This is a genomic window from Cryobacterium sp. CAN_C2, assembly GCF_015751745.1.
In the GTDB taxonomy this organism is placed as follows: domain Bacteria; phylum Actinomycetota; class Actinomycetes; order Actinomycetales; family Microbacteriaceae; genus Cryobacterium.
In genome coordinates this window covers 172477-227929 of sequence record NZ_JADOUX010000003.1, presented here as the reverse complement: position 1 = coordinate 227929, position 55453 = coordinate 172477, and the positions used below count along the sequence as shown (strand labels likewise).

The following is a 55453-nucleotide window of genomic DNA, read 5'->3' as shown; positions in this document are numbered from 1 at the left end:
CCTCGAGGAGGCGCTGATTCGCATGGAGGAAAACTACTCCAGCCATCTGGCACAGTCCTTCGCCGACCTCGTGAGCCCGACCGGCGACACAACGGTCGCTGCGTTCGGCGGTGGCGGACCGATGAGCGCCTGCAGCGCCGCACGCATTGCGGGTGCAGGCACCGTGCTCGTGCCGAGGCTCGCCGCAGTGTTCTCGGCCTACGGCATCAGCTTCTCGGACATCTCTCAATCGTACGAAACCCATGTGACCGGATTCACGGATGCCGAGCTCAGCGCGGCGCGAACCGCCATGCAGACGGATGCCGGCAAGGACATGTTCCAGGAAGGTCACGACCTGAGCGAGTGCGAACTGGAATGGACGACCATCATCGAAGACGGTGAAGAAATCCTTTCGCTCAAGGCCACTTTCGAGTTGCCGCACCCGGCCATTGCCAGCGGGGAGCCCGCGACGGCCATCGCCGCCGTACCCGCCGACACCCGACAGGTCCGCTCCACGGCCACCCAAATCGACAGCACCCCCGTGTACCTCCTCGATGACCAGAAGCCCGGTGCCACTGCCGCCGGGCCAGCCATTGTCGAGGGCCCATTCTTCACCGCACGAGTGCCGCTTGGCTGGACCCTCACGGTCTCCGCCGCCGGCGACCTCCAACTCACCGACACGTTCTAATTTGTTTCCCCAGGAAGGTACAAACAAAATGCGCGTTCCCATGACCGAATACCTGCTCATCGACCTCGAAACTGAGAGATGGATCTGCCGCATCTGCGCCCACGACTTCGGTGACGCCCGCGGCAACTACAAGGAAGGAACCCTGGTCTTCGACCGGGACCCGCAGGAGATTCACCCCCCGGTGATTGACCCGGACAAGTACGAGTTCACCTTCTCGCCCGACCCGACCTTCTGCCGCATCCTGGAGTTCTACTGCCCCACCTGCGGCACCCAGATCGAGGCCGAATATCTGCCTCCGGGACACCCTCCGACCGTTGACATGCTCTGGGACATCGACTCGCTGCGCGAGAAGTGGGAAGCCCATGGCGGCAACCCCGAAGAAGTCGTCAACTACGGCCCGGGCGAGAACGCCGAGACCGACCTCAGCGCCCAGTTTGATTCCGCGTCGGCACACTCCCACGCGCACCAGACCGAAGGGCACTGACCGTGAAAAGAATATCCGTAGACATCGGCGGCACATTCAGCGACTGCTTCTTCGTCTGGGACGACGTGTACATCGAGTCGAAGGCACTCACCACCCACCACAACCTCGCCCTCGGCTTCAACGAAGCCCTCGACCGGGCCTGCGAGCGGGCCGGCATCAGCCGGGAAAAAGCGCTCAAAGAGGTCGACTCGGTGCGCTATGCCACCACCCTTGGCACCAATGCGCTGATCGAGGGCAAGGGCCCCCGGGTGGCAGCGATCGTCACCCACGGCTTCGAGGACACCATCCCGCTTTCCCGCGGCCGTGGTTACGGCGAAGGGCTCGACGGCATCAAACAGGGTGACATGCCCGACGCCCAGCGCCCTGACCCGCTCGTGCCACGTCGGCTCATCCGCTCGGTCAAGGAACGCATCGACTCGGTCGGTGAAGTGCTCGTGCCGTTGATGTACGACGATGTGCGCACCCAGGTACGCGAACTCGTCGACAACGGCGCAGAGGCCATCGTCATTGCGCTGACCAACGCCACCGAAAACTCGGTACACGAAGATCGCATCCTCGAGATCATTCTCGACGAGTACCCCGCGCACGAACTCGGGTCTATCCCAGTACTGCTCAGCAGCCAGGTTTCGGGCCGCAAAGGCGAATATGTGCGGGCGATGGCCACCATCGTCGACGCTTTTTTGCACCAGACGATGTTTTTCGCGCTCAACCAGCTCTCGAACAACCTGCGCGACTCGGGCTATGAGAAGCCGATGCTCGTTATCCACAACTCGGGCGGCATGGCGCAGCCCAATTCAACGGATGCGCTGCAAACGATTCACTCCGGACCGATCGCCGGCGTCGGCGCGGCCCAGCACCTCTCGGAATCGACCGGGCTCGGCGACGTCGTGTCGATGGACATGGGCGGCACCTCGTTCGATATCGGATTGGTGCCCGAGGGAGGGGTGCGGCACTACGACTTCCAGCCCACCATCGGGCGCTGGATGGTGTCGGCACCGATGATTCACCTCAACACCCTCGGCGCCGGTGGCGGCTCGATCGCCGCCTACAATCGCATTCACCACGCGATTCAGATCGGACCGGAGTCGGCCGGAAGCGACCCGGGCCCGGCCTGCTACGACCGCGGCGGACTGCGTCCAACCGTGACCGATGCCGACCTCGTGCTTGGTTACCTCGACCCTGAGAACTACGCCAACGGGCACATCAAGCTCAACAAAAAGCGCTCGATCTACGTGATCGACGAAACGCTCAGCGACGAGCTTGATCTCGACGCGGTCGAGGTCGCCAAGGTGATCAAGAAAACCGTTGACGAGCAGATGGCGATCGGTATCGAAAAGGAGCTGCGCTCGCGTGGCGGCCTGATCGAGGACTACACGATGCTCGCCTACGGCGGTAATGGCCCGCTGCACGCCTGCGGCATCGCGGCCAGCGCCGGCATCAGCCGCATTCTGTTTCCGCCGTTCGCCTCGGTGTTCTCGGCGCTCGGCGCCGGCAATATGCAACCGCTGCACATTCACGAACGCAGCGCCTACGTCGTTCTTTATGAGGCGATCAAGCGCAGCCTGTACAGCGAATATGAGGCTCTGAACGGGTACATCGAGGATCTGGAAGCCAAGGGCGCCGAAGATCTGGTGCGCCAGGGCTACGACCGCGCCGACGTGCGCTACCGCCTCGAGATGGACATGCGCTACGGTAACCAGCTCGTCACAACGGCCGTCGCGTTCGACATCAACCGGGTCAACGGGGTCGCCGATGTGCTGCACCTGATCAAGACCTTCTCCGATATTTTCGGCGAGCGCTATGGCGAGGGGACGCAGGCACCGGAGGCGGGCATCCGAGTGCAGACGATTCGAGTCGCATCGTTCATCGAGGGCGAAGTGGTTCAGTTCGAGTCGATCAAGATCGGCGGCGAAAAGATCAAACCAGCCTCGCTCTCGCACCGTACGGTGCACTTCACCAGCATTAATGGCGCCGTAGACACCCCCGTTTACGATGCCGAAGCGCTCAAACACGAATATGTGATTCACGGTCCGGCGATTGTCACGACCGAGAACACGACCTATCTGGTGGAGCCGGGCTGGCGCCTGGAGCCGACCGTGCAGGGAGCGGTTTGGCTGCTCAGCGACTAAGCATTCCCTCCATCCCCGCCTCACCTCGCATCAGCACTCGCATAAGCAAAGGAGCTTGAGCACTATGACACTGACAACTGACGAATTCGTACCCACCAGTGGAAACGACGACGATGCCAACCAGCTACTGACCGACCAGGAACAGCAGTGGGTCGACAAGTTCATGGACGAGACCACCCTCTTTCTCGGACCCGACCCGGCCATCATGCGCCACCACGAGATCATGCCGCGCACGGACTATGAAGAGGAGTGCATCGCCAACGGGATCGACCCCTTGGAGATTGACCGCATCCGCAAGCGCCTGGCCGGTGCCCTCGACGAAGCCTTCGAAATGTGCGAAAGCATGGGTGCCGCTCCCGGCGCAAAATGGGCCGACCTGTCCTGCGCCGTTTATACCGCCGAGGGTGACGTCACCTATCTCTCCAATCGCGGCGTTATCGCGTTCTCCGCGGTACTGCACCACCCCATCCGCTACATCATGAAGAACTGGAAGAACGAGCCCACCGTCGGCATCAACGAGGGTGACGGATTCTTCCACAACGACTCCCGCTTCGGCATGGTGCACAACACTGATCAGTCGATGCTGGTGCCGGTCATTCGCCATGGAATCATCATCGCCTGGGTTGGCGCGACCATTCACGAGGGTGAAAACGGCGCCTGCGAGCCGGGCGGCATGCCGTCGGGCTCGGAGACACCGTTCGACGACGGCCTGCGGGCCTCGCCGATCAAGATCGTGGAGAAGGGCCACCTGCGCCGCGACCTGCTGACCTTCCTGCAGCACTCCACCCGCGACCCGAAACTCATGCTCGCCGACATCAAGGTGAAAATGGGCGCCGTGCGCCGCATCATGGACACCGTCGACCGTCTCATCGACGAGGTCGGGCAGGAGACATTCGTTGCCTCCCTGCGCGTCACCGTGGAAGACGTGGAGACCGAGGTGCGCCGCCGCATCGGCGAACTGCCCGACGGCACGGTTACGTTCAACCAGTTCGTCGACTCGACGCTGAAAGAAAACATCCTGATCAAGTTCGCCTGCAAGATCACCATCAAGGGCGAGCGCATGATCGTGGACCTCACCGGGACCGGCCCCGAGATTCTCAACCGGGCCATCAACTCGCCACTCGCCTCGACCAAGGCATTCATGGTGCAGGCTATTTTGTCGTACTGGTGGCCCGACCTGCCACGCTCCACCGGGGCGATGAGCCCGATTGACGTCATCACCGAAGAGCACAGCTGGGCGGATGCCGGTTACGACGCTCCCGTTGGCCAGTCGCTGCAAGCCTCCTTCCGCGGTTTCTCCGCGCTGCAGAGCGCATTTGCCAAGATGCAGTTCTCGGCACCGCAGAAATACTCCAACGTCGTGGCACCCTGGTTCAACCAGATCAACGACTTTCTGTGGGGCGGTACTACCCAGAACGGCGAACAGGTCGGCAACCTGTGCGCCGACCTGAACGGCATGGGTGGCGGAGCGAAAGCCTTCCGTGATGGCGAGGACGCCGTCGCCCCGCTGTTCTGCGCGATGGCCGACATCGGCGAGCAGGAAGTCATGGAAGAAGAGGTGCCGTTCCTGCAACTCGTCAGCAAGCGTCTCGTTCGTGACAACCAGGGCTTTGGAAAATTCCGCGGTGGCATGGGTTACGAAATGATGGTCGCCTCACGCGGCACACCCAGCTGGGGTTTCATGACCGTCACGAGCGGATCGAAGTTCTCCTCCGTGCCCGGCATGTTCGGTGGCTATGGCTGCCCGGTATACCCGCTCGCGATGGTGAAAAACGTCAATATCTACGACATCATCAAAAAGGACCCGACGCAGTTCAATCTCTCCATGGAACGGGTGATGAACGAGCAGCCGTTCGAGGGCGGCGACTATCAGTCCTCGCACATGGGGCTGCAGTTCGACGTGGCAAAAGAGGGCGAGCTCTACATGATCGCCCAGGGAGCGGGCGGCGGCTACGGCGATGTGCTGGAGCGCGACCCGGAACTCGTGGTGACCGATCTGGAGCTCGACCGCATCAGCGCCCACACCGCCTCGAGCATGTACGGCGTGGTGTGGGAACCCGGCACCTACGTCGTGCACGAAGATCAGACCAACGAGCGGCGGGCCCAGATGCGCCGGGACCGCATTGCGCGCGGCACTCCCTACAAGGAGTTCGTGAAGAAGTTTGTGCAGGAAGAGCCGCCGGCCGACCTGCTGTACTTCGGTTCCTGGGGCCAGGACGACGACGAAAACCTGATCGCCACCCACTGGGGTGGACTGGAACCGGAACGGGTCACCGGCAAGCTCGCCGAGCTCCCGCTGATCATGGTTCCTGACCGTCGGGTGCTCAAGATCACCAAGCTAGAAGCCCGGGTGCGCGAACTCGAGCAGAAATACGGCGAAGTCGTCGAGCACAAATCCTAGTATCCGCCTGCTGACCCGCGGCTGCGGGGCCGTCTCCTCGCGGCCCCGCAGCCGCGGGTCGAACTACTTGATTGATTGATGGGAGACACCGTGACACTTTCGCTGAATGCGCTTCTGGCCGAGCCCACGTCGGGCCGCCGTCGGGCTGTCGTGCTGGACAGCCACGACTATGCCCAATCCGTTTTCTTGCAGGGCAAGCCCGTCCCGTGGCAGGAACCGATGGCCTACGCGAACTTTTTCGGCCAGGTTCAGGGCGTACTCAAGTCTGACCTCGCACTACTGAGCCTTGATCGGTTCTACGCTCAGCGTGTCGCCGCCGATCCGACGCTGCAAGCGGCAATGGGCGCTAAATCTCGCACCGGCTATGCCCTCCGCACCCTGCTCCACAATGCTGAGACGACCGCATTCGTCATCGAACTTGCCACCACCTTCAGCCAGACGCAGCGGGTGCCCGTCGTGCTGCAGATTCCGTCGCCAATGCAGTGGCTGGCGCGCACGCATCCGTTTTCGGGGGCGACCGACGTGTCAGGGCTCGACGCCGACACCGCCGAAAACGCATCCATGTACGTCGCCGACTGGCTACGCGGATTCGCCGCGCTACCTTTAATCGCCGTCTTGCTCGACGACCGCGGCCCGGGTGGCAACGCTGCATCGGTGCCACTGGCAACGTATTCGCCGATTGCCAACGTCACCGACCACTATCGGTGGGCACTCGGCCAGCGGCACGAGGATCGGGTCGAGTTGCACGGCAGCGAACTGAGCGGTGCCGTGATCGGCGCGGATTTCTGGACGACCGACACCGGCACACTTCCCGACGGCGACTTTCTGGTGGGCGAGGTGCCGCGAGGGGCGGTTCCGGAGCAGGTACTGGACCGCATTACGACGATGGCCTAGTCGGCGCCGCCATTGTTCTGCCGGCCGCAGTCAGGCGAAGCGACGCCGCCCCGATGCCGCTTCCTGCTCGAGCGGGGTGGCCGTGGCCAGGGGCACGTTCAGAAAGTCGATGAACGGCTGGAAGGCTCGAAACCGTTCAATAACGAGGTCGATGAAGTTGTCCTGCAGCGCCACATCCCCGGGAAGGGTCGAGAACAGGGCCCAGCTGCGATTGAGCAACAGGTCGGCCGCCGGATGATCGATGGGAAACCCTCGGGGCGGGCGGCTGAGCTGATTACCGCTGAACGGTTCTGCCACCGTCCCGAGCGCGGGGGCCGCCAGCAGCGAGCGCAGCTCAACATGATGGTCGAGTACGTAGTCGCGGATGGCCCGCAGTTGCGGTGCCGGCGGAGCATATGCTCCGCCGGCGACCATGACACCGTGCACACCCACCTGAAGAAAGTACCCGGCTGCCCCGGCCTTCTCCAACCCGTGCCGGGGCCAGGAGGCGGCCAGATGTGTCTTGTACGGCGTCTTGTCCTTGGAGAATCGCACGTCGCGATAGATGCGCAGCATCGCCTTGGTCGGCGGGCGAATGTAGTCGCCAGCGAAGTCACCCATCCCGCCGTTGAGCGACTCAATGACCGCGAGCATCCGCCTTTTCAGTTCGTGCTCGTAGACAGGTTTGTGCTCTTCAAACCACTCGCGTTCGTTGCGGTGCTCAAGTTCGTCGAGAAAGTCGAATGTCTGCGCACTGAAATGGGGGCTCACCCCGCGAGACTACGCCTTTGCAGCGGCCTTGGCAGCGCGCTTGGTCTCCCGTACGCGTGTGACTGAGCCGGGGTCGACGATGTCGGCCACCGACCGGAATGATCCTTCCTCCCCATAGGGAGCGGATGCTTCGCGCCAGCCGGGCGCGTTGACACCGAGTCGCTTGCCGAGCAGCGCCAGAAAGATCTTCGCCTTTTGTTCACCGAAACCCGGAAGCGCTCTGAGTCGGCGCAGAATCTCGGCTGCGTCGGGAGTGCCCCCTGTCCACAAGGTGGTCGTATCGCCGTCCCAGTCGCGCACGATTGCCTCGGCAACAGCCTGCACCCGGCCGGCCATGGAGCCGGGATAGCGGTGCACGGCCGGGGTCACGCGAAAGACCTCCACGAAGGCATCGGCGTCGTAGGTCGCGATGGTTGCCGGGTCGAGGGTGCCAATACGGTCGCGAATCTTGGCCGGACCGCTGAAGGCGACCTCCATGAGGATCTGCTGGTCGAGCAGCATGCCGACGAGCAGGGCGAACGGGTTCTCACTGAGGAGAGTGTCGGCGGCGGCATCGCCGGTGAGGTGCAGGGTCGTCATGCGCCCATTGTGCCACTGCGCGACAGTCATCGCGTGCCCAGCAACCGAGCGGGTGAAACCGTCGGCCACACAATGATTCCATGCACGACGCTGATGCGGCGAAGCGTTGGCGCCAGGTCGACCATGACCCAGCTGACAGAATCACGTCCGCCGGGACAGTGCCGCCCTGGCCCAACCCGTCGAATCGAGCGGGTGCGGTCACGGCTCGCAGGCATCAGCCGATCGGCTCGTTCCACAGGTGAACGTTGCGCGGCGAGTAGTGCGTGCGCACGGTACGCCATTTGCTGCGGAAGAACACGACGAAAAGCACTTCGGCAACAACCACCACGGCGAGGCCGGCCACGGCAGCCACTTCTAACCAGACCGGATTACCCGGGCTCAAATTCGTGTAGATGATCTCGATCCCCACTACCAGGCTCGCCCAGCCCGCGCCGAGTAAGAGCAGAACGGTCGACGCGTACGGGTAGGACATATGGTTGCCCTTGGACATCAAAGCGCTCTCCCACGCCATCGAGCGATTGTCGACCAGAGCGTTGATGCGCAGTTCGAGGTCGCGGATCCAACGCCCCGCTCGCTGCGAACGGTCGTATTCACCGAGCCAGATGAGCAAACCCGTCTTGGCGAGTTGCGGCACGAAGAGCGCGGCTATGATGCCGGATAGCAGCCCCGGATCCTTCTGTGCGAGCAGCCCCGCGATCATGACGGCGAGAGCCCCGAAGGTGAAGTTGACGATGGTGACGCGATTGGAGATCGATGCCATCGATTCCTGACGCAAACTCTCGTATTCTGCGAGAGCTGCCTGCAGCTGAAGGGCACGATCATCGCCCGCGTCTCCTTCAGCTCTTTTCCACATCATCACTCCCCCTTGATTGCCATCCCGCAGACAACAGGACCTCGTCCCCCACTCCATACATTGTCGCCTGAAACCCGCAGCGCCTTGCGCGCACGATATTGAATGCGCGATCGTCGATTACGAGGGTTTGAGACGGGCGAAGAACGGCAGCGGCCACCTCGAAGAGTCCCGGATCAGTATCACCCTTCGTCACGCCGGCACCGAAGGACGTGAACTCCCAGCTCAGTTCATTCGGGGCTATCCCGAGGAGGGCAAGCTGCTTCGGGTACCAGAACGCAGTGTTGTTGGTGATCAGCCCCCAAGGGCGATCTGCCCCACGAAGGAAGGCCAGCATCCGCTGCGCTCCGGGGGTAGCCAGCAGCAGGTTGCGTTCCACCTCTGCGATCATCGTCGGTGGAATGTACGCGCCAATGATCTCGGCGAGCTCGTGCCAGTAGAGATCCTCTGGCGTGGCTTCACGGGCATAGGCGTTCCAGAGCACTCTGCCGGCTTCGCGCACGACAGTGTGATCAAGTCCCAGTCGATCAGCGATGCCCTCGGTCGGCGTGAGCAGCAACGCTTCCCACGGATCGACGGTGAGCACCCCTCCGAGGTCGACCAGAACCGCATCGAATTGCTGCGACGTCATGAGGCTTCCTACCCGCTCGCCGCACGTGAGTGTTGAAGCGGACCTCGACAACGTTACGCCACGAATGCTGACTCGTCAGGCGACGAGAACTGTGTGGCCGTTATGGCGGCACGATCGGTTCGTGGGAGCTGTGAACGTTCAAGTGGAACTCCACCGGATTGGATTCGTGACAGTTGCCGGCGTGGAATACAGCAGCAACTGGCGCGACCCGGTGCGCCTCATTGGGTCGCAGTTATCGGCCGAGAGGTACACCAGATCGCGACAAACGCGGTGCCGAATCCGACCATCAGTGCGGCGGCGTTGACCGACCCGGCGATGATACCGATCGTTTGCCCATAGGTCACGAGCCGCACCAGACCGGCGACGATCAAGATCGAGCCGGCGGCGAGAACCAGCACGGGGAGCCGCAGCGCGCAGCCCACCGCGGCCAGCGCCGCCAGACCGACCAGCAGCAACCCTTGCACGAGGTTCACCGAAACAAAATGCAGTGGCGTGTAGTCCACCAGGGAGAACAATGCACTGAGCGCCGTGAACCCGGCGACGAGCAGGCCGCGGGCGCGCCAGCTCAGGGTGCGGGGGTCCCGCACAGGCGCCCTGCCCGTCGAGGCGTTCATGACAGCGCCATCGCGATTCGGGAAAGCCTACTCGTGCCGAGCGACCAGCGCGGGCGAAGCAGCCCGTCGACCCCCGCGACGCGCCCAGCGGCGGTAGCCAGGAGCACGAATTGCGCGGCGAACATCAGGTAGTAGCTCCACTGCCACTCCGCTGGCGTGTTCAGCACCGAGAGGGTGATCGCGATCGTCTGCAGAATGCCCACGATTGCCCAGAAACGCGTCAGGAGTCCGACCAGCAGGAACGCGCCGAGGCAGAACTCGGCGATGAGCACCCCCCAGCCGAAGAGAGCGAAGTTCGGGAGGATGACGTTCTGCACCAGCCAGCTGAAGGGGGCCAGGACCGGGTTGTCCACGGCATAAGAAATGTACTGATACAGCCCGCTGCCCGCAGCCTGCCCGAAGTCGGGCGGGCGTTTCCAGTTGACGTTCTGCAGCCACATCAGCCCGACCGCGATCCGCACGGCCGCGAGCACCACGCGAGTGGGTCGGCCAGTCGGGATCGCGTTGACGTCCAGCTCTTTGGCGGTCAATGGCGTCCTGATTCCGGTCACGGCGTTCTCATTCCCGTTCAGGCGCAGGCGAACAGGGCGGACGCGGCTGTCATTGACGACCACTGCTCGGCGAAAAGGTCGCTGACCAGGTCGAGGGAGGGAGCGAGTGGGAGGATCTGCCGGCTGACGAGGGCGTCCTCGTCGAGTGCTGCAACCGGATGCCAGTAGATGCCCTCGGCGGTTACGGTCACCTCGGGGATGAGCGACTCCCGCGAGAACGTGAACCCCTCATCGGCGACGCCCTGGAGTGCGATCGGACGGATCACCTGATCGGCCCGCGGAATCCCGAGTCCGTCAAACAGGGCGTGCAGCTCGTCCAAGGCTGGGTCGTCGTGCGCCGAGATGGTCGCGGCGACCCGCACGGTGAAGCCCTCGTCGAGTGCCACCCGAATTCCGGCAAGTGCCCGATTCCAACTCCCGGCGCCGCGGTGCGAGTCGTGCACCTCAGCGGTCGGCGAGTCCACGCTGATCTGAAGAGCGAAGCCCGCGCGCGGCATGGCCTGCAACTTACGCAATCCCAGGCCACGGAACAGCATTCCATTGGTCAGCAGCGTTGTCGGCAGTTGCTCGACGCAGGCCCGCACGATCGCATCGATGTCCGGAAGGAGGAATGGTTCACCACCGGTGAGATACAGCTCGCGCACGCCCCACGCTGCCGCTTCGACGACCAGGGTCTGGATCGTCTCAATTCCGAGAAGGCGCGGATCGGTCTTTGGCGAGGACGCGACACAGCAGTAATCACAGGCCAGGTTGCAGTGAAAGTTGGTGTACAACCAGAGTCGTGCTCCGGGCATCCGGTCGGCGGGGATCATCGTCGCCGGGTTGCGCGGGCGTCCGCGGCCGACGGTTACGTGGCCGGTGTCTTTCTCGACCATCATTGTGCTCACGACCGTGTTGCCGGTCTTCGCACACCATCGACGCACGAGGTCAAGTTCGCTCGCCGAGGCCACCGGGAACTCAGCCGTGTCGCCCTCGGCCAGCTGTTCGACGGTGCGCATGAGCGCCATGACTACCATCGGGAATCGACGCCCTGTTCCTCGATCGCCTCGAACAGGCCGGCGTAGCCGTCAAGGTGCGGCTCAACCCACTTGGTAAGGCCCTCCAGTTCGAGGATGCGGCGGTGCGCGGGCACCTCCCAGTCCATCGCGAGCAGTTTCGCAACCCACGGAGCGCTCACCGACTCGGGGAGCGTGTCGAGAGCGGTGAACATGCAGTGCGAGTAGACGTCAGTTTGCCAGACCTCTTCCAGCATCCCGGGCATCAGATCCCCCCGGCCGATGTTCTCCCAGACCGTGATACCGATGGCGGCGACATCGGCGTCACCGGCCAAAACGGCGTCGATCGCGTCCAGCTCACTGCGACCCGTATCACCATGCTTGCCAATGTCACTATCGAAACGGATGACCTGCATGTGGTCGACATCCACGCCGGCTGCGCGCAGATAATGCAGGGGCAGGATCGCGGCGTGCGCTGAGTCCGCCGACCCGAGTGCCAGCCGTCGGGTCGCGATGTCGCCGGGGCCGGACCAGCCGCTTCCCGCCGCCGCCACGAACACCGTGGAAAATGCGGCGTCGGTGTCGCGCATCGCGAGCGCCCGCACGTGCCCATCGGTCTGCAGCACGGCGCGGACGTACGCAAGGTTGGTATTCCAGGCGATGTCGATCATTCCGGCCCGCAGAGCGTCAACCAGGCGACCGTAGTTGGAGAACAGCACGAAATCCATGGCCGTATCGGGCTCGTCAAAGTAGTCGCGGATACCCTCCCAGATAGGAACGACGTTCGGCGTGTAGGCGACCGCTCCGACGAGCAGAGGGGCTCCGATTAGCTGTGACATACGCCGCTCAGAACAGCGGAAGGCCGGTGAGGGCCTTACCGTAGAAGTCGTAGAGCACGTCGGCCGTCGGCGCCATGACCGACCCGGCGCGGGCATCCCGAAAGGCCCGCTCGATCGGAAGATGCTTTGAGAACGCCGCCCCACCGCACACCCGCATCGCCGATTCGGTAATGGTCAGCGCGGCATCGTTCGTGGAGGCTTTCACCCCGAGCACGAACAATCCGGTGTCCGCGGCGGGGCTCGCCACCCGAGCCGCGGCCTGCGCCAGGTACGCGCCCTGGGCGGCGAGCGCGATACTCATTTTTGCCACCTGAGCGCGGATGGTCGGCAGCGCCGACAGCGCCTGGTCCAGGTGCTCCAAGCGGGCACCGGTGACGTGGGTCGTCGCCGCATCGACCGCCGCCCGTGAGAGCCCGAGCGACACGGCCGAGTTGCCCAGGTTGAACCACGGCAACACAGTGGCCATCATCGTGCCGAACCCGCTGCCCGCCTCGCCGATGCGATAGCCGGACGGAATCGTCACCGCCACCGACATCGGGCTCGCCTCGTTGCCGCGCAGCCCCAGGGCGATCCAGGGGCCGGCGACCTCCAGACCGGGTGTGCCAGCGGGGATCGCGTACAGGTCGACGGTCTTGGGGTCGACCGCGCTCCGTGACGACATCACATAGACGTCCGCGTGCGCGGCCGAGGTCACCCAGCTCTTGTACGCGGTGAAGCGCAGGTCATCGCCGTCGGCGACCGATTCCGATACGGGAGCCCAGAAATGTGACCGCGACCCTTTTTCGCTGAAGGCGAGGGTGCCGAGCACCTCGCCCGACGCCATCCGCGACAGGAGGTCCGGCATCGCGACCGGAGGAGCGGATGCCACCGTCACCGCCGCGGCGACGTGCATCAGGTAGATCATCGCGGTCGATCCACAGGCCGCAGCGATGGAGCCGACCACCTCGATGAACTCAGCAGGACCGGCGCCCATGCCCCCCGAATCCTCGCTGATCACCAGCCCGAGCAGCCCACTCGTGCGCAGCGCCTCGACTGCATCCACCGGATAGGCGCCGTCAGTATCGACCTGGTCGGCGTGAGCGGCGGCCACTGCCGTCACCTCCGCGACGACATCGTCGAGCCTCGTTTGTGTGATGGTCATCCGGTCTCCTAGCATCGTCGCTGAAGTTTCTCGCCACCGCTGACGCAATGCCGACCCGGCAAGTATTGCCTATCGGGATGCCAAATCAAAGGGGACATTTTTCCCGGTTTCCCGGACCTTCATCCACGGGCCATTTCTTACCAAGCGCGCTGAAGAACTCAACGTTCGAATGCGGAATGACCGCCGAGAGCGTAAATGAGTTCAACTGTTTCTTCTCCCATGACCATTCCACCCGAACGAACGCTCCATTCGCCAATGAGCCATTCGCTGGCGAGGCTGCCCGTCTTGATCGTGTCTCGCTTCCGTGGTCGACAGCGACAGCGACAGCGACAGCGACAGCGACAGCGACAGCGACAGCGACAGCGACAGCGACAGCGACAGCGGACTCCGGCCAGCGTCGATCAGGATGCTTCGGTAGGTTGAAGACCTGCCATTTCGGCTGCCCGGCAATTCACGAGGAGCTCCATGCCCATCACCGTCCAAGGCGCGATCGCCCGCTCGAAGGGGGCTCCCGTTGAGCTCACCGACATCGTCATACCCGACCCCGGTCCGGGCGAGGTCATCGTCGACATCGAGACCTGCGGCGTTTGCCACACCGACTTCCATTACAAGGAGGGCGGGATCAACGACGACTTCCCGTTTCTGCTCGGGCACGAAGCCGCCGGCCGGGTGAGCATCATCGGTGCGGGAGTCACGCACGTTTCCGTCGGTGATTTCGTCGTGCTCAACTGGCGGGCAGTCTGCGGCGATTGCCGAGCCTGCAAGCGAGCAGAGCCCTGGTATTGCTTCAACACCTTCAACGCCACCCAGAAGATGACCCTCACCGATGGCACCGAGCTCAGCCCGGCCCTCGGCATCGGCGCCTTCGCCGAGAAGACCCTCGTTCATGAGAAGCAGTGCACCAAGGTGCACCCGGACGCGGACCCCGCGGCGGTCGGACTCCTCGGCTGCGGCATCATGGCCGGCATCGGCGCGGCGATGAACACCGGTCACGTCTCCCCCGGCAACTCGGTGGCCGTGATCGGCTGCGGCGGCGTCGGAGACGCCGCAGTGGTTGGTGCAGCCCTCGCCGGAGCATCCACCATCATCGCGATCGACCGCGACGCGAAGAAGCTGCAGAAGGCCACCGGGTTCGGCGCCACGCACGTGATCGACTCCTCCGGGCTCGATGAGGCCGGCGTGGTCGCGGCCGTTCAGGCGCTCACCGATGGTTTCGGCGCCGACGTCGTCATCGACGCGGTCGGTCGCCCCGAAACGTGGCGGCAGGCGTTCTACGCCCGGGACCTGGCCGGCACCGTCGTTCTTGTCGGCGTGCCAACGCCAGACATGATGCTTGAGATACCGCTGCTCGACGTGTTCGGCCGCGGCGGATCGCTCAAATCATCTTGGTACGGTGACTGCTTACCGGAGCGCGACTTCCCGATGCTCACGGAGCTCTATCTGCAGGGCAGGCTGCCGCTGGCCGATTTTGTGAGCGAACGCATCGGCATCGCAGACATCGAGGCGGCCTTCGCCAAGATGGCCTCCGGCGACGTGCTCCGCTCCGTGGTGGTGCTGTAATGACCGCGCGCATCGACCACCTGGTCACCGAGGGTACCTTCAGCCTCGACGGCGGCACGTGGGCGCTGGAGAACAACGTGTGGATCGTCGGCGACGACACCGAGTGCCTCGTCATCGACGCCGCCCACAACGCGGATGCCATCCTCGCGACCGTCGGCGATCGCCGGCTGCTCGGCATCCTCAGCACCCACGGGCACAACGACCACATCGGTGCCGCGGGTGCGGTCGCCGCTGCGTCGGATGCGCCCATCTGGCTGCACCCCGATGACCGGATGCTCTGGGACGACGTCTACCCGGACACCGCCCCTGTTCGCGACCTCGCGGACGGACAGCGCATCGATGTGGCCGGCGTCGAACTGCAGGTCATCCACACCCCCGGTCACTCGCCGGGTTCGGTGTGCTTCTACGCTCCCACCTTCGGTACCCTGTTCAGCGGCGACACACTGTTCCACGGCGGACCGGGCGCTACCGGCCGGTCGTACAGTGACTTCCCCACGATCATCGAGTCGATCACCACCAGACTGCTCACCCTACCCGCCGAGACCATCATAAACACCGGCCACGGCGAGTCGACCACCATCGGCGCCGAGGCCTCTGATCTGGCGGACTGGATCGCCCGCGGGCACTAGCCGCGACGGGCGGTTCAGGGTTCAGAACAAGACGTCGGATCGAAACTCAACTGGTGAGTGAAACGACACATTGAAGCGGAACGCGTCGTTCGCAACAAACCGAGGGCCTGCGAAAAATAGCCCATTGACTGGAAGAAAAGTACGAAGTCCTCGACTCAGTAGACGTTGAAGCGGAACTCCACCACGTTTCGTCACCGATCAACGTCAGAGAATGACTTTGCTCTCGCCGTACAGTCCAATTGAAAGTGGGGCAGCAGCTACTGCCCTACTCCCGACCGTCCTCAAGCGGGATGAGCATGGTGCGGAACGGACCGGCAACGGCGTGGATGTCCCAGATGCGATCGGCGACACCGTCGATGCCGTTGGCAAGCTGAAGCTGGGGAATGCCACCGGGAATCACCAGTTGGTTGACACGGATGCCCTCACCCGCGAGGGCATCGTGGAGCATCTCGCCGTAGGCGCTCTCAGCCGGGAAGGCGACCGATGTGCCGGCGAAGTCAGCGCGGGCCTTCACTGAGGTTCCACCGTTGATCATGATGATGCTGCCGCTATTTGTCTGCCGCATCGCCGGGAGCACTGCACGCACCGCGTGGATGAGCCCGAGGGCCGAGAACTGCAGGGCCTCTAACGCCAGCTCGGGAGTCATCTCAAGCACCGGCTTCAGGTAGTCGCGCGACGGGAGCGGGCTATATTGCAGCGCGGTGATGGCCCCGAGCTCTGCCGCGGCACGCGTAAGGGCAGCTTCGAGCGACGCCGCTGTGCGGACATCAGCAGGGTAAGCACTCGCGGTGAAGCCAGCAGCAGTGAGCTCGGCTGCCATAGCGTCTAGTTTCGACTGGTTCCTGGCGATCAGGGCAATTGAGAAGCCTTCGCGCCCGAACCTTCGCGCAACTGCTGCGCCGAGTCCCGTTCCGGCTCCGATGATGGCGATGACAGGCACGATGATCTCCTTCGATTGATGCTGCTGTGATGACGAACGCGAGGAGCTAGAGCCTATACATTGAACCTAAACTCCACCACGTTCCGCATTCGAGCAACATCATGCTGATTGGTCTACCACCAGCAGTAACCTGCCACTGTTGCCGACTCAGTTGAGGTGTGACCTGCAAACGAGGCATCCCCGAGTATGGATATCTACTCGGCCTGCCAAGCCAGAGGCGTGCTGGTCGACAGCGTCTCACGCTCTCCCGTTTCCAGATTGACTGCGAAGCGGATTCGCTTCGACGGCGGCCCACCACGATCAGGATGGCTGATCAACGCCATATTTTGCGAAACGTCGATCTCGACACCCAAGTGAGAGATTCCTGCCGCGCGGAGCTCCTTTACGAGGGCGGGAGCATCCTTGCGAGGGAATTGCTTGTACTCGATATTCAGAGACTCGGGGAAGGAGCGGATAAGCATGGCTTCGGCGACCGTGACCAGCTTGGACTTCGCGACGAGCGGGTCATCCGGCGTGGCCAAGAACTGGCTGGCGAAAAGCCCGATCTCTTCGACGTTGTCAGCGCCGATGCTGAAGACCGCTTCCCTGCCCTGAATCTGCGCATCCATCACGATGACGGCAACGGCGGAGTTGGGGTGGAAGTCAGCCTGCTCGGCAAGCACCTGCTGGAGTTGCTTGTGCCCATCCCCACTGCGCTTAGCGGCAGTTCGCTCGCCATGCTTGCCGTAAGACTGACCCACATACTCGACCTGATATGTGACGGTCCCCGAAGCAGAACGGAGGGCCTCCGAGCACCTGTACATCTGACGGATCAAAATGTACGTTGGAAGCATGTCAATCGTCACCGTTACCGCCGCCCGGAGCAGTCTCCCCGAGATCATCGAGCGCGCCCGCGGGGAAGCCGTCTTCCTCGAGCGACGCGGGACGGTGGAAGCTGTCGTCGTCAGCCCGGCCCAGTACGAGCGCATGATGGATGCCCTGGAAGACGCTGCGGATGTAGCTGCGTTCGACGTCGCAATGGCTGAAGAGGGCGAGCACATTCCTTGGGCGCAGGTCAAAGCCGATCTCGGCTGGAGCTGAGTGAGCAAGTCCCGAATCGAGGTTCGGCCCGCTGTGCTCAAAGCTCTGCGCAGCATCCACCCCACAGATCAGGCTCGCATCCATGGGGCGATTGCCCTCCTCGGTGAGGATCCTCGCCCGCCTGGTGCAAGAGCTCTGCACGGTCGTTCCGGCCTTCGGGTTCGCGTCGGCAACTACCGCATCATCTACACCGTCGACGAGGGCGTGCTCCTGGTTGTAGTCGTAACGCTCGGTCATCGCAGCGACGTCTACGACGTTTAGCCGGCGGTGACGTTTAGCCGCCGGTGACGTTTAGCCGGCGGTGACGTTTAGCCAGCGATGACGTCTAGCCGGCGATGACGTCTCAGCCAGCGGGTCACAGAACTCCTCGGCAACCGATGACTGTTATCGAGCTACCGGTGCTCGGTCACCGGTCTGGCGTGGGACGCACTCTTCGACCCGTCAGAGAAGGTGCCGCTCAACTGGTGCCTGGTCGGCGGCCAGCAACTTCAGGCACGGGCGGTAACGAAGATTACCGGCTTCTGCCTGATAGAGTATTTACGTATTCGTAAAAAGAATGGGGCGTGAATCATGACTGCAACGATCCTCGCGCGGGCTGCAAGAGCGGCCAGCGGCCTCAGCCAGAGCAAGCTGGCGCTACTTTCCGGACTCGCCAGCTCATCCCTGTCCTTGATCGAACACGGCAAGCGTGAACCAACGGTCCAGACCCTGGAGACGCTCCTGCTCGCCACCCGCCATACAGTGGTAACGATCCCCACGGTGCGTAGCGATGCAGCGCGCATTGCAGCTGGCATCAGTGCTGACCTCGCTGCTGGCAGCACCGCCGGCAGCACCGTTCTTGGCCGTGTTGACAGGAACGGTGCCCACAAGAAAAGTGCTGACGGCCACACTGAGCAACACAGCGCCGCCGCGAACGAAGCGGGGGCATTCAGGCGCTGGCTCCAGCTCGCCGACAACCTCGCGGCCGAGCGCGGCGCTACCCGCGTCGGGCTCACCCTCACCGAGCCCGCCCCGACTGGCTCTGTCCAGTGGGACACCGCGATCGCTGCGCTCTGCGAGTACCGCCTCAACGCGGATGCTCTCCCCGTTCCTGAATGGGTAGGCGCTAGGTCGGGCAACCCCGGCGCCCCCTGGACGCCGCGGACCAGCGACTACGACATTCCCGTCGACATCTCGCAGGTCCCCGCTGAGTTCCTCCGCCGCGGCATCCTGGTCGAGGCTGCAACCTTGGAGAGCGTCTAATGCCCACAGACCAGCTCGACCGCGACGATCTCATCAAGGGCCTCGGTGCCGTGATCACAAAGCTCCGCGCGGCTGGCCAGCCTGCTGGGATCAGGATCATCGGCGGTGCAGCACTCGCGCTGCGCTATTTCGACCGGCGCACCACGGTGGACATCGACGCACGAATACAACCCGAGGAGCCGGTCCTCGAGGCGGCCGTCGAGGTGGCGAACGAGAACGGCTGGGCGCACGACTGGCTCAACAGCAAAGCCGCCGGCTTCATACCGTCCTACGGTGCGGACCCCGAATGGGAGGTTCTCTACAGCAGCGACAACATCACCGTCGAGGTCGCCTCGCCCCGCGCGCTGCTCGCGATGAAGCTCAACGCGTCCCGCCCCTCCCGGGACGTCCAGGACATCGCCTACCTTCTCGCCCTCTGCAACGTCGCCGACGTCGGCGCTGCGGAAGAGCTGCTTGATTCGTTCTTCCCGGGCGACGGGCTCCCGGACAAAGCCCTCCGGCTCCTGGCGCCCATCTTCGCCCGCGGGCTCCCCACCGTACCGGAGGCGCCGCCCGCACCCGTCTTCTGACGAACGCGTGTTCCGTGCATGAGAAGGCCCCGTGTCTCGAGATCCTTCTCGCGGCAATGGTCCAAGGACGTGTGAACGATCGCGCATGTCGCCGCCTCGGCGCCTGCGCTCGAGCGGGCTGCCAAATAGAGTGTCGTCCCGAGCACGACCCCGACCCCTTTTTCTGCGCAGCCTCATCTCACTTCAAGGGGGTGGTTTTTTACCCCCGATACTCGCACGTATCACGAGTATGTCCCTGGGAAGATGGGCTGCGATAAATCGGGATTGCGGGTCCACAGGAGGCTGCCGACTGCGTCCCGACCTCGACGTGATCGACCAAATCGGGGACGTCACCTGTCGATCCGCTGAGCTAGCAGCCCTACGGGTACGTGGCCGCCCACGACCGCCCGTCCACCTCAGCCCGCTGCCGCAGGTCGTCCCACAACGGCGGACCGGACGCGACAGTATCGAGGGCCTGGTCGATCGCCGAGAGAGCTGTCTGTACAAACTCGGACCTCAGGACGGGGCCGTCCTCGTTCGCATCCGCGTTCGGATTCGCCTGCCAGAAAGCGTAATCGGCCACCTCGTACACCTGCAGAGCCACCCAAACAGCGTGCTGCGGATCGTCCGTTCGCCATGTGCTGAGCGCGTAGGAGACGGCGGCCGCACCGTTCTGACCGTATGCCGACTCAAGGACCCACCCATCATCGTCTTCGTCAGGAACCATCGACGTCGCTTCGGCCTCCATCGCCTGCACTTCGCCTGCTGGTGCCGTATCCGCCAGAATCAGTGACACCTCCGGCTCGTGGCGGCGCGCAGCGACACTCAGCTGATGAGGAAGGTGCGTCCTGCCTGGAGACCTGCTAAATACTTCAGCCTAGGCAGAAGTCTCTGTACCTTCCGGCAGACCGAGGGCGCGAAGCGCAAGTCCGTCGAATCGCCGCAGCATCGACCATTCAAGCGTTGCGGTCTCCGTACGGACGATCATGATGATTGTTGGCTCACCGCCGAGGGATTCGCTCATGCGCGCCGGACGACGCGAACCCGCGACGGTGTCAGTGAGTTCAACGGTCAACTCCCCCATAACCATTCGACCCGATCGAACGCTCCACTCGCCAATGAGCCATTCGCTGGTGAGGCCAGCTTGGTGACCCGCCACAACGCGCAAGCCGCCAATGAACACACGGTGATTCGCGGCACGTGCTCGTCGGCCTCCGACGAACGAATCCCCGATCAAGCCTCCGATCAGGTCTCCGACGACCCACCCGATGAACTGCGCAATCATCCGAGTCCTCGCACCGATGGAACCGCAACATTCACCATGTCGCCAGCGCACGGCAGCGACGACTTATCAAACACAAGGTGCATTTGTCACGCACTCTTGAAACCTGAGCCCGAGAAAGTGCGGATTAGCCTGAAACTGGGGCACGCCTACACGTTAAAGCGGAACTCCACCACGTTTCGTCACTAAGCAACGTGACGACAGGAGTCGGTTCGCCAGCGCACAGTCACGACCTCTGCAGCACGGTATCCTTCAGCCACGGCCCGTGAAATTGCGTCGATTCATCGTGGGCCCCACAAGGAGGCCGAGCCAGAATGAGCGACATTACGCTAGCGCGCACTCTCGTTCCGGATCGATATGCCGGTCTTCCCATGCTGCGATTGTTCCTTCCGCTCATCGATACCAACGATCGGGCGCGCCGGTGGTCCTCGTATCTGGAGGACGGAATCGAGCTGGCCGGCTCCACGGAGTGGTTCGAACTGTGGAATCGGCATAGGGAGTCCCATGGGGCAGTCGAGCCCGCCCCTGTGCCCGCGCGCGGACGTCTCGACCCGCTGACCGCACGCGCCTTGAAGGACGCACTCATGCTCCGGGCCTCGCCCGACACGGTCCTGCACTGTTTGTGCTGGGAGGGATATGCCGCTGTCCCCGCTGACCCAGGCGGTCCGACTGTTCATCATTTTGGACATGACTTCGTCCGCTGTGACCTCACGATTCGGCAGATGCTCCATGAAGAGACAGCCGACCGAATCCCCGAGTTCGCCCACGACGACCTGGGGCACTTCGCCTGGGGCACCAACCTCTACCCCGACTCAGTGATTATCGCCGGTGCGGAGCCGATCTACCGTGCGCTCATCAATGACCCCCGGCTCGACACGGTGACGATCAGGAAAGAGTCGGACCTTCTGCCCGTGAGCTCCGGAGACTGAAGACCGCGCGCCTCCTCAGCTCAATCGGCCAGTCCGAGAAACACCATGATAAGGCGCTCCAGATCGACAAGCTGGGACGAGGACATCCTGCCGATCTTCTGCCCAAGGCTTGCTCGACGCACCGTGGTGATTTTGTCGACCATCACGAAGCTGGCTTCGTCGAGTCCGTTGAGCGTATCGGCGGGGATTGGCATCCGCAGAAGCGGAGCGGACACGCGGGTGGATGTCAACGGACACACAGTGACAGATTCTGTGCCGTCGAAGCGATCATCCTGCAGCACGACTGCCGGTCGCGGTTTTGACGCGTAAATGCCTCCTGCGACGGACCAAATCTCGCCTCTGATCATTCCTCCCACGGAGCCGAGACGGCTTCGACAAAGGACTGGTCATCGTTGGCGTGGTCGGCAAGAGCTACCGCGACAGACTCCCGATGCGCTTCTAGCGCGAAAGACTCAGAACGCACGTCGGGGACCCACACCTGAACCAGACGGAAGCCCTGCTCTCGCATCCGGTCCCGATGCGCACTGACTCTGTCCCGTACCGCCATGCAATAATGTTACATGTAACACTCGTGGCGCGCTAGAGGCGTGCACACGCAGAACTAGACATTGAATCTAAATTCCACCACGTCGCCGTCTTGCATGACGTATTCCTTGCCCTCGATACGAGCCTTACCCTTGGAACGTGCCTCGGCGATTGATCCGGCGGCCATGAGGTCTTCGAAGGAGAAGATCTCCGCCTTGATGAAGCCCTTTTGAAAGTCGGTGTGGATGACTCCGGCGGCCTGTGGTGCGGTCCAGCCCTTGTGGATGGTCCAGGCTCGGCATTCTTTTGGGCCGGCCGTGAGGTAGGTCTGCAGACCGAGGGTGTCGAAGCCGATGCGGGCGAGCTGGTCGAGTCCGCTCTCATCCTGGCCGGTCGAGGCGAGCATCTCGGCGGCATCCTCAGCGTCGAGTTCGCTGAGCTCAGACTCAAGTTTCGCGTCGAGGAACACGGCGTTGGCTGGCGCAACGAGGGCTGCCAGGGTCGCGAGCTTCTCGGCATCCTGCAGCACGGCCTCATCAACGTTGAAGACGTAGATGAACGGCTTCGCTGTGAGCAGACCAAGTTCGCTGATCGGTTCAATGTCGAGCGTCGACGACGACAGCGGCTGGCCGCCGTCGAGGATGGCCTGCGCCTTGAGCGCAGTCTCGAGAACGAGCGGCGCCATCTTGCGACCCTTGACCTCTTTCTCGAAGCGCAGCAAGGCCTTCTCGAGGGTCTGCAGGTCGGCCAGGATCAGCTCGGTGTTGATGGTTTCCATGTCGCCGGCTGGGTTGACCTTGCCGTCGACGTGCACGACGTCGGGGTCGGCGAAGCCGCGGATGACCTGTGCGATGGCATCCGCTTCGCGTATGTTGGCGAGGAACTTGTTACCGAGTCCCTCCCCCTCGCTCGCTCCACGCACGATGCCGGCGATGTCAACGAATGACACCGGTGCCGGCAGCAGGGTCTTGCTGCCGTAAATGGTCGCCAGATCGGCCAGGCGCGAATCGGGAAGGTTCACGATTCCAACGTTGGGCTCGATCGTCGCGAACGGGTAGTTCGCTGCGAGCACGTTGTTCCTGGTCAGCGCGTTGAACAGGGTGGACTTGCCCACATTGGGGAGTCCGACGATTGCAATTGTAAGAGCCACGAGAGATCATTCTACCGGCCGCGTCGGCGCGGGCTCTGTCGGTGGTCCGTGAGAGCATAAGGCGTGCTGAATTTCACCGCGATTGATTTCGAAACCGCCAACTCCTCCGGCGCCTCGGCGTGCTCGGTCGGGATGGTGAAAGTGCGTGACGGTATGGTCGTCGATTCGGCATACTGGCTCATTCAGCCGCCGCCCGGCCACGACGCGTTCTCCGAGTGGAACACCCGCATCCACGGCATTACCGCAGCGGATGTCGTGGGTGCAGCCACCTGGGCGGAGCAGCTCCCCCAGCTGGTCGCCTTCGTCGACGGCGACGACCTTGTCGCCCACAATGCCGGTTTCGACCTCGGCGTAATCAAGACGGCGTCACGCGTAACCGAGCAGCCGGTGCCTGATTTTCGCTATGTCTGCAGCTTGCAGGTTGCCCGTCGCACCTATCACCTCGAGTCGTATCGGCTGCCGGTCGCGGCCATGGCGGCCGGCTTTGAGGACTTCTCGCACCACAACGCGCTCGCCGACGCTGAGGCGTGCGCGGCCATCATGATTCACGCGGCCAAGCGCCACGAGGTCGATACGCTCGAGCAGCTTGCCCACGTGACCCGGGTCAAGGTCGGAGCGATTGGTCCGGTCGCTACCAGGGAGCACGCCTCAACACACGGGCCGATGGCGCTCAACTAGGCAGATTCATCACGTTGGCAACCCGCCTGATCCGAGTGTCATTTCGGCGATGTCGGTGGTCGCTGGCAGACTTAAAGCATGGATCCACTGCTGAGTTTGATTGTCGGTCTCGTCGTCGGTGCCGCGTTGGGCGCCCTGCTGACCATGGTTCTGCTGCAACGCCGCCGCGAGGGAGGCTCTGGGGTTGACGCCGGGGTTGACGATCCCGCCGTGCTCGAGGCTCGCCACCAGGTGGCCCTCGCCGAGGCACGAGCGAGCGAGGCGACGGTTCGCGCGGCTCTACAGAGTGAGCTGTCGGCCGCACTCGCCACCGTCGACGGCCTCACCGCGCAAAGTGATCATGACCGGGCCACGGCGCGTGAAGTCGTCGAACGGCAGCGTTCCGACCAGCAGCTGCAATCCGAGCGGGAGAAGCGCGAGCACCTCGTGCTGGAAGCCCTCAGCCCGGTGCGGGAGACCCTGCGAACCATGCAGGAGAAGGTCACCGATCTGGAAACCCAACGCAACGAACAGTACGGTTCGCTTTCGGAGCAGCTCAAGCAGGCGCAGATATCTGATCAACAGCTGCGGGTGACCACCGAATCGCTCGCGAGCGCACTGCGTTCCAACAGCACCCGCGGTGTCTGGGGTGAGACCCAGCTGCGGCGCGTGGTCGAAGCGGCCGGCCTTGCCCAGTATGTCGACTTCAACACGCAGACCAACATCACCACGGATGCCGGGCTCGGCCGACCTGACATGGTCGTGCGCCTGCCCGGCAATAAGTCGATCGCGATCGACGCCAAGGTTCCGCTCGAGCACTATATCGAGGCGAGCACCATTCCCTATACGGCCATAGGCGAGGAGGGCGCTCGTCGCACGGTGCTGATCGACAAGCACGTGAAGGCCGTGCGCGCCCACATCGACGCGCTCGCCAAGAAGACCTACTGGGAAGGCTTCGATGCCAGCCCCGAGTTCGTGATCGCGTTCATACCGAGCGAGTCCCTGCTGTCGGCGGCGCTCGAAGCCGACCCATCAATTCTCGACTACTCGTTCAGTAAGCGGGTGGCCCTGGCGTCGCCGGTAAACCTATGGGCGGTGCTCAAAACGGTCGCCTTCACCTGGCAGCAGCAGGCGGTCACGAACGAGGCCCAGAAACTCTTCGACCTTGGCAACGCCCTGTACCAGCGACTCGGTGCACTGTCCGGCCACGCCGAGTCGCTGCGCAAGGCACTGGAACGAACCGTGGACAGCTACAACAAGTTCGCCAACTCGCTCGAGTCCCGGGTGCTCGTGACCGCTCGGCAGTTTCCCGGAATAGACCAAACCAAGATCGGGCTGCTTGCCGAACCGGCCATCGTTCACGACTCACCCCGCAAACTAACCGCGCCCGAGCTGGAAGCGCCTTCATCCGCTCTGAACGCATCAACATCGCCTACATCAACATCGACTACATCAACATCGAACTCGGCCGAGCTGCACTCGGCCGAGCTGCACGCGGCCGAGCTGCACGCGGCCGAGCTCGGTACCACTGAGCTCGGTACCGTCGAGCTAGACCTGACCGACGTTGAGGAATTCGACTCCGACCTGCGCGTGTAGTTCGCAGCTTTTCACAGTACTTCGATGCAGAAAACTGCACGGCTCGCGTCTGAACGAACAGACCCGAGTCGTGCAGTTTCGGTGACGGCCTAACAGTTGATCGGAACGGCTACAGCCACTTCTCGGCGAGGTGTTCCGCGATGACACGGCGGGCCGTGCCCGAACGCGAGCGCAGCACGATGCTTTCGGTACGAATCATCGGGCCCTTGCGACGGACACCGTCGACGAGTCCGCCATCGGTCACACCGGTCGCCACGAAGAACGTGTTGTCACCGCTGACCATGTCGTTGATCTCAAGCAGCTTGTCGATGTCGAGCCCGGCCGCGACGCCGCGAGCGCGTTCGGCGTCATCCTTCGGGGCGAGGCGTCCCTGCATATAGCCGCCGAGGGCCTTGAGGGCGCAGGCCGTGGTGATTCCTTCCGGGCTTCCGCCAATGCCGACGCACATGTCAATGCGAGTCTCGTAGCGGGCAGCGTTGATGCCGCCGGCCACGTCGCCGTCAAGCATGAGGCGGGTGCCCGCGCCGGCGCTGCGAATCGCGTCGATCAGGCCGGCGTGGCGAGGGCGGTCGAGCACGGCGATGGTCATCTCACCGATCGGCTTTTTCATGGCCTGGGCCAGTTCACGAATGTTGTCGGCGATCGACTGGTCGAGGCTGACGACGCCGCGACCGGCCGCACCGGTGACGATCTTGTCCATGTAGAAGATCGACGAAGCGTCGAGCATGGTGCCGCGGTCCGACACGGCGATGACGGAGACGGCGTTCTGGCGGCCGGCGGCCGTCAGGCTCGTGCCGTCGATGGGGTCAACGGCGATGTCGCAGGCGGGGCCACGGCCGTTGCCAACGTGCTCGCCGTTGAAAAGCATGGGGGCTTCATCTTTTTCACCCTCACCGATGACGATGAGGCCGTCGAAGTTGACGGTGCCGAGGAAGGCGCGCATGGCGTCGACGGCGGCCTTGTCGGCGGCGTTCTTGTCGCCGCGACCGATGAAGGGTACGGCACGAATAGCGGCGGCCTCGGTCGCACGCACGAGCTCCATGGCGAGGTTGCGGTCGGGATGTTGAAAGAGGGTGGCGGTCTCAGTGCTGTTCACGAAAGGTCCTCCCGGACGTTAGTTCGACTTCGATAACGACGGATGCGCGGCGGGTCGCGCGGATTGTCCGCCCGAGTCACCTTATCGCGGCAGACCACACGACGGCGGGCGTCGCTAGACTCGGGATCACACCCCCGCACACTTTCGAGGAGAAGCAATGCCCATCGCAACCCCCGACCAGTACGCCGCAATGCTCGACAAAGCCAAGACGGGTGGGTTCGCATACCCGGCGTTCAACGTGTCGTCGTCGCAGACCATCAACGCCGTTCTTCAGGGCCTCACCGAAGCCGGATCCGACGGCATCATTCAGGTCACCACCGGCGGCGGCGACTACTTCGCCGGCCACACTGTGAAGAACCGCGCCTCCGGCGCGCTCGCCTTTGCCCGCTTCGCGCACTCGGTCGCCGACAACTACCCGATCACCGTCGCGCTGCACACCGATCACTGCCCCGAGGGCGCCCTCGGCGACTTCGTCATTCCGCTCATCGAAGCCTCGGAGTCGGCGGTGGCCGATGGCGGCCACCCCATCTTTCAGTCGCACATGTGGGACGGTTCGGCCATCGCACTCGACAAAAACCTCGACATTGCCACCGGCATACTCAAGCGCACCCGCGCGATCAACGCCATCCTCGAAGTTGAGATCGGTGCCGTCGGTGGCGAGGAAGACGGCGTTCAGGCCGACGTGAACGAGAACCTGTACACGACCCTTGACGACGCGATCAAAATGGTCGAAGCCCTCGGCCTCGGTGAGCAGGGCCGCTATATGGCCGCCCTCACCTTCGGCAATGTGCACGGCGTCTACAAGCCCGGCAACGTGAAGCTGCGCCCGGAACTGCTCAGGGAGATCCAGACCGGCCTCTCCGCAAAGTTCGAGCTCGAAGCGCTGCCCCTCGACCTGGTCTTTCATGGCGGTTCCGGCTCGACCGATGCCGAGATCGCCGAGGCCGTCGCCAATGGTGTCGTCAAGATGAACATCGACACCGATACCCAGTATGCCTTCACCCGCTCGATCGCCGACTACATGCTCAAGAACTACGACAGCGTGATCAAGGTCGACGGCGAAGTCGGCAACAAGAAGGTGTACGACCCGCGCGCCTGGGGCAAGGTGGCCGAGTCGGCCATGGCCGCTCGCGTCGTTGATTCCACCCGTCAGCTCGGCTCCGCCGGGCACTCAAACAGTTAGAGCAATGTCAGAGACCCCGGACTCCGTTCCACCCCCCGCGCCAGACCCACGCCCCCGCCCCCAGTACGGCGAACTGGCCCCTGAGGGCTGGACGTGGCAGCCACCGCAGGAAAAAGACCGGGTTGATCCCGCTCCCGCCCCCACTGTCGGGGCGGCATCGGGCACTCCACTTTACGCGACCACCCCGACCGTTCAGTCCGCCACGGCAACGCGCGCCGTTCCCGGATGGGACCGCCCGTGGACCATCGGGCTACTGACCTTCGGACTCCTCGCCACTGTCTACGGCGTCTTCTCGTTGGGCGGGTTCCCGGTCGCCATGCAGATTTTTTACACCCAGGAAGGTCTGGGCACGTACACTCCAGGAGCATCTATCGGCGCCATCACGACGGTCGGGGCAATAGCGCTGGTTTTTGTCTGGCTGGCCACGGCGGCGGTATCGGTCCGGCTGCTCGTGCCGCATCGACGTGCGTTTTTCGTGCCCATCGTCGGTGGTGCCGTGTCGCTCGTGGTGCTGTTCGCCTTCACCATGGCCGCGTTGTTCATCGACCCGACCCTCATTGAGTTTCTGAGCCGCCAGTAGTCGAGCCGACTACTGCACCGTCTGCTCGGCCGTGGCGGCGCGGCCGCCGAAGGCACGGGTATCCGTTTCGCCCGACAGATCCTTGCGCAGCTCCTTGGGCAGCGAGAAGATGAGATCTTCCTCGGCGGTCTTCACCGGCACGACGTCGACGTAGCCGGCGTCGGCGAGGGCTTCGAGCAGCTCATCGACGAGTTCTTCGGGAACGGATGCCCCGCTCGTCACCCCGACGGTCGCCGCATTGTCGAGCCACTCCTGTTTGACCTCGCTCGCGAAGTCGACGCGATAGGCCGCCTTCGCGCCGTATTCCAAGGCCACCTCGACCAAGCGCACCGAGTTGGACGAGTTGGCCGAGCCGACGACGATCACCAGGTCGGAGTCGCGGGCAACCTTCTTGATGGCGACCTGACGGTTCTGGGTGGCGTAGCAGATGTCGTCGCTCGGCGGATCCTGCAGGTTGGGAAAACGCGCCCGCAACCGGCGCACGGTTTCCATGGTCTCGTCGACACTCAACGTGGTCTGCGACAGCCAGACGACCCGGTCGGGGTCGCGCACGACGACGGTATCGGCTTCATCGGGGCTGCCGACGAGGGTGGTGTGCTCGGGGGCCTCACCGGCGGTGCCCTCGACCTCTTCGTGGCCCTCGTGGCCGATCAGCAGAATCTGAAAATCATCGCGGGCGAAACGAACGGCTTCACGGTGCACCTTGGTCACGAGCGGGCAGGTGGCGTCGATGGCCTGCAGGCCACGCTCGGCGGCGGCGTTGACGACGGCCGGTGATACTCCGTGGGCGCTGAAGACGATGTGCGATCCGTGCGGTACCTCGTCGACCTCGTCAACGAAGATGGCACCCAAATTTTCGAGCTCGGAAACCACGTGAATGTTGTGCACGATCTGTTTGCGCACGTATACCGGGGCGCCGTAGTGTTCGAGCGCCTTCTCGACGGCGATGACCGCACGGTCGACTCCGGCGCAGTAGCCACGCGGGGCGGCGAGCAGCACCCGCTTATGTCCGACCACCGGGGTATCCTTAAGCCTGTTGCGCGCGCTGGGAATTCGCGGCATGCCCAAGCCGATGACGGGCGGACTGCTCGTGGTTTGCATGCTGGTGTTCACCAGCTCAGTCTACGCACGCACGCCCGAAGAACTCTGGGAGGACCCGCCTGTGCCCCATGCCAGCGCATCGCCAAGGACCACCACGTGACCGATGCCCCCGCCACCGTCGAAACACCGTGGCCGGTCGCCCTGCTCTCCAACAAGATTCGCGGCTACATCGAACGTCTCGGCATGGTGTGGGTCGAGGGCGAGATCACCCAGTGGGGTGCGAGCGGTGGCAACGTCTACGGCAAGCTCAAGGATCTTTCCGAAGACGCCACCGTGAGTTTCACGATCTGGTCGTCGGTGCGCGCCAAACTCACCGCTGATTTCAAGGCGGGTGACCGCGTCGTCGCCCTGGTCAAGCCCAACTTCTGGGTCAAGGGCGGCACCCTCACCATGCAGGCCTTCGAAATGCGCCACGTCGGGCTCGGCGACCTGCTCGAACGGCTCGAACGGCTGCGCAAACAGCTCGCGGGCGAGGGCCTGTTCGACGACTCGCGAAAGAAGCGCCTGCCGTTTCTGCCACACTGCATCGGCCTCGTGACCGGAAAAGATTCCGACGCCGAGAAAGACGTCATTCGCAACGCGCAACTGCGCTGGCCGGCCGTCAACTTTCGGGTCGCTCACGCCGCCGTGCAGGGCGATCGGGCCGTCGGCGAGGTCACGACCGCGATCCAGCGGCTCGACGCCGACCCCGAGGTCGACGTGATCATCGTCGCCCGCGGTGGCGGCGACTTTCAAAACCTGCTCACCTTCAGCGATGAGAGCCTCGTGCGCGCCGCGGCTGCCTGCGTGACGCCGCTGGTGAGCGCGATCGGGCACGAGGCCGACCGTCCGCTGCTCGACGAGGTGGCCGACCTGCGGGCATCCACCCCGACGGATGCCGCCAAGCGAGTCGTTCCCGACGTCAGCGACGAGCTGAACCGGGTGCAGCAGGCCCGGGCGCGTCTCAGCGGTCGACTCACCGGCATCCTCTCCTCGGAAATTGACCGAATCTCACAGCTGCGCAGTCGACCGGTGCTCGTCGACCCGCGCTGGATCATCGACTCTCGCAGCGAAGACCTCACCCGTTACGTTGCGCGCGGCGCCGAACTCACCGGGCGAATTCTCGAGCGCGCCGGGGCCACCGTGGTGGAGCTGCGCTCCCAGCTGCGCGCCCTATCGCCCCAGGGCACCCTCGATCGCGGCTATGCGATCGCCCAGCTGTCCGACGGGCACGTGCTGCGCAGCTCACACGATGCCCCGGCCGGCACCGAGCTTCTGCTCACCCTGGCCAGCGGAACAGTGCCCGCCACCGCGAACACCGCCGTGCCCGCCGTGCTCGCCGCGCCCGCGAGCGTATCGAAATAATTAGAATGGATGCCATGACCTCGCCTGCCCCCGCCATCAGTGATCTCAGCTACGAACAGGCCCGCGATGAACTCATCCGCGTCGTGAACGAACTCGAGCAGGGTTCGAGCACGCTCGAGCAGTCGCTCGCGCTGTGGGAACGCGGCGAAGCGCTCGCCCGCCGCTGCGAGGAATGGCTGATCGGAGCCAAGGCCCGCCTCGACGCCGCCCGACTGGCCGCGACGGCGCCCGCCGGCGCCACCGACACCAGTACCGACGACACACCCACCAGATGAGCCGCGCCCCCAAGCAGCCGCGCGTCGTCGCCGAGCTGGGTCGGCCGGAGACTCCGCAGGAGACCGCCGAACGACTCGCCGAGAACTCGCGCAAATACCGGTCGCACAAAACCGTCAACAATCTCGTGCTCTCACTGCTGGTGACCGTCGGCGCCGTGCTTGTTCTCGTGCTCCTGGTACCGCGCAGCGACAACCCGATAAACCGCGACGTCGACTACGCGAGCGTTGCCGCCCAGTTGCAGCCGGTCGTTGACCACGCCCTCGCCATCCCCGAGCTGCCCGACGGCTGGAGCGCGAACGACACCGAGTGGCAGGCCGGAACCAACGGCCAGGTACCGTCCTGGTACATCGGGCTACTCACGCCCGGCAACCAGTACATCGGATTCAGCCAGGCCTTCAACGCCAACCCCACCTGGCTCGCCCAGAAACTGCCCGACTCGCCCGTCGTCGACAGCGTCAGCATCGCTGGAGTGACCTGGGACGTGTACCGCAACAGCGCAGCGGCCGGCGACCGGGGCAACTTCGACTATGCCCTCGTGACAGCTGCCGGTGCCAGCACCTACGTGCTGATCGGTACGGCGCCCACCGGCGACTTCGAAACCCTCGCCACCGCGCTGGCCGAAAACGTGGCGCAGAACGCGGCCGAATGAACCCGGCGTCGAATGCTGTTCCGTCTCCGGCCGAGGCCTGGAACGAAATGCGCGAGGGAAACGTGCGCTTCGTCGCCGGCACCCCCCGGCACCGGCAGGACGTCGACCGGCGGGCCGAGCTCGTTGGCCAACAGACCCCGCACGCAGCGCTGTTCGGCTGCAGCGACTCCCGCCTCGCGGCCGAGATCATCTTCGACCAGGGCCTCGGTGATCTGTTCGTCGTGCGCAACGCCGGCCAGGTCATCTCCGATTCCGTACTCGGCTCGCTCGAATATGCGGTCGCTGTGCTGCATGTTCCGCTGATTCTCGTGCTCGCCCACGACGAGTGCGGTGCGGTGCGCGCCGCCATCGATTCTCAAGCAGCGGATGCCCCGGCCCTGCCCGCCCACATCGCGCATCTGATCGAGAAGATCGTGCCGGCGGTGCGTCAAGTGAACGGGCTGAGGGCATCCACGTTCGTGGAGCCGACGAAGGTCGATGCCGGCCACGTCGGCCGGGAACATCTCAAACACACGGTCACCGAACTACTCGAACAGTCCGAGGTGATCAGCGCGGCCATCGCAGAAGGTACATTGGCTATCGTTGGCGCGAACTACGTCCTTCTCGAAGGACACGCCGACCCCAACATCGTGGTGGGCGTCATTTAGACCCGCCCGCGCACCCGTTGCGCACAGCACGACTCTCATACAGCACCGAAAGGGAATGCACATAGTGGTGGACACCTCCGCAAACGCCGGCTACCGGATCGAACACGACACGATGGGTGAGGTCCGGGTTCCAACGGACGCACTCTACGGCGCCCAGACACAGCGAGCCGTGGAGAATTTCCCGATCTCCGGCTCCACCCTTGAGTCTGCGCAGATCGCGGCCCTCGCCCGCATCAAGAAGTCGGCAGCCCTCGCCAACGCCCAGCTCGGCGTGCTCGACCAGGACATTGCCAACGCGATCGCCGCAGCCGCCGACGAGGTCATCACCGGCCAGTACGACACCGAGTTTCCGATCGACGTCTACCAGACCGGCAGCGGCACCTCCTCGAACATGAACATGAACGAGGTCATCGCGACCCTCGCGACCCGCGCCCTTGGCCGCACGGTGCACCCGAACGACCACGTCAACGCGAGCCAGTCCTCGAACGACGTGTTTCCCACCTCGGTGCACATCGCCGTCACGAGCGCGCTGATCGACGAGCTCATCCCCGCGCTCGACCACCTCGCCGTCTCGTTCGAGACCAAGGCGGAACTCTGGAAAGAGGCTGTCAAGGCCGGCCGCACCCACCTGATGGACGCCACCCCGGTCACCCTCGGCCAGGAGTTCGGCGGCTACGCCCGCCAGATGCGCCTCGGTATCGAGCGCATCCGCACGGCCCTTCCCCGCGTCGCCGAGGTTCCGCTCGGCGGCACCGCTGTCGGTACCGGCATCAACACCCCGTACGGCTTTCCGCAGCTCGTCATCGAACTGCTCGTGGCCGAAACCGAACTGCCGATCACCGAAGCGCGCGACCACTTCGAGGCCCAGGCCAACCGCGACGGCCTCGTCGACGCCTCCGGCGCCCTGCGCACCATCGCAGTTTCGCTGACCAAGATCAACAATGACCTGCGCTGGATGGGCTCAGGCCCCAACACCGGGTTCGGCGAACTCAACATTCCTGACCTGCAGCCGGGTTCGTCGATCATGCCCGGCAAGGTCAACCCGGTTATTCCGGAGGCCGTGCTCATGGTCTGCTCGCGCGTCATCGGCAACGATGCCACCATCGCCTGGTCCGGCGCCTCAGGCTCGTTCGAGCTCAACGTCGGTATCCCGGTGATGGGAACCGCCCTGCTCGAGTCGATCCGTCTGCTGACCAACGCGACCCGCGTGCTTGCCGACAAGACCGTCGACGGTCTCGTTGCCAACCTCGAGCACGCTCGCGCACTGGCCGAGAAGTCGCCCTCCATCGTCACGCCGCTGAACCGCGTCATCGGCTACGAAGCCGCCGCCAAGGTTGCCAAGAAGGCCGTCGCCGAGGGCCTCACCGTGCGCGAGGCTGTCATTGCGCTCGGTCACGTGGAACGTGGCGACCTCACGCTCGCCGAGCTCGACGTGGCCCTCGACGTGCTGAGCATGACGCGCCCCCCGCAGAAGAAGTAACCAGCCCCACCCCGCCAGAACTGCCGCCCCAGCCTCGAAAACGAGCCGGGGCGGCAGGTTGTTCGCGGGGTGCCGAGTTATGGCTGGTGGGGCCGGCTCCCCCGCGGAATGCGACTGGCTCGAATAATTCCCGATGCCGCGACCACAGAGCTGGCCCCCACCAGCCATTGTTTGAGCTGAAGCCGAATGACCTGTCGCTCAGGCGGTCGACTACGACAAGACGACAGGCATCCGCTCAAGGCAACTACATAACCTCGTTACCCTCCAACATCTCCGTGACCAGTGCCGCAATAGCGCTGCGCTCCGACCGGGTCAGTGTCATGTGTGCGAACAGCGGATGCCCCTTCAGCGTCTCGATCACGCTGGCCACGCCGTCGAAGCGGCCGACCCGCAGGTTGTCGCGCTGGGCGACGTCGTGGGTGAGTACCACGCGCGAGTTCTGACCAATGCGGCTCAGCACGGTCAGCAGCACGTTGCGTTCGAGCGACTGTGCCTCGTCGACGATCACGAAGGCGTCGTGCAGGGACCGGCCGCGAATGTGGGTGAGCGGGAGCACCTCGAGGATGCCCCGCTCCAGCACCTCCTCGACCACATTCTCCGACACGATCGCGCCGAGCGTGTCGAACACCGCTTGCGCCCAAGGCCCCATTTTCTCGCCCTGGTCACCGGGCAGAAAGCCGAGGTCCTGGCCGCCAACCGCATACAAGGGCCGGAACACCATGATCTTGCGATACTGCTGACGCTCCAGCACGGCTTCCAGTCCCGCGCACAGGGCGAGCGCCGACTTCCCGGTTCCGGCCCGCCCGCCGAGCGAGAGAATGCCGATCTCCGGGTCGAGCAGCAGATCAATCGCGAGGCGCTGCTCGGCCGACCGGCCGTGCAGTCCGAAGACGTCGCGGTCGCCGCGTACGAGCTTGAGCGTGCCCCGGCTGGTCACCCGGCCGAGGGCTGACCCGCGGTCGGAATGAATGACGAGGCCCGTGTTGATGGGCATGTCCTGCACCGTGCGCGAGTCGAGCGTCTCCTTGTCGTAGAGCACGCTCATCTGCTCGGCGCTGAGGGTGATCTCGTCCATGCCGGTCCAACCGGAGTCGACGGCGAGTTCGTGCCGGTATTCATCGGCAGCGAGGCCGAGGGACGCGGCCTTCACCCGCAGCGGTAGGTCCTTGGAGACGACGGTCACGGTCATTCCGTCGTTGGCCAGGTTGAGGGCCACGGCGAGGATGCGCGAGTCGTTGTCGCCCAGTTGCAGACCCGACGGCAGTACCGACATGTTGGAGTGGTTCAGTTCCACCCGCAGGCTGCCGCCCTCGCCGACCGGAATCGGAAAGTCGAGGCGCTCATGCTTGAGCCGCAGCTCGTCGAGGTTGCGCAGCGCCTGCCGGGCGAAATACCCGATTTCCGGGTCGTTGCGTTTGGACTCCAGTTCGCTGATCACCACCACCGGCAATACAACGGCGTGCTCGGCAAAGCGGAAAATCGCTTTCGGATCTGACAGAAGCACCGAGGTGTCCAACACGAAGGTGCGCTCGGATTGCGAAACGGATGCCTCCACCCGGTCAGTCGCGTTGGCGTCGGTTCGATTAGCGGTCACAGCCACTCCCACCCTGCGTCACGAGACGCGGATCACATTGGCGAGCTGGCCATCAAGCAATTCTCGAGCCGTACTTATATGGCCGTCTCGATCAGGTGCCGTACCTGATGCAAGTGACGCTACGACGAACGGACGCAAAAAGGAACCCGACACGCCCACTGAAATGTGACGTTCACCTGACGTTGGGGCAGACGCCGGGTTCACCGGATGGCGCTGCCGGTACCGCCGCCGAGACTGTCTAGTAGGTAGTGGCGAGCGCGTAGTCGGTGAGGGCGCCCCTCAGCATGGTCACCGTGTCGGGGTCGAGGGCCGCGTGCACGCTCAGGCGAACAGTGGTGTCGCGGGTGGTCGCGGTAATGCCGTGGTTGTGCAGGCTCGCCACGAGGGTGGTCAGCAGTTCCGCCGGAGGCTCCAGTACGACGATGCCCGCCCGTTCCTTGGTGTCCCGAGGCGAGACAATGTCGATGACGAATTCGTCGACGAGTTCGATGATCTGGGAGACGTTGTCGTTCACGGCGGTCTGAATGACGTCGACACCGACATCAGCGGTCTGCTCGAGGGCTGCAGCGAACCGGGCCTGCGCGATGGCGTCGCCGTTGGTCACCCGAAACGCGCGGGCGCCGTGGCTGGGCGGGGTGACTTCATCCCACGGGTCGTCGATGTCGGTGCCGACGTAGCCGGAGTAGACCGGCACGAGGCGTTCGAGCGCCCGCTCGCTCAGGGCGAGAAAACCGGTGCCCCAGCCGGCCCGCATCCATTTCTGACCACCGGAGGCGACGACATCCGCTGCCTCATAGACGGCGTCGACGACGCCGAAGCCCTGGATGGCGTCAACGATCAGCAAACGATCGCCGATGACCTGACGGATGCCGTCGAGGTCGGTGCGATAGCCCGTGCGGGAATCGACGAGGCACACCGCAACGGCCACAACCGCCGGGGTGAGCTGGTCGCGGATCTCCCCCGGGGTGACGCGGCCGTGGTCGGTTTCCAACCAGAGCGGAGTGACCACGTGCAGGGCCTCAGCGGCCCGCACGGCCGCGAACGGCACGCTGGGAAAGTCCCCGGCAGAGAGCAGCACGGCACCGGTCAGACCGAACATGGCCTGCATCAGGCCCGAGCTGGTGTTGGGCTGCAGCACAATCTGGTCGGGGGTGAAACCGGTGAGTTCGGAGACAGCGGTGCGGGCCCGCAGGTCTTGTTCGACGAGGTGGTCGAGGCTGCCGTACCGGGCACGGGAAAGCACCTCGGTCTGGCCCAGGGTCTCTGCCACGACGGCCTCGGAGAGCGGGCCGACCCGGCCGAAGTCGAGGTACCCGGGTTCGTCACGAAAGCCATCGGTGAAGCTCTGAAAAGAATTCATGCTCGGGTCCAATCGGTTGTCGAACAAATACTCCCCCCCTGCTGGTCGAACCCCACCCGGCGCCAGAACCGAGCTAGCCGCCGAAGCGACGCTGGCGACGGGAGAAGTCACGCAGGGCTCGCAGAAAATCGATCTGCCGCAGGTCAGGCCCGAGGGCTTCGACGAAGTAGAACTCGCTGTGCGCGCTCTGCCACAGCATGAAGTCGCTGAGCCGCTGCTCGCCCGACGTACGGATGACGAGGTCGGGGTCGGGCTGACCGCCGGTGTACAGGTGCTGGCCGATCAGCTCGGGCGTGAGGGTCTCCGCGAGATCCTCCAGCGTGCCACCGTGCGCGTGATGGGTGGCGACAATGCTGCGCATCGCGTCGGTGATCTCGGTGCGCCCGCCGTAGCCGACCGCGAGATTCACGTGCAGTCCCGTTCGCTCGCTGGTGCGGGCATCCGCTGCATCAAGCGCTGCAACGAGCGGAAGGGGCAGGCCGGTCTTCGACCCCACCTGTTGTACCCGCCAGTTGCGATAGTGCGAGAGCTCCTCAGCGAGATCAGCGATGATCTCGATCAGATCGGCCAGTTCATCACTCGGGCGTTGTGTGAGATTGTCGGAGGAGAGCAGGTACAGGGTGACCACCGAAATTTCGAGGTCGTCACACCATTTTAGAAATTCAAGCATCTTGGCGGCACCGGCACGGTGCCCGTGTGCGGCCGTCTGAAACCCCAATTGCCGGGCCCAGCGCCGGTTGCCGTCAATGATCATGGCGACGTGATGGGGCAGATGCGCCGGCGTGAGTCCGCGCCTCAAGCGGCGCTGATACAGCCTGTAGAGGAGGCCGCGCGCTGAGGGAACTTGGGGTTTCTGCACACATTTACGCTAGTCCACTCCGACAAGCGTTCAGGGCACGCGGGCCGCGCCCTGTCGTATCCTTGCACCATGGCTACCGAGCACTCCAGTACCAATCTGCCACTGATCGAGGCGGCTGACGCCCATCCGGAGGACGTCAAGCCGACCTGGCGCGGCTGGATTCACGCCGGGACTTTTCCCGTGACGATCGTGGCCGGCATCGTGCTGCTCGTGCTCGCCGAGGGCTCCGCGGCCAAGATCAGCTCGGCCGTGTTCGTGCTCAGCTCGATGCTGCTTTTTGGCAATTCGGCTCTGTACCACCGCTTCAACTGGCAGCCGCGCACCCGCATTATTCTTAAACGCATCGACCACGCCAACATTTTTCTGCTGATCGCCGGGTCGTACACGCCGATCACCGTGCTCGCGCTGCCGCCGGAGAAAGCCGCGCTGCTGCTGTGGCTGGTGTGGGGCGGAGCCGGGCTCGGCACCATCTTTCGAGTGTTCTGGATTCACGCCCCGCGCTGGCTGTACGTGCCGCTCTACCTGCTGCTCGGCTACGGGGCCCTGCTGTTCATCGTGGATTTTTTTCAGGCCAACGCCACCATGATGACGTTGATTCTGGTCGGTGGACTCTGCTACACGGTTGGCGCGGTCGTCTACGGGCTGAAGAAGCCCAACCCGGTTCCGGGAGTGTTCGGCTTTCACGAGATCTTCCACACCCTCACGGTCGTGGCGTTTCTGTGTCATTTCGTGGCGATTCTGCTGATCGCCACGCATCCGCTCTACCCGTAGCGGACAGCGTGATTATTCGGGCTTGTCGCCCGGCGTGCGGGGTGCGTTCGGGTCGATGTCGCGCGCCGCGAGTTCGGCGTCGAGCCGCTCCTTGATTTCGGCGCGGTAGGTGGTGCGACGGATGCGACGAACCACGTCGAAACACAGCAGCAGGGTCGCGAAGGCCACCAGAAAGAATACGATGAATCCGACAACACCCGGGGTAACGGTGTTCGGGTCGAAGTCCGGGTCGGGGGTCGGCGTGGCGGCGAGCACGACGGTGATCAGAGTGATCATTCGTCGTCCTGAATTCCAGCGAAAAGATCGGATTCGGGCATTTCGGTGTCTACTTTCGATTCGATGAGCTGAAAGTCTTCGTAGGGCCAGGCCTCACGAATGAGGTCATTGGGCCAGAAGAAGAAGCTGCTCTCGGGGGAAACCTGGCTGGCGTGCGAGCGGAGGGCCGCATCGCGCGCCTCCAGGAACTCTCCGGCGGGAACGTGGGTGGTGGCCAGCTTCGGGTAGTTCTTCATCCACTCTCGGGCTTCACCGAGTGGTTCCAAAAGCGGGGAGTCCGGCTCCTTCACGCTGAGCGCGAGGTACATCGCGTCGACGCGCTCCAGGTTGAAGATGCGGTCGTAGTACAGCTTATCGATCTGCCACGGCGCACCCGAATTCGGGTACCGATCCAGGTCGGCGGCCGCACGAAACGCTTCAAGGGAGACCTCGTGACAGCGGATGTGGTCGGGATGCGGGTAGCCGCCGTTTTCGTCGTAGGTGATCAAGACCTGGGGGCGAAACTCACGCACGATCGACACGAGCGGTTCGGCCGAATACTCCAGCGGAATGTCGGCGAAAGAGTTCGCCGGCACCGACTTGTCGTCGTTCATGCCGGAATCTTCGAAGCCGAGCCAGCGGTGCTGCACGCCCAGGGCCTGCTGCGCACCTCGCATCTCGATGCGGCGAAGACCGGTCATATCGCGTTCAGCCATGGCGTTGGCGGTGAGGGCAGGGTTCAGGACGCTGCCCCGTTCACCGCCGGTGCAGCTCACGATGAGCACCTCAGCGCCGAGGCTGCGGTAGTAGGCGTACGTTGCGGCGCCCTTGCTCGACTCGTCGTCAGGATGGGCATGCACAGCCATCAGTCGCAGCGTCACCATACTCCTCAGGAATGCCGGATAACCTTAGGCCAGATAACCTAGATACCAGCCTAATCGCTCCATCGAAAGTGTGAAATCACCAGTGCCCGTAAACAGAGTTCAGCAGAGCCGCGAGCCCTACCGTCTCGACGAATCTGAGGTCTCGGCTGCGCCTCCGCCGGTCGAGAGCGACGTGATCCAATCGCGCTACGGGCGCACGCCCACTCGCAAACGGCGTGACCGCCGAATCCTGTGGGGACTGGGTGGCATTTTCGTGCTGGTGTTGGGAGCCTGGGTGCTGTGGACCGGACTGGATGGGGCATCCACTCAAATCGAAGCGCGTGATATTGGGCACACCATCATCGATGAGCACACGGTGAGCGTCACGTTCGAGGTGTCGCTTCCGGTGAACCGCACGGCGAGTTGCGCGGTTCAGGCCCTGAACGAGAGTTATTCTGTGGTCGGCTGGAAGATCATCGATCTGCCGCCGTCAACGCTGTACAACCGGTCATTCACCGAGATTCTGCGCACCACCGACCTGAGTAACACGGGTTTGATTTACCAGTGCTGGCTGACCTAAACTGACGTATTCGCCTCGGCATTCGTCGGGGCATCAACTTTATCCGCGCGGCCACAACCGGCCTTTCTGCGCTTGAGCGTAATAAAGGAGATCACTCGTGACAACCGACACAACGGTGACCTGGCTGACCCAAGAGGCCCACGATCGCCTCGCAACGGAACTGGCAGCACTGAGTAACTTCGGCCGGGGCGACATCGCAAAGAAAATCGAATCCGCCCGGGAAGAGGGCGATCTCAAGGAGAACGCCGGCTACCACGCGGCCAAAGAAGAGCAGGGCAAGATGGAGGCGCGCATCCGCACCCTCACCGTGTTGCTGCGCACCGCTGAAGTCGGCCACGCTCCCGAAAGTAACGGCATCGTCGTTCCTGGCACGGTCATCACCGCCACGATCGCCGGCGACGAGAGCCGTTTTCTGATCGGCAGCCGCGAAATCGGCGCCAATAGCGACCTCGACGTCTTCAGCGAACAAAGCCCGCTCGGTGCGGCGATCATCGGCCTCAAGGTTGGCGCGAAGACGAGCTACACCACGCCGAACGGCAAAGAGATCACCGTGCACATCTCCAACGTGGAGACTTTCACCGGAGCCTGACCGTCGTCGCGGGGCCTGCTTCGTGTTCGGCTAGTCGATCTGCGGGTCGTAGCCAGCCGCGCGCAGCGTGTCGACGACGTGCTGGCTGTGTTCGGGCCCCCGCGTCTCGACGCTGACGTCGAGCTCGACCTCGCTGATCCGCAGGCCGACTCCGTGCCGCGTGTGCAGCACCTCGACGACGTTGGCGGTCGCCTCGGCGAGCAGCTCGGAGATGCGAGCCAACTGGCCCGGGCGGTCCGGCAGCATGATTCGCAGCGTGAGGTAACGACCCGACGCGGCGAGGCCGTGGCTGATCACACGCTGCATCAGCAGGGGATCGATGTTGCCACCCGAGAGGATCGCCACGGTCGGCCCTGTCGGAGTGACCTTGCCGGCCAGGATGGCGGCGACCGCCACCGCTCCGGCCGGTTCGACGACGAGCTTGGCGCGTTCCAGCAGCACGAGCAGCGCCCGGGCGGTGTCGTCCTCGCTGACGGTGACGATCTCGTCGACGGCGTCGCGCACAATCTCGAAGTTGAGCAGTCCCGGCTTGGCGACCGCGATGCCGTCGGCGATGGTCGGCAGAATGCTGATCATCATGGCCTCGCCAGCCTCGAGGGAGGGTGGGTAGGCGGCCGCATTCTCAGCCTGCACCCCAATGACCCGGATGCGGCGCCCGTCGCGGGCGGCGCGCTGCTTGAGCGCACTGGCCACACCGGAGATCAGCCCGCCGCCACCGATGGGCACGATGACCGTTTGAAGATCGGGAACCTGGTCGAGAATTTCGAGACCGAGCGTGCCCTGCCCGATGACAACATCCGCGTGATCAAAAGGCGGAATGAGGATCGCACCGGTCTCGCGGGCATATTCGGCCGCAGCGAGCAGCGGTTCGGTCACGGTCGTACCGCGCAGAATGACCTCGGCACCGTAATCGCGCGTCGCCAACAGTTTGGGCAGCGCAACCCCGACCGGCATGAAGATGGTGGCTTTGATGCCCAGCTCGCGCGCGGCGAACGCCACCCCCTGAGCGTGGTTACCGGCAGAGGCCGCGACGACTCCACGAGCCTTCTCCTCGTCGGTGAGTTTGGACAGCCGGTTGTAGGCGCCCCGAATCTTGTATGAGCCGGTGCGTTGCAAATTCTCACACTTGAGGTAGACCGGTGCCCCCAAAACATCGGTCAGGTACCGTGAGCTCTCCATCGGGGTCACATCGGCGACACGGGCGACAACCGCACGCGCAGCCTCGAATTCAGCGAGGGTGGGTGTGACGAGGGTGGTCTCAGGCATGTCTTAGTTCTCCGAACTGTCGTGCGTGGCGCGAGGTGCGCGGGAATCCGAGGGTGTGCTGCGGGCGGACCCGTCACGGGTGGTGCGGATGCTGCGCGGCCGCACCACCCGTGCCTCGCGCGCGGGTGCGCCAGTCGACCGGTAGCCCGGTCGGCTTTGCGGCACAGTCTGCCACAGCACCGAGCCCATCGCCGGCACCGCCGTCGGCGGACTCGACCGCCACGATCCGCCGGCGATGTAGCTCGTCATCGCGTTCAACACCGCGGCAATCGGCACGGCAAACAGGGCGCCCGGAATTCCGGCGAGCAGCGCTCCGGCGGCGACCACGAGCACAACGGCAAGCGGATGCACCTTGACGGCGGTTCCCATGATGAGCGGCTGCAGAACGTGTCCTTCAACCTGCTGAACGAGCAGCACGACGCCGAGCATGGCGAGGGCGACGGCCCAATTGTTGAAGATCAGGGCGATCACGATGGCGACCGATCCGGTGGCGACAGCACCGACAATGGGAATAAACGAGCCGAGAAAGACCAGGATGCCAATCGGGATGGCCATCGGCACCCCGAGCAGGGCTGCGCCCACACCGATGCCGACGGCATCGATCGATGCCACCAGGATTTGCACCTTGGCGAAATTACCCAGAGTTGTCCAGCCGGCGATACCAGCGCCATCCACGGCCGCGCGCGCCCGCTTCGGAAAGAAGCGCACGATCCAGTCCCAGATTGACTTGCCGTCGATGAGGATGAACAGCAGGCTGAACAGGGCAAGCAGAAGCCCGGTCAGCAGGTGTCCGAGGGTCGTACCGACCGACAGGGCTCCACTGATAAAGACAGCGCTGTCGTTTTGGATCGCCGTCCAGCCCTGCTGCAGATAGTTCGTGATCTCGGTGTCCGACAGCTGTAATGGCGACGCCGCGAGCACCGACTTGAGGCTGTTAAAGCTCGCTGTCAGGCGGTCGCTCAGCCCGACGGTGCCCTCGGCGATCTGCGTGGACGCGAGGGTCACCAACCCGGCGACGAGCACGAGAGTGCCCACCATCGCCGTGGCCACGGCGAGTCCCTTCGGCCACCGATGACGTACCAGAAAGGCCACGAAGGGAACAAGCAGCGCCGATACCAACACTGCGACGAGCAACGGAATGATGATGAGGCGCAATTGAATGATTAGGAAGATGAGAACTGCGATACCAGCAGCAATGACGATCAGTCGCCACGACCAGGCTGCGGCCAAGCGGACGCTGGCTGGCAGGTTTTCGTGAACACCATTCGGTGCGGGCGCGCGCCCCTCGACCGGTGTGACCAGCAGTTCGGACCGCGACAGCTCCCGGGCTTCGCGCTCCTGCTCATTGGTTCGTCGGCGGCGCAGCCGCAGCAGCGCCCGTGCACCTGGATTGCCCGTGGATTCACTCACCCGCTCAGTCTAAGACTGCCACCGGGCCCATCGTCGTCGCCACTCTTCGGGTCTAAACGTGCGATTCCTTTTCGGTGCACGGCAGAGTGCCTTCGCGCCGGATAGAGTCGCATCGATACTTCACACGGGCGCCCCGCGACAGTCTCGCCCGCCCTGGCCCGCGCCATCGACGCGCAGACGATTTTGTCGCCGTCAGACCGGTGGTCTGGCAGCGCGCCCGCGCGCTGCGCCGCGTCGACCTGAAGAACGACCGGCAGGCGGGCGTGCTGCGGGTGCAGGCGGCCGAGGCTGAAAACGGTGCCCCGGTCGACGCTGCGGGGCGGCTCGCCGCGGTACTGCATGACGCTGCGCTCTGGCAGGGGCTCGGTGAGTTCGAGGTCATGCCGCGCAGCCCGCTCGCGTCCGGACTGGCTGCAGAACGGAAGTAACCAATCCGTTGATCGAGCGTGTCGAGACCACGGAGGGTTATGGTCTCGACAAGCACGACCAACGAGTTCGACCAGCTCGACAAGTTCGACCAGCTCGACAAGGTCGACAAGCTCGACAAGCTCGACAAGCTCGACAAGCTCGACTAAAAAAAGTTAGAACTTGCGGCCCATCGCGGTCAGGCGTTCGATGCGGTCGGCGATCGGTGGGTGCGTCGCGAACAGCTTGCTCATGGCGCCGGGCTTGAGCGGGTCAGAGATCCACAGGTGCGCCATCGACGTGTTCTGCTTCTTCATCGGGCGGCCGTATTCGCCAAGCTTGGCCAAGGCGCTGGCGAGGGCGTCGGGGTGGCGCGTCGTTAACGCGCTCGTGGCGTCCGCTAGATACTCGCGCTGGCGGCTCACGGCGAGCTGCACGATCGTGGCGATGAGCGGGGCCACGATCATGGCGACAATGCCGAACACCATGACGACGGGGTTGCCGTTGCTGTTGTTGTTGCGGCCGAAGAAAGCCATGCGCAGAAAAATGTCGGAAATGAATCCGATCGCGACGACCAAGCCGAACACGACCATCGAGACGCGGATGTCATAGTTGCGCACGTGGCCGATCTCGTGGGCCATGACACCTTCCAGTTCGGCGTCATCCATGATGTCGAGCAGGCCGGTGGTCGCGGCGACGATCGCGTGCTTGGGATCGCGGCCGGTGGCGAATGCGTTGGGTGCCGGGTCGTTGATGATGTAGACCTCGGGCATCGGAGTGCCGGTCGTGATCGACAGATTCTCGACGATGCGCCACAGCCGGGGGTGATCGGCCTGGCTGTTGACCTTGATTCCACCACTCATCGCAACCGCCTGGCGGCCTGCGGCGTAGTACTGAATGAGCACGTACAGGCCGGTGACGATGATCACGGTAATGAACAACCCGTAGCTCTGCCCGCCGGAGACGTAATAGTTGGCCAGCCAGCCGAGCCCCACGATCAGCGCGAAGAAGAAGATCATGATGAAGACGGTGTTGCGTTTGTTCTTAGCTATCGCGCTGTACATCGATGCGCTCCGTTAGAACTGCACGCGGGGAGGCTCCGCAATCGCTGCGGAATCGGCCACCTCGAAGAATTCGCGTTCGGTGAAACCGAGGTTGACGGCGAACAGGTGATTCGGGAACACCTTGATCTTGGTGTTCATTTCGCGCACGCCACCGTTGTAGAAGCGACGCGCGGCCTGGATCTTGTCCTCGGTGTCGACGATGGCGCCCTGCAACTGCAGGTAGTTCTGGCTGGCCTGAAGCTGCGGGTAGGCCTCAGCGACGGCGAAGATGCTCTTCAGCGCGGTCTGCATGTGGTTTTCCGCAGCGGATGCATCGGCCGGGCCTTGTGCCGACAGGGTCTCGGCCCGAGCACGAGTCACGTTCTCAAACACGCTCTTCTCGTGTGCTGCATAGCCCTTGACCGTTTCGATCAGGTTGGGCAGCAGGTCGGCACGACGCTTGAGCATCACCGTGATGTCGCTCCACGCTTCGTCGACGCGCACGTTGAGCGTTACGAGGGAGTTGTACGTCGACCAGAGATAGATACCCACGATGGCGACGAGTGCGACAACGATCAAAACCGGGATGAGCCATTCCATGGCAGCGTCTCCTTGCAAATTGGCACGATGTGTACGTTGGCACGGAGACATTGACTGGCCAAAACGACCCCCCGTGCGTACCTGCCAATACTAACCGCGACCCCGGAGGCTCCCACCCGCTTCCCATAACACTCCAAGCAAGCTCAAGGCGCGCGGGGAACTCGCGACGGGAACGATCCAAGAGCTTGAGAAACTCGGTGGTCCTGTCCAGAAATCGTTGCTAGAGCGAGTTCGAGCGGGGTGTCAGTCGCCTTAGTTCGACGATTCGACGTCGAGCAAAACCTCATTTCGACGCAGAAACCACGGCTTGAATGGCGGATCGAATCGGGCAGATCTCGGTGGCCCAACGACAGTGAGCCCGGCAGAGGCGAGCGCCGCACGCAACTGTGCGAGTTGCCGTTGGTAGCGTGCTTGGCTCCAGCGTCCGCTGAAGCGGATCGCACCGGCCATGCTGGCGGGCACCGTGCGTAGTTGAACGTGGGGGTCGGTGGGTTGCGGCGCAGTTTCGGCCGTCATGCCCTCCGGCAGAACGAAAGCAACGCGGAACTTTTCACGGTCTCCCGGACCGGACGCATCGCCAGGGCTCTGCTGCAGAACTGGCGCGGTCATCGCAATCGTTTCTGCAGCATTTGATTGCAGCACGGGCGCTGTCATGGCGACTTTCTGGCGTGACTGGTTCGCCCCGGTGATATACGAGAACAGGTACCGGAAGGCCCTGTTGCCGGCGTCCTCAAATGGGCCGTCCGTTGTGACCTCGGCCAGCAGGTGTTCCGGGTACCGGCGCAGTTCAAAGTCGTCGTAGCTGTGCACGACGTGGTAGGGCTGTTGCTCAGTCACGACCTGAACGTACTCCAGCTGGCTGGGTGTGCGCTCCCAGACCTGGGCATCACCGCAGTTCTTTTCGGAACCAATGGTTCGCGTAGGGGTCCGTGTTGTGCGCTTCGCCCTCGATGAAGCCCAGCGAAGAATAAAGTCTTCGCGCCTCGACGAGGTCGGTTCGCGTGTCCAACCGCAATGCGGTGAGCCCCACCACGCGGCATTCCCGTTCCAGTGTCTCCATGAGAAGCCGGCCCACGCCCTGACCGCGGGCATCCGGTTCAACGAAGACCCTGGTCACCTCGCCGATCTCGCCGGGGCGAATCCGCATCCCGGCGCAGCCGAGCACGGTGTCCCCCTCGCGGGCGAGCAGGAGAAGCCCCGTGGGAGAAACGAGGTCATCGCTGGGATACCCGGCTTGGGCGGCCAGAATCTCCTGCCGAAGCGCGGGACGACCGTGGTAGCGACTCACGATGTCCTCGTAGTACCGAAGCGATACGTTTTTGGCTTCGGCGGATGTCGGCGATGCCGCAGAGACAAGGATCGGCAACGCAAACATCATGCGTTCCACACTACTTGCCGAGCGAGCGAGGTATTGGGCGCCCATCAGCGGATCCCGCGCTGAATGCACCGAGCTCAGACGACGAGACAGGCACCTTCCGCGACTGCGCCTGAACCCAGTCCGGTTAGCCTCTGGGCAATCGGAGCGGCTACAGGATCACCCTTTATGAGCTTGACACGGCGGGTGCGGCGGCGAAGAGTTCGCACATGGTGAACAAATCCGTCCCCGCGGTTGAGGTTACCGATCTGCATGTGCGTCGGGGAAAGCATCCGGTGCTGCATGGGCTGTCGGTCAGCGTTCCCCGCGGAGTCGTGGTGGGGCTGCTTGGCCCGAGCGGATGCGGTAAAACCACACTCCTGAGAACGATCGTCGGCGCACAGGTGGTGCAGTCCGGCACGGTGACGGTGCTCGGCCGGGAGGCCGGATCGGCGTCGCTTCGCCACCGCGTGGGCTATGTCACGCAGGACGCGAGTGTGTATGACGACCTCACCGTGCGGCAGAACCTGCAATATTTTCGTGCCGTGCTCGGCGCTCCGCGCAGCGACGTCGACCGCGTGCTCGCCCTGACAGACCTCAGCGCCCAAGCGGGTCAGCTCGTCGGGTCACTCTCCGGCGGGCAGCGCAGTCGGGTGTCTCTGGCCGGAGCCTTGCTCGGCTCCCCTGACCTGCTCGTGCTCGACGAACCGACGGTGGGCCTTGACCCCGTGCTGCGGGTCGAGCTGTGGACCCTGTTCCATCAGCTCGCCGCCTCCGGAACGAGCCTGCTCATCTCCAGTCACGTGATGGACGAGGCCAGCCGGTGCGACCGGCTGCTACTCATGCGGGACGGCGAGATTCTGGCCGATGACACCCCGAAGGGGTTGCTCGCGGCGACCGGAACCAGCGATACCGAGGGAGCTTTTCTGGCGCTGATCGCCCAGCATCCGCTTGCCGAACCGAGCGGGAGCGCCTCATGAACCCGCAACGCACCCTCGCTACGGCCGGCCGGGTGCTCAGCCAGGTGCGGCACGACCCGCGTACCATCGTTCTGTTGCTCGTGGTGCCGAGCCTGCTGATCGGGCTGCTGGCCTGGATCTTCTCGGACACCCCGGTGTTCGCCACGATCGGGCCGGGCATGATCGCGCTGTTTCCGTTCATCGTGATGTTTCTCGTGACGAGCATCACGACCCTGCGAGAGCGACGCACCGGCACGCTCGAGCGTCTGCTGTCGATGCCGCTCGGCAAGGGTGACCTGATCCTGGGTTATACGCTCGCGTTCGGCTTACTCGCGGTGGCACAGTCCTCGGTGGCCGTGGCGTTTGCGGTGTGGGTGTGCGGGCTGGAGATCTCCGGGTCGATCTGGCTGTTGCTCGCCGTCGCGGTCGCGGATGCGGTGCTCGGCACGACGCTTGGCCTGCTCGCAAGCGCGTTCGCCCGCACGGAGTTTCAGGTCGTGCAGTTCATGCCGGCGCTGGTTTTTCCGCAAATTCTGCTCGGCGGCATTTTTCTGCCTCGCGAGCAACTGCCCGATGTGCTGCGCGCGATCAGCGACTGGTTGCCGCTGTCGCACGCGATCGACGCACTGCAGGCGGTCGCGACGGATTCGCAGGACGCCGCCTATGTCGGCGGGGAGCTGCTGATCATCGGCGCGTGGATCGTGGGAGCCGTCGTGCTCGGATCGGTGACGCTGCGCCGGCGCACGCCTTAACGGTTACTGCCTCAGCGGTTGGTGAGGGCGTGTTGCAGCCAGCGATAGCTGGATTTGGGGGTGCGCGTGCGTCGGTCGTTGCTGAAGTCGACGTGCACGAGGCCGGTGGGCTGGGTGTAACCGCCGTCCCACTCGAACGCGTCGAGCAGGGACCAGAAGGCAACGCCGCGCAGATCGACGGCGGCGGCCGGGGCTCCCGCGGCGGTCGCGTCGAGGGCGGCGACGAGGTGTTCGGCGAGGTAGTCGATACGAGCCGGGTCGTGCACGAAGTGGCGGGCATCCGCGTGGTCGAAGAAGGCGCCGCCGGCCAACGACAGGTAGACCGGCGGTAGGTCGCTGTAGCGCCCGGCCAGTTCGGCCAGCGCTACAGCGACGTACTCGGGGGCGTTGACGGCGCCGGCCGAGGTGGTGGCGTGCTCGCGTAACGGCTCGAGGTGGAACGGCCACGACGTGACCGGGATCGGCTGCCCGTCGGGTGCGGTGAGGGTGGTCGGGCCGGAAGCGATGCGGCTGGGCTCGGTGTAGCTCACACCATAGAAGTCGAGCGGCTGGTGGATCGTGCGCAGGTCGTCGGGGTCGGCCTCGAGCAGGGTGCGCAGCTCGAGCGCGAACGGTTCGAGCGGGTCGGGGTAGTGGCCGAGCAGCACCGGGTCGGAGAAGAGGCGGTTCTGTAGCAGGTCGTACAGGGCCGCATAGGAGCGGTCCTGGTCACGGTCGGTCGCGGACTGCACCGGGGTGTGGGAGTTGACGAGGCCGATGCGTCCGCGCACGTCGGCGGCGCGCAGGCCCTGCACGGCGAGGCCGTGCGCGAGCAGCTGGTGGTGCGCGCTCGGCAGCGCGTCGAATAGCAGGGTACGCCCAGGCGCGTGGGTGCCCAGCGCATAGCCCTTCGTTGTGACCGTGGCCGGCTCGGTGAGGGTGGCCCAGGCGTCGATGCGGTCGCCGAACGCCTCCCCCACCGCGTGGGCATAGTCGGCGAAGCGGCCCGCCGTGTCGCGGTTCAGCCAGCCGCCGCGCAGGGCCGCGGGCATGTCCCAGTGCGAGAGAGTGGCCGTCGAACGGATGCCGTCGGCCAGCAGCGCGTCGAGCACGCGATCGTAGAACGCGAGTCCATTGCGGTTGAGCGCCCCGCGACCCTCCGGCTGCAGTCTGGTCCAGCCGAGGGAGAACCGGTAGGAATCGACACCGAGGTCACGTAGCAGGGCGGCGTCGGCGGCATAGTTCTTCACGTGGTCGGCCGAGACGGAGGCATTCGAGCCATCGCGGATGCGCCCGCGCATCTGGCTGAAGGCGTCCCAGACGCTATCGCCGCGGCCACCGTCGCGGGCGGCGCCCTCGATCTGAAAAGCGGAAGTGGCAACGGCTACCTCGAACCCCGTCGGCAGACGATCGCCAAGCTCGCCAGCGCGGTGTTCCCAGTCCCGGGCTGCGACGGCGCGCGTCGACGTTGATCCAGGGGTGCGAGGCGTGGGATTCATGGGGGTGAGACTCTTTTCGGCGGGCGACGCGGGGGCATCCGCTTCGTATGAAGGGTGTCACGTTTGCGGCCGCTCGGAGGCAGCCCAGGAGGTGCCGCGAAGAATTCCTCTGGTTTGTTACTTTTCTCGGGGCGTAGGAGGTTGACTTTACCGCCTACTGCCCGTCAAATTGTTCAGGGGGTGAGTTGTGTCCGAATCAGCTCGTATCGCAGTCCGGGGCGTCTGGGCGCGGTCTCCACGCGCCCGGACGACCGTCGTTGCGCTACTGCTGGGCTGCGCCATCACCCTGGCGGCCCCGGTCCTGTCGCCGGTGCACGCTGCGGATTTGCTGACGACCTCGACGCCCGAAACGACACCGTTGGCGGCACCGGTGGCGGCACCGGTGGCGGCACCGTTGGCGGCACCGTTGGCAACCGACGCCGAATCGACCCCCTCGGCCACCGAGAACCCTCTCCCCATCCCCAACTCGACCACCCCTCCGGCAACGAGTCCTCAGATTGTGAGCCCGGGTAGCGGCCAATTCATCAGCAGCAATCGCACGAGCGTGTCGGGGTCAAAGCAAACCAACCAGGAGATTCAGTTGTTATCTCCGCGCGGCGGGGACCCGCTGTGCATCGTTGCCGAGGTGGCAACGACCTGGACCTGTGACAATATTTACCTGCAAAACGGTCCGGCGATCACGCTGCACGTCGTCGTCACCGGTGATTCGAGCCTCGGCGATGAGATGACCGTCGCTGTGCTCGGCGCACCGACGGTGCTCGGCGGACTGAGCGGCTCAGACTCCAACGGCTGGGTGCGCGGAACCGGGCATCCCCAAGCCACCGTGACCGCGTTGCTGCCGAAGGGTGACACCTGTTCCAGCACCGCCGACGGGTCCGGCGCCTGGGCCTGTCTGTTCTCGGGCCCCCTCACGAACGGCAGCCGGGACGTGACCGCGAGCCAGCGTTCATCGTTCAGCGGCCCGTCATCGTCGAACTCGAGCGCGCCGGTCACGATCGTGTTCGACGTCACCGCACCGGATGCCCCGGTCCTGACGGCTCCAAGCGCTGGCGCCCAGGTTTCTGTCGCTGGCGCCCGGTACACCGGCACCGGGGAAACCGGCGCCACGGTGACGGTGTTCGCCGGCGCCTACTCGGTCTGCTCCGCCCCGGTGACCGGCGGATCCTGGAGTTGCTCGGCCGGCGGAGTGGCCGCCGGATCGTACTCGATCATCGCCGTGCAGAAGGATGCCGCCGGCAACGTCGGTGCAGGCAGCACGCCCGCGTCGGTCAGCTACGTCTCCGAGACGACACCGACCCCGACGCCTTCTGAGTCCGCCTCTGCAACGCCACCGGTCGCACCGACCCCGAGCGCCGAGGCCTCGCCGTCACCCGACGGTTCGGTGGCCGTGCCCGGTGCGACGACCGAGCCTTCGCCGACGCCGACGCCGACGCCGACGCCGGGTGCCGGCGCGCCCGACCCGGAAGCTGCGGAGCCAGAAGCGGCGGAGGGGGCCTCCGTTTTTCCGGGTCAGTGGAATGACCCGACCCGGTTTGCCGCGGCCATCGGCCCGAGCGGCAACGGCTCACGGTTTCCCTGGTTGCAGGCCGGTCTGCTCGCCCTCGGTGCGCTGGTGCTGATTGCGGTGCCCCTGCGCATGCTCGCGGGCACCATTTCACGCACCCGCAGCGGCCGACCCCCTCGGGCGCTGCCAGCACTGGCGGGACGCAACCGCGTGCGCGAAGAATTCGAGGTCGCACCGACCATGCATCTCAACCGGTGGGTGCGCGGCGGCGCGGCACTGCTTGCTGCGGCAACGTTTGTCATGCTGTCCGGCCCGGTCATTGACCAGCCGGCTTACCTGCGCCTGCTCGTCGCCGTGATCATCGGGCTGGTGCTGGTCAACGCGGTGGCCATGCTGGTTCCGCTGTGGTGGAGTTCGCGCGTATTGCGGCTGCACGGAACGGTCATATTTCTGCCGAGCTATCTGTTGCTCATCGCGGCCGCAGCAATCGCATCCCGCCTGTTCGACGTGCACCCCGCACTGCTGTTCGGGCTACTCGGCAGCGTCACCCTCTTTGCCAAAACGGATGCTGCGGGCCTGGCCGGCGCGCATCCCACGCCCCAGCACCCCACACCGGCGCAGCGCGGCCAGCTCGCTGCCGTGCGGGTGGGCGCTCTCGCGGCATTAGCCGTGCTCGCCTGGTCGCTCGGGTCGCTACTGCCCGGCGCCAGCGATTTCGTCACCTCGCTCGCGGCCGAGACGGGCAACACGATCGTGCTCGCTGCCATCGGCTCGGCGGTGCTGATTCTGGTGCCCATCGGGCACACCAGCGGGCGCCGCATTCTGGCCTGGTCGCCGCCCGTGTGGACCGGCCTGACCGTCGTCACCTACGGAATTCTGTTCGCGGCACTCGCCCCGATGGTCGAGCAATTGCGGAGCGAGGGCACCGGGCTGGCGCTGGGGATCTCTGCTGGAACCTTTGCCGCGTTGTGCGCGAGTGCGTGGGCCTGGCAGCGGTTCGTCGTGCCGACCCAGCGCTAGGCCGCCGCAGGCTGTATCGTACACATGTGCGCCTAGGAGTTCTCGACGTCGGTTCAAATACCGTCCACCTGCTGGTTGTCGACGCGCACGAAGGCGCCCCGCCGGTGCCGATGGCTGCCGACAAGAGCGTGCTGCGCCTCATGCGCTACATCACTCCCGAGGGCGCCATCAACGACGAGGGTGTCGCGGCGGTTCTTTCCGCGGTGCAACACGCAGCGAATGTCGCCCAGCAGCACAACATCGACGAACTGCTGCCGTTCGCCACCTCGGCGTTGCGCGACGCGACCAACGGACCCGAACTGCTGGACCGGGTCGAACGGGAAACCGGTGTCGCCCTGCAGGTGTTGTCGGGCGAAGACGAGGCCCGACTGACCTTTTTGGCCGTGCGGCGCTGGTACGGCTGGTCGGCCGGCAATATCCTCCTGTTCGACATCGGCGGCGGGTCTCTCGAGATCGCCGCTGGTGGCAGCGAATTTCCTGAGGTCGCCCTCTCGCTCCCGCTCGGCGCCGGACGCAGTACGATCGGCTTTCTGCACCACGATCCTCCACTGCCGCAAGAGGTAGCGGCGCTTCGCAAGCACGCGGCATCCGTCCTGCGCGATGCGGTCGGTGCGTTCGTGCATTTGCCGACCCCGCAACACATTGTCGGGTCGTCGAAGGCGATCCGTTCGCTGGCCCGACTGGCCGGCACGACCTCGGACGGCGTGGGTGCCGCCGACCGACTGCGCCTCGGTCGCGCTGGGCTCGAAGACTGGGTGCCGCGTCTGGCCCGCATTCCGGCCGAAGCAAGACCGGCGCTGCCCGGCATCACCGCCGACCGCACCTTTCAGATCGTGGCCGGCGGCATCGTGCTCGGCGCGGCGATGGCCGCGTTCGGGGCTGCGGAGCTCGAGGTATCACCCTGGGCATTGCGCGAGGGCGTTATTCTGCGGTACCTCGACCGCCTGCGCTGATCGGCACGAGCATTTCCGGTCACACCGACCTTCCGGAGGAACTCTGATGCGAAGACTGACCGCCGACCTGTTCATATCGATTGATGGCGTGGTTGAATCACCCAACCTCTGGCAATTCGACAGCGTCGACGCGGAACTGGGCACTGAAATGACGGCCATGATGCATCGCGTCGACAGGGTGTTACTCGGCCGGGTCGGCTACGAACAGTGAGCCGGCCCTTGGCCGCACACCGAGTACGACGATCCGTTCGGCGCCTTCATCGATGAGGGCAACGCCCTGCTCACCGACGGCCTGCGCATCGACTGACGCGGCGCTGCCCAGAATCTGAGAGACGGGACACCGCCATAACCGCGTACCCCAGGCCGATCGAGCTGCAACAGCTGCAACGCGGCCTCGCCGGTGACCGGGGCGCACGTGTGCCCCGGCCACCATTCATTGATTGGTCAGTCCTGTGTGCCGTCTTCGACGGCGACGCCGTTGATGTCGTCGCTCGTGTTGTCGGTACCAGACTCGGTGCCAGATTCCGTGGTGGACTCCACGCCGGTTTCGTCGGCGGTTTCTCCGTCGTTGCTGCCGTCTTCGACCTCGTTCTGCACGTTGCCGGTGTCGGCCGACGTCGCGGCGGGTTCAACGCTCGAGGAGGACGGGCTGGCGGGAGTGGCCTGGGCTCCGGCGGTGAGGGTGATGCCGCCGACGACGGCCAGCGCCACGGCCAGTGCTGCGCCGCTGCCAATTTTCATCTTCTTCTGCATGGTGTGTGCCTTTCGAGAGTGGGCTCCGCGACTGCGGGGCCATATTTCGACGTTAGAGCGGGGCAGGTGAGATGAGCGTGAGAGCCAGTCCGGCGCAGTCGGATTACGGGCGGAGTGGAAGGTTCACCGTGACACTCGTACCGACGCCGGCCTGCGAGGTGATCGTGATGCGGCCATCGTGTGCCTGGATGATCTGCTGCACCAGGCCGAGGCCGAGGCCGAGGCCGTGCCCGGGGTGGGATCGGGCCCGGTCGGATCGCCAAAAACGGTCGACGACGTGCTGCAGGTCGTTGTCGTCATGCCGATTCCGGTGTCACGCACGGTGATCCTGCCGGTGCCGTTCTGGGTGTCGGTGCCGACGGTGACGGTGCCCGGCGTCGGGGTGAGCTTGAGGGCGTTGTCGACGACGTTGCCGATTGCTCGCGCGAGCAACGCCGGGGAGCCCAGAACGACCGTGGCCCTTCCACGGCGAGCAACTAGCCGAGCGGCATCCGCGGGGTTGCTTACGCGCGCGTCGATATCGTGCCGGACGACCTCGTTCAGGTCGACGAGTTCGTAGGTTTTCTTGAGCTCGGTTCCGGCGCCGCGGGAAAGTAACAGCAGGTCGTTGGCGAGTAGGGTCAGCCCGTCGACGGCTTCCAGGGCGGTCTGCATCGCCGGCTCCTACTCGGCGGGGGTGCGGGTTGTGAGCAGAGCGAGTTCCAGTTCGCCCTGAATGATGCTGAGCGGGCTGCGCATCTCGTGGGAAGCGCCATCGACGAAGCGTTGCTGCAGATCGTAGCTTTTCTGCACCGGCGCGAGGGCTGCGCGTGCCATGACAAAGCTGGAAATGGGTATCAGGACTATGAGCACGGCGTAGAGCACGAGCAAACCGGCACGGAGGTTGGCGAAGCCCTGCTCCGCCGCGCTGAGCGCGCCGGCACCATCGGATTCGGCCGCGTCGAAATCAAAGGTACCCGTGACGAAAACGTAAATTCCCACGGCAAAAGCGGCGAACAGCACCAGCTGTACCACCGTGTAGGTCACGGTGAGTCGAACAATCGCGCGGCGAAACATCAACGATCCG

63 protein-coding genes and 1 pseudogene (2 of these 64 running past the window's edge) are annotated in these 55453 nt (G+C 64.4%); 30 read left to right on the top strand and 34 right to left on the bottom strand.

Features of this window, described 5'->3' with window-relative positions; all coding sequences use genetic code 11:
• From IWX77_RS04230 to IWX77_RS04210, 5 genes are all read left to right on the top strand, one after another.
• A protein-coding gene (locus tag IWX77_RS04230) for a hydantoinase/oxoprolinase family protein (protein ID WP_196843266.1) crosses the window boundary here: on the top strand, nucleotides 1-667 show its 3' portion. The gene continues 1190 nt to the left of window position 1, outside the view; only the last 667 of its 1857 coding nucleotides appear in the window; its start codon lies off the left edge, out of view; the stop codon is at nucleotides 665-667.
• Between the two features lie 28 nt (nucleotides 668-695).
• Nucleotides 696-1151 carry an acetone carboxylase subunit gamma gene (locus IWX77_RS04225; RefSeq protein WP_196843265.1) on the top strand — a complete coding sequence of 152 codons (456 nt, stop codon included), beginning with the start codon at nucleotides 696-698 and terminating at the stop codon, nucleotides 1149-1151.
• 2 nt (nucleotides 1152-1153) lie between these two features.
• Nucleotides 1154-3280, top strand: coding sequence for a hydantoinase/oxoprolinase family protein (locus tag IWX77_RS04220; RefSeq protein WP_196843264.1), 2127 nt, complete (start codon nucleotides 1154-1156; stop codon nucleotides 3278-3280).
• A 64-nt stretch (nucleotides 3281-3344) separates the two neighbouring features.
• Nucleotides 3345-5681 (top strand): hydantoinase B/oxoprolinase family protein, encoded by a 2337-nt coding sequence (locus IWX77_RS04215; RefSeq protein ID WP_196843263.1) that lies wholly within the window; start codon nucleotides 3345-3347, stop codon nucleotides 5679-5681.
• A 90-nt stretch (nucleotides 5682-5771) separates the two neighbouring features.
• Entirely contained in the window at nucleotides 5772-6575 is an 804-nt protein-coding gene (locus IWX77_RS04210) for a hypothetical protein (RefSeq protein WP_196843262.1), read from the top strand.
• Between the two features lie 30 nt (nucleotides 6576-6605).
• Here the strand turns inward: IWX77_RS04210 and IWX77_RS04205 are convergent, their stop codons facing one another.
• From IWX77_RS04205 to fadE16, 9 genes are all read right to left on the bottom strand, one after another.
• The gene (locus IWX77_RS04205) at nucleotides 6606-7325 is read right to left on the bottom strand and encodes a DUF2461 domain-containing protein (protein ID WP_196843261.1); all 720 of its coding nucleotides are present in this window, start codon (nucleotides 7323-7325) and stop codon (nucleotides 6606-6608) included.
• Between the two features lie 9 nt (nucleotides 7326-7334).
• A complete protein-coding gene (locus IWX77_RS04200; protein ID WP_196843260.1) occupies nucleotides 7335-7904 on the bottom strand; it encodes an HhH-GPD-type base excision DNA repair protein in 570 nt (189 codons plus the stop codon).
• Between the two features lie 214 nt (nucleotides 7905-8118).
• Nucleotides 8119-8760 (bottom strand): hypothetical protein, encoded by a 642-nt coding sequence (locus tag IWX77_RS04195; protein ID WP_196843259.1) that lies wholly within the window; start codon nucleotides 8758-8760, stop codon nucleotides 8119-8121.
• Entirely contained in the window at nucleotides 8741-9385 is a 645-nt protein-coding gene (locus IWX77_RS04190) for an HAD family hydrolase (RefSeq protein ID WP_196843258.1), read from the bottom strand. The genes IWX77_RS04195 and IWX77_RS04190 overlap by 20 nt, the downstream gene beginning before the upstream one ends.
• A 218-nt stretch (nucleotides 9386-9603) precedes the next feature.
• The gene (locus IWX77_RS04185) at nucleotides 9604-9999 is read right to left on the bottom strand and encodes an Rv1678 family membrane protein (RefSeq protein ID WP_196843257.1); all 396 of its coding nucleotides are present in this window, start codon (nucleotides 9997-9999) and stop codon (nucleotides 9604-9606) included.
• Complete coding sequence (locus tag IWX77_RS04180; RefSeq protein WP_196843256.1) at nucleotides 9996-10550, bottom strand: DoxX family protein; 555 nt, start codon at nucleotides 10548-10550, stop codon at nucleotides 9996-9998. Before IWX77_RS04180 ends, IWX77_RS04185 begins: the two co-directional genes overlap by 4 nt.
• Nucleotides 10551-10567: 17 nt before the next feature.
• Nucleotides 10568-11557, bottom strand: coding sequence for an Rv1681 family radical SAM protein (locus IWX77_RS04175; RefSeq protein WP_196843255.1), 990 nt, complete (start codon nucleotides 11555-11557; stop codon nucleotides 10568-10570).
• Between the two features lie 2 nt (nucleotides 11558-11559).
• Complete coding sequence (locus IWX77_RS04170; RefSeq protein WP_196843254.1) at nucleotides 11560-12384, bottom strand: Rv1680 family SBP-like protein; 825 nt, start codon at nucleotides 12382-12384, stop codon at nucleotides 11560-11562.
• A gap of 7 nt (nucleotides 12385-12391) precedes the next feature.
• Nucleotides 12392-13525 (bottom strand): Rv1679 family acyl-CoA dehydrogenase, encoded by a 1134-nt coding sequence (gene fadE16, locus IWX77_RS04165; protein ID WP_196843253.1) that lies wholly within the window; start codon nucleotides 13523-13525, stop codon nucleotides 12392-12394.
• A gap of 465 nt (nucleotides 13526-13990) precedes the next feature.
• On the opposite strand from fadE16, the gene IWX77_RS04160 reads away from it, so the two are divergent.
• Nucleotides 13991-15085 carry an S-(hydroxymethyl)mycothiol dehydrogenase gene (locus IWX77_RS04160; protein WP_196843252.1) on the top strand — a complete coding sequence of 365 codons (1095 nt, stop codon included), beginning with the start codon at nucleotides 13991-13993 and terminating at the stop codon, nucleotides 15083-15085.
• Nucleotides 15085-15714: an MBL fold metallo-hydrolase gene (locus IWX77_RS04155; RefSeq protein WP_196843251.1), complete on the top strand. Its 630-nt coding sequence runs from the start codon at nucleotides 15085-15087 to the stop codon at nucleotides 15712-15714. The genes IWX77_RS04160 and IWX77_RS04155 overlap by 1 nt, the downstream gene beginning before the upstream one ends.
• Before the next feature lie 265 nt (nucleotides 15715-15979).
• On the opposite strand, the gene IWX77_RS04150 is transcribed toward IWX77_RS04155, so the two are convergent.
• Together IWX77_RS04150 and IWX77_RS04145 are read right to left on the bottom strand one after the other, a co-directional pair.
• Nucleotides 15980-16654, bottom strand: coding sequence for an SDR family NAD(P)-dependent oxidoreductase (locus IWX77_RS04150; RefSeq protein WP_196843250.1), 675 nt, complete (start codon nucleotides 16652-16654; stop codon nucleotides 15980-15982).
• 194 nt (nucleotides 16655-16848) lie between these two features.
• Nucleotides 16849-17394 (bottom strand): hypothetical protein, encoded by a 546-nt coding sequence (locus IWX77_RS04145; protein WP_196843249.1) that lies wholly within the window; start codon nucleotides 17392-17394, stop codon nucleotides 16849-16851.
• Between the two features lie 91 nt (nucleotides 17395-17485).
• Between IWX77_RS04145 and IWX77_RS04140 the strand changes: the two genes are divergently transcribed.
• From IWX77_RS04140 to IWX77_RS04125, 4 genes are all read left to right on the top strand, one after another.
• Nucleotides 17486-17734 carry a type II toxin-antitoxin system Phd/YefM family antitoxin gene (locus tag IWX77_RS04140; protein ID WP_196843248.1) on the top strand — a complete coding sequence of 83 codons (249 nt, stop codon included), beginning with the start codon at nucleotides 17486-17488 and terminating at the stop codon, nucleotides 17732-17734.
• The gene (locus IWX77_RS04135; RefSeq protein ID WP_196843247.1) at nucleotides 17735-17995 is read left to right on the top strand and encodes a type II toxin-antitoxin system RelE family toxin; all 261 of its coding nucleotides are present in this window, start codon (nucleotides 17735-17737) and stop codon (nucleotides 17993-17995) included.
• A 309-nt stretch (nucleotides 17996-18304) separates the two neighbouring features.
• Entirely contained in the window at nucleotides 18305-18976 is a 672-nt protein-coding gene (locus IWX77_RS04130; RefSeq protein ID WP_196843246.1) for a helix-turn-helix domain-containing protein, read from the top strand.
• Complete coding sequence (locus IWX77_RS04125) at nucleotides 18976-19545, top strand: DUF6036 family nucleotidyltransferase (protein WP_196843245.1); 570 nt, start codon at nucleotides 18976-18978, stop codon at nucleotides 19543-19545. Before IWX77_RS04130 ends, IWX77_RS04125 begins: the two co-directional genes overlap by 1 nt.
• Nucleotides 19546-19903: 358 nt before the next feature.
• On the opposite strand, the gene IWX77_RS04120 is transcribed toward IWX77_RS04125, so the two are convergent.
• Nucleotides 19904-20320, bottom strand: coding sequence for a hypothetical protein (locus IWX77_RS04120; protein ID WP_196843244.1), 417 nt, complete (start codon nucleotides 20318-20320; stop codon nucleotides 19904-19906).
• Nucleotides 20321-20401: 81 nt separating this feature from the next.
• A complete protein-coding gene (locus IWX77_RS04115) occupies nucleotides 20402-20707 on the bottom strand; it encodes a hypothetical protein (RefSeq protein WP_196843243.1) in 306 nt (101 codons plus the stop codon).
• Nucleotides 20708-21120: 413 nt separating this feature from the next.
• Here IWX77_RS04115 and IWX77_RS04110 point away from each other — a divergent pair, with 413 nt between their 5' ends.
• Nucleotides 21121-21735 carry a hypothetical protein gene (locus IWX77_RS04110; protein ID WP_196843242.1) on the top strand — a complete coding sequence of 205 codons (615 nt, stop codon included), beginning with the start codon at nucleotides 21121-21123 and terminating at the stop codon, nucleotides 21733-21735.
• 20 nt (nucleotides 21736-21755) lie between these two features.
• Here IWX77_RS04110 and IWX77_RS04105 read toward each other — a convergent pair whose 3' ends face one another.
• From IWX77_RS04105 to ychF, 3 genes are read right to left on the bottom strand one after another with little or no spacing between them, the layout of a single operon-like run.
• Nucleotides 21756-22082, bottom strand: a complete 327-nt coding sequence (locus tag IWX77_RS04105) for a type II toxin-antitoxin system PemK/MazF family toxin (RefSeq protein ID WP_134173636.1) — start codon at nucleotides 22080-22082, stop codon at nucleotides 21756-21758.
• The gene (locus IWX77_RS04100) at nucleotides 22079-22282 is read right to left on the bottom strand and encodes an antitoxin MazE family protein (RefSeq protein WP_134173634.1); all 204 of its coding nucleotides are present in this window, start codon (nucleotides 22280-22282) and stop codon (nucleotides 22079-22081) included. The genes IWX77_RS04105 and IWX77_RS04100 overlap by 4 nt, the downstream gene beginning before the upstream one ends.
• 54 nt (nucleotides 22283-22336) lie before the next feature.
• Entirely contained in the window at nucleotides 22337-23410 is a 1074-nt protein-coding gene (gene ychF / locus IWX77_RS04095) for a redox-regulated ATPase YchF (protein ID WP_196843241.1), read from the bottom strand.
• 63 nt (nucleotides 23411-23473) lie between these two features.
• Between ychF and IWX77_RS04090 the strand changes: the two genes are divergently transcribed.
• Complete coding sequence (locus IWX77_RS04090; protein WP_196843240.1) at nucleotides 23474-24088, top strand: exonuclease domain-containing protein; 615 nt, start codon at nucleotides 23474-23476, stop codon at nucleotides 24086-24088.
• A 78-nt stretch (nucleotides 24089-24166) separates the two neighbouring features.
• Nucleotides 24167-25663 carry a DNA recombination protein RmuC gene (locus tag IWX77_RS04085; RefSeq protein ID WP_196843239.1) on the top strand — a complete coding sequence of 499 codons (1497 nt, stop codon included), beginning with the start codon at nucleotides 24167-24169 and terminating at the stop codon, nucleotides 25661-25663.
• 109 nt (nucleotides 25664-25772) lie between these two features.
• Here IWX77_RS04085 and glpX read toward each other — a convergent pair whose 3' ends face one another.
• Nucleotides 25773-26705: a class II fructose-bisphosphatase gene (gene glpX, locus IWX77_RS04080; protein ID WP_196843326.1), complete on the bottom strand. Its 933-nt coding sequence runs from the start codon at nucleotides 26703-26705 to the stop codon at nucleotides 25773-25775.
• A gap of 211 nt (nucleotides 26706-26916) precedes the next feature.
• Here glpX and fbaA point away from each other — a divergent pair, with 211 nt between their 5' ends.
• Together fbaA and IWX77_RS04070 are read left to right on the top strand one after the other, a co-directional pair.
• Nucleotides 26917-27942, top strand: coding sequence for a class II fructose-bisphosphate aldolase (gene fbaA / locus IWX77_RS04075; RefSeq protein ID WP_196843238.1), 1026 nt, complete (start codon nucleotides 26917-26919; stop codon nucleotides 27940-27942).
• Nucleotides 27943-27946: 4 nt separating this feature from the next.
• A complete protein-coding gene (locus tag IWX77_RS04070) occupies nucleotides 27947-28522 on the top strand; it encodes a DUF6264 family protein (RefSeq protein WP_196843237.1) in 576 nt (191 codons plus the stop codon).
• A 9-nt stretch (nucleotides 28523-28531) separates the two neighbouring features.
• Here the strand turns inward: IWX77_RS04070 and IWX77_RS04065 are convergent, their stop codons facing one another.
• Nucleotides 28532-29584, bottom strand: coding sequence for a 4-hydroxy-3-methylbut-2-enyl diphosphate reductase (locus IWX77_RS04065; RefSeq protein WP_196843236.1), 1053 nt, complete (start codon nucleotides 29582-29584; stop codon nucleotides 28532-28534).
• 135 nt (nucleotides 29585-29719) lie between these two features.
• On the opposite strand from IWX77_RS04065, the gene xseA reads away from it, so the two are divergent.
• Genes xseA through IWX77_RS04040 form a run of 5 tightly spaced genes read left to right on the top strand, consistent with a single transcriptional unit; the run spans nucleotide 29720 to nucleotide 34019 of the window.
• Nucleotides 29720-30967 carry an exodeoxyribonuclease VII large subunit gene (gene xseA, locus IWX77_RS04060; protein ID WP_327012052.1) on the top strand — a complete coding sequence of 416 codons (1248 nt, stop codon included), beginning with the start codon at nucleotides 29720-29722 and terminating at the stop codon, nucleotides 30965-30967.
• A gap of 5 nt (nucleotides 30968-30972) precedes the next feature.
• On the top strand, nucleotides 30973-31242 hold the full coding sequence (locus IWX77_RS04055; protein WP_196843234.1) for an exodeoxyribonuclease VII small subunit: 270 nt from the start codon (nucleotides 30973-30975) through the stop codon (nucleotides 31240-31242).
• Nucleotides 31239-31892 carry a DUF4245 domain-containing protein gene (locus IWX77_RS04050; protein WP_196843233.1) on the top strand — a complete coding sequence of 218 codons (654 nt, stop codon included), beginning with the start codon at nucleotides 31239-31241 and terminating at the stop codon, nucleotides 31890-31892. Before IWX77_RS04055 ends, IWX77_RS04050 begins: the two co-directional genes overlap by 4 nt.
• Entirely contained in the window at nucleotides 31889-32539 is a 651-nt protein-coding gene (locus tag IWX77_RS04045; protein WP_196843232.1) for a carbonic anhydrase, read from the top strand. The genes IWX77_RS04050 and IWX77_RS04045 overlap by 4 nt, the downstream gene beginning before the upstream one ends.
• Nucleotides 32540-32594: 55 nt before the next feature.
• Nucleotides 32595-34019 (top strand): class II fumarate hydratase, encoded by a 1425-nt coding sequence (locus IWX77_RS04040; RefSeq protein ID WP_196843231.1) that lies wholly within the window; start codon nucleotides 32595-32597, stop codon nucleotides 34017-34019.
• Between the two features lie 244 nt (nucleotides 34020-34263).
• Here IWX77_RS04040 and IWX77_RS04035 read toward each other — a convergent pair whose 3' ends face one another.
• From IWX77_RS04035 to IWX77_RS04025, 3 genes are all read right to left on the bottom strand, one after another.
• Entirely contained in the window at nucleotides 34264-35613 is a 1350-nt protein-coding gene (locus IWX77_RS04035) for a PhoH family protein (protein ID WP_442784418.1), read from the bottom strand.
• Between the two features lie 238 nt (nucleotides 35614-35851).
• Nucleotides 35852-36973: an aminotransferase class V-fold PLP-dependent enzyme gene (locus IWX77_RS04030; protein WP_196843230.1), complete on the bottom strand. Its 1122-nt coding sequence runs from the start codon at nucleotides 36971-36973 to the stop codon at nucleotides 35852-35854.
• A 73-nt stretch (nucleotides 36974-37046) separates the two neighbouring features.
• Nucleotides 37047-37832, bottom strand: a complete 786-nt coding sequence (locus IWX77_RS04025; protein ID WP_196843229.1) for an isoprenyl transferase — start codon at nucleotides 37830-37832, stop codon at nucleotides 37047-37049.
• Between the two features lie 69 nt (nucleotides 37833-37901).
• On the opposite strand from IWX77_RS04025, the gene trhA reads away from it, so the two are divergent.
• On the top strand, nucleotides 37902-38603 hold the full coding sequence (trhA, locus tag IWX77_RS04020; protein WP_196843228.1) for a PAQR family membrane homeostasis protein TrhA: 702 nt from the start codon (nucleotides 37902-37904) through the stop codon (nucleotides 38601-38603).
• A gap of 12 nt (nucleotides 38604-38615) precedes the next feature.
• Here trhA and IWX77_RS04015 read toward each other — a convergent pair whose 3' ends face one another.
• Both IWX77_RS04015 and mca read right to left on the bottom strand, forming a co-directional pair.
• Nucleotides 38616-38879, bottom strand: a complete 264-nt coding sequence (locus IWX77_RS04015) for a hypothetical protein (RefSeq protein WP_196843227.1) — start codon at nucleotides 38877-38879, stop codon at nucleotides 38616-38618.
• On the bottom strand, nucleotides 38876-39724 hold the full coding sequence (gene mca, locus IWX77_RS04010; protein WP_196843226.1) for a mycothiol conjugate amidase Mca: 849 nt from the start codon (nucleotides 39722-39724) through the stop codon (nucleotides 38876-38878). The genes IWX77_RS04015 and mca overlap by 4 nt, the downstream gene beginning before the upstream one ends.
• 100 nt (nucleotides 39725-39824) lie before the next feature.
• Between mca and IWX77_RS04005 the strand changes: the two genes are divergently transcribed.
• Together IWX77_RS04005 and greA are read left to right on the top strand one after the other, a co-directional pair.
• Nucleotides 39825-40301, top strand: coding sequence for a DUF4307 domain-containing protein (locus IWX77_RS04005; RefSeq protein WP_196843225.1), 477 nt, complete (start codon nucleotides 39825-39827; stop codon nucleotides 40299-40301).
• Nucleotides 40302-40398: 97 nt separating this feature from the next.
• Entirely contained in the window at nucleotides 40399-40890 is a 492-nt protein-coding gene (gene greA, locus IWX77_RS04000) for a transcription elongation factor GreA (protein ID WP_196843224.1), read from the top strand.
• 30 nt (nucleotides 40891-40920) lie between these two features.
• Here the strand turns inward: greA and ilvA are convergent, their stop codons facing one another.
• Nucleotides 40921-42156, bottom strand: coding sequence for a threonine ammonia-lyase (gene ilvA / locus IWX77_RS03995; protein WP_196843223.1), 1236 nt, complete (start codon nucleotides 42154-42156; stop codon nucleotides 40921-40923).
• A gap of 3 nt (nucleotides 42157-42159) precedes the next feature.
• The gene (locus IWX77_RS03990) at nucleotides 42160-43566 is read right to left on the bottom strand and encodes an AI-2E family transporter (RefSeq protein ID WP_327012053.1); all 1407 of its coding nucleotides are present in this window, start codon (nucleotides 43564-43566) and stop codon (nucleotides 42160-42162) included.
• Nucleotides 43567-43766: 200 nt separating this feature from the next.
• Here IWX77_RS03990 and IWX77_RS03985 point away from each other — a divergent pair, with 200 nt between their 5' ends.
• Nucleotides 43767-43994: a hypothetical protein gene (locus tag IWX77_RS03985; RefSeq protein ID WP_297414108.1), complete on the top strand. Its 228-nt coding sequence runs from the start codon at nucleotides 43767-43769 to the stop codon at nucleotides 43992-43994.
• A 153-nt stretch (nucleotides 43995-44147) separates the two neighbouring features.
• On the opposite strand, the gene IWX77_RS03980 is transcribed toward IWX77_RS03985, so the two are convergent.
• From IWX77_RS03980 to IWX77_RS03965, 4 genes are all read right to left on the bottom strand, one after another.
• Entirely contained in the window at nucleotides 44148-45035 is an 888-nt protein-coding gene (locus IWX77_RS03980) for a M48 family metalloprotease (protein ID WP_196843221.1), read from the bottom strand.
• 12 nt (nucleotides 45036-45047) lie between these two features.
• Nucleotides 45048-45614 (bottom strand): LemA family protein, encoded by a 567-nt coding sequence (locus IWX77_RS03975; RefSeq protein WP_196843220.1) that lies wholly within the window; start codon nucleotides 45612-45614, stop codon nucleotides 45048-45050.
• A 252-nt stretch (nucleotides 45615-45866) separates the two neighbouring features.
• Nucleotides 45867-46451: an SOUL family heme-binding protein gene (locus IWX77_RS03970; RefSeq protein ID WP_196843219.1), complete on the bottom strand. Its 585-nt coding sequence runs from the start codon at nucleotides 46449-46451 to the stop codon at nucleotides 45867-45869.
• Nucleotides 46452-46500: 49 nt separating this feature from the next.
• Nucleotides 46501-46992 (bottom strand): GNAT family N-acetyltransferase, encoded by a 492-nt coding sequence (locus IWX77_RS03965; RefSeq protein ID WP_196843218.1) that lies wholly within the window; start codon nucleotides 46990-46992, stop codon nucleotides 46501-46503.
• 206 nt (nucleotides 46993-47198) lie between these two features.
• Between IWX77_RS03965 and IWX77_RS03960 the strand changes: the two genes are divergently transcribed.
• Both IWX77_RS03960 and IWX77_RS03955 read left to right on the top strand, forming a co-directional pair.
• Complete coding sequence (locus IWX77_RS03960; protein WP_196843217.1) at nucleotides 47199-47948, top strand: ABC transporter ATP-binding protein; 750 nt, start codon at nucleotides 47199-47201, stop codon at nucleotides 47946-47948.
• Nucleotides 47945-48679, top strand: coding sequence for an ABC transporter permease (locus tag IWX77_RS03955; protein ID WP_196843216.1), 735 nt, complete (start codon nucleotides 47945-47947; stop codon nucleotides 48677-48679). Before IWX77_RS03960 ends, IWX77_RS03955 begins: the two co-directional genes overlap by 4 nt.
• Before the next feature lie 11 nt (nucleotides 48680-48690).
• Here the strand turns inward: IWX77_RS03955 and IWX77_RS03950 are convergent, their stop codons facing one another.
• Nucleotides 48691-50157, bottom strand: a complete 1467-nt coding sequence (locus IWX77_RS03950; RefSeq protein ID WP_196843215.1) for a glycoside hydrolase family 1 protein — start codon at nucleotides 50155-50157, stop codon at nucleotides 48691-48693.
• 187 nt (nucleotides 50158-50344) lie between these two features.
• On the opposite strand from IWX77_RS03950, the gene IWX77_RS03945 reads away from it, so the two are divergent.
• The 3 genes from IWX77_RS03945 to IWX77_RS03935 are packed head-to-tail and all read left to right on the top strand — an operon-like array spanning nucleotide 50345 to nucleotide 53845.
• The gene (locus IWX77_RS03945; RefSeq protein ID WP_196843214.1) at nucleotides 50345-52681 is read left to right on the top strand and encodes a hypothetical protein; all 2337 of its coding nucleotides are present in this window, start codon (nucleotides 50345-50347) and stop codon (nucleotides 52679-52681) included.
• Between the two features lie 26 nt (nucleotides 52682-52707).
• Nucleotides 52708-53634 (top strand): Ppx/GppA phosphatase family protein, encoded by a 927-nt coding sequence (locus IWX77_RS03940; protein WP_196843213.1) that lies wholly within the window; start codon nucleotides 52708-52710, stop codon nucleotides 53632-53634.
• Between the two features lie 46 nt (nucleotides 53635-53680).
• Entirely contained in the window at nucleotides 53681-53845 is a 165-nt protein-coding gene (locus tag IWX77_RS03935; RefSeq protein ID WP_196843212.1) for a hypothetical protein, read from the top strand.
• Between the two features lie 233 nt (nucleotides 53846-54078).
• On the opposite strand, the gene IWX77_RS03930 is transcribed toward IWX77_RS03935, so the two are convergent.
• The 4 genes and pseudogenes from IWX77_RS03930 to IWX77_RS03915 all read right to left on the bottom strand — a co-directional run.
• Nucleotides 54079-54387, bottom strand: a complete 309-nt coding sequence (locus IWX77_RS03930) for a hypothetical protein (protein WP_196843211.1) — start codon at nucleotides 54385-54387, stop codon at nucleotides 54079-54081.
• A 103-nt stretch (nucleotides 54388-54490) separates the two neighbouring features.
• Nucleotides 54491-55041: pseudogene (locus tag IWX77_RS03925) on the bottom strand (sensor histidine kinase).
• A 9-nt stretch (nucleotides 55042-55050) separates the two neighbouring features.
• Complete coding sequence (locus tag IWX77_RS03920) at nucleotides 55051-55443, bottom strand: histidine kinase dimerization/phospho-acceptor domain-containing protein (RefSeq protein WP_196843209.1); 393 nt, start codon at nucleotides 55441-55443, stop codon at nucleotides 55051-55053.
• On the bottom strand, nucleotides 55443-55453 hold the end of the coding sequence (locus IWX77_RS03915) for a response regulator transcription factor (RefSeq protein WP_297414131.1). The gene runs 658 nt beyond the window's last position; only the last 11 of its 669 coding nucleotides appear in the window; its start codon lies off the right edge, out of view — the gene reads right to left on this strand; it ends in the stop codon at nucleotides 55443-55445. Before IWX77_RS03915 ends, IWX77_RS03920 begins: the two co-directional genes overlap by 1 nt.

Coding starts and splice junctions, on each gene's coding strand:
- IWX77_RS04225 (WP_196843265.1), top strand. CDS start 696: ATGCGCGTTCCCATGACCGAATACCTGCTCATCGACCTCGAAACTGAG.
- IWX77_RS04215 (WP_196843263.1), top strand. CDS start 3,345: ATGACACTGACAACTGACGAATTCGTACCCACCAGTGGAAACGACGAC.
- IWX77_RS04200 (WP_196843260.1), bottom strand. CDS start 7,904: ATGACGACCCTGCACCTCACCGGCGATGCCGCCGCCGACACTCTCCTC.
- IWX77_RS04195 (WP_196843259.1), bottom strand. CDS start 8,760: ATGATGTGGAAAAGAGCTGAAGGAGACGCGGGCGATGATCGTGCCCTT.
- IWX77_RS04190 (WP_196843258.1), bottom strand. CDS start 9,385: ATGACGTCGCAGCAATTCGATGCGGTTCTGGTCGACCTCGGAGGGGTG.
- IWX77_RS04185 (WP_196843257.1), bottom strand. CDS start 9,999: ATGAACGCCTCGACGGGCAGGGCGCCTGTGCGGGACCCCCGCACCCTG.
- IWX77_RS04175 (WP_196843255.1), bottom strand. CDS start 11,557: ATGGCGCTCATGCGCACCGTCGAACAGCTGGCCGAGGGCGACACGGCT.
- IWX77_RS04170 (WP_196843254.1), bottom strand. CDS start 12,384: ATGTCACAGCTAATCGGAGCCCCTCTGCTCGTCGGAGCGGTCGCCTAC.
- fadE16 (WP_196843253.1), bottom strand. CDS start 13,525: ATGACCATCACACAAACGAGGCTCGACGATGTCGTCGCGGAGGTGACG.
- IWX77_RS04160 (WP_196843252.1), top strand. CDS start 13,991: ATGCCCATCACCGTCCAAGGCGCGATCGCCCGCTCGAAGGGGGCTCCC.
- IWX77_RS04155 (WP_196843251.1), top strand. CDS start 15,085: ATGACCGCGCGCATCGACCACCTGGTCACCGAGGGTACCTTCAGCCTC.
- IWX77_RS04140 (WP_196843248.1), top strand. CDS start 17,486: ATGTCAATCGTCACCGTTACCGCCGCCCGGAGCAGTCTCCCCGAGATC.
- IWX77_RS04130 (WP_196843246.1), top strand. CDS start 18,305: ATGACTGCAACGATCCTCGCGCGGGCTGCAAGAGCGGCCAGCGGCCTC.
- IWX77_RS04125 (WP_196843245.1), top strand. CDS start 18,976: ATGCCCACAGACCAGCTCGACCGCGACGATCTCATCAAGGGCCTCGGT.
- IWX77_RS04110 (WP_196843242.1), top strand. CDS start 21,121: ATGAGCGACATTACGCTAGCGCGCACTCTCGTTCCGGATCGATATGCC.
- IWX77_RS04105 (WP_134173636.1), bottom strand. CDS start 22,082: ATGATCAGAGGCGAGATTTGGTCCGTCGCAGGAGGCATTTACGCGTCA.
- IWX77_RS04100 (WP_134173634.1), bottom strand. CDS start 22,282: ATGGCGGTACGGGACAGAGTCAGTGCGCATCGGGACCGGATGCGAGAG.
- IWX77_RS04085 (WP_196843239.1), top strand. CDS start 24,167: ATGGATCCACTGCTGAGTTTGATTGTCGGTCTCGTCGTCGGTGCCGCG.
- glpX (WP_196843326.1), bottom strand. CDS start 26,705: ATGGAGCTCGTGCGTGCGACCGAGGCCGCCGCTATTCGTGCCGTACCC.
- fbaA (WP_196843238.1), top strand. CDS start 26,917: ATGCCCATCGCAACCCCCGACCAGTACGCCGCAATGCTCGACAAAGCC.
- IWX77_RS04070 (WP_196843237.1), top strand. CDS start 27,947: ATGTCAGAGACCCCGGACTCCGTTCCACCCCCCGCGCCAGACCCACGC.
- IWX77_RS04065 (WP_196843236.1), bottom strand. CDS start 29,584: ATGCCGCGAATTCCCAGCGCGCGCAACAGGCTTAAGGATACCCCGGTG.
- IWX77_RS04055 (WP_196843234.1), top strand. CDS start 30,973: ATGGATGCCATGACCTCGCCTGCCCCCGCCATCAGTGATCTCAGCTAC.
- IWX77_RS04050 (WP_196843233.1), top strand. CDS start 31,239: ATGAGCCGCGCCCCCAAGCAGCCGCGCGTCGTCGCCGAGCTGGGTCGG.
- IWX77_RS04045 (WP_196843232.1), top strand. CDS start 31,889: ATGAACCCGGCGTCGAATGCTGTTCCGTCTCCGGCCGAGGCCTGGAAC.
- IWX77_RS04040 (WP_196843231.1), top strand. CDS start 32,595: ATGCACATAGTGGTGGACACCTCCGCAAACGCCGGCTACCGGATCGAA.
- IWX77_RS04030 (WP_196843230.1), bottom strand. CDS start 36,973: ATGAATTCTTTTCAGAGCTTCACCGATGGCTTTCGTGACGAACCCGGG.
- trhA (WP_196843228.1), top strand. CDS start 37,902: ATGGCTACCGAGCACTCCAGTACCAATCTGCCACTGATCGAGGCGGCT.
- IWX77_RS04015 (WP_196843227.1), bottom strand. CDS start 38,879: ATGATCACTCTGATCACCGTCGTGCTCGCCGCCACGCCGACCCCCGAC.
- mca (WP_196843226.1), bottom strand. CDS start 39,724: ATGGCTGTGCATGCCCATCCTGACGACGAGTCGAGCAAGGGCGCCGCA.
- ilvA (WP_196843223.1), bottom strand. CDS start 42,156: ATGCCTGAGACCACCCTCGTCACACCCACCCTCGCTGAATTCGAGGCT.
- IWX77_RS03980 (WP_196843221.1), bottom strand. CDS start 45,035: ATGTACAGCGCGATAGCTAAGAACAAACGCAACACCGTCTTCATCATG.
- IWX77_RS03975 (WP_196843220.1), bottom strand. CDS start 45,614: ATGGAATGGCTCATCCCGGTTTTGATCGTTGTCGCACTCGTCGCCATC.
- IWX77_RS03965 (WP_196843218.1), bottom strand. CDS start 46,992: ATGATGTTTGCGTTGCCGATCCTTGTCTCTGCGGCATCGCCGACATCC.
- IWX77_RS03960 (WP_196843217.1), top strand. CDS start 47,199: ATGGTGAACAAATCCGTCCCCGCGGTTGAGGTTACCGATCTGCATGTG.
- IWX77_RS03955 (WP_196843216.1), top strand. CDS start 47,945: ATGAACCCGCAACGCACCCTCGCTACGGCCGGCCGGGTGCTCAGCCAG.
- IWX77_RS03950 (WP_196843215.1), bottom strand. CDS start 50,157: ATGAATCCCACGCCTCGCACCCCTGGATCAACGTCGACGCGCGCCGTC.
- IWX77_RS03935 (WP_196843212.1), top strand. CDS start 53,681: ATGCGAAGACTGACCGCCGACCTGTTCATATCGATTGATGGCGTGGTT.
- IWX77_RS03930 (WP_196843211.1), bottom strand. CDS start 54,387: ATGCAGAAGAAGATGAAAATTGGCAGCGGCGCAGCACTGGCCGTGGCG.
- IWX77_RS03920 (WP_196843209.1), bottom strand. CDS start 55,443: ATGTTTCGCCGCGCGATTGTTCGACTCACCGTGACCTACACGGTGGTA.